Annotated in this window: 50 protein-coding genes and 1 riboswitch (2 of these 51 cut by a window edge); of the genes, 42 read left to right on the forward strand and 8 right to left on the reverse strand. The window is 45.9% G+C overall.

What is annotated here, in order from left to right:
• The 20 genes from BK126_RS25720 to BK126_RS25815 form a co-directional block, all read left to right on the forward strand.
• Positions 1–1,488 carry the 3' portion of an ABC transporter substrate-binding protein gene (locus tag BK126_RS25720; protein ID WP_076315351.1) on the forward strand. Its footprint begins 213 nt before the window's first position, so the window shows 1,488 of its 1,701 coding nt (coding positions 214–1,701); the start codon falls outside the window, past its left edge; the stop codon is at positions 1,486–1,488.
• A gap of 272 nt (positions 1,489–1,760) precedes the next feature.
• Positions 1,761–3,110: a GH1 family beta-glucosidase gene (locus BK126_RS25725; protein WP_076315352.1), complete on the forward strand. Its 1,350-nt coding sequence runs from the start codon at positions 1,761–1,763 to the stop codon at positions 3,108–3,110.
• A gap of 366 nt (positions 3,111–3,476) precedes the next feature.
• Entirely contained in the window at positions 3,477–3,749 is a 273-nt protein-coding gene (locus tag BK126_RS25730; protein WP_047913704.1) for a hypothetical protein, read from the forward strand.
• Positions 3,750–4,024: 275 nt separating this feature from the next.
• Positions 4,025–4,936, forward strand: coding sequence for a COX aromatic rich motif-containing protein (locus BK126_RS25735; protein ID WP_076315353.1), 912 nt, complete (start codon positions 4,025–4,027; stop codon positions 4,934–4,936).
• 29 nt (positions 4,937–4,965) lie between these two features.
• On the forward strand, positions 4,966–6,948 hold the full coding sequence (locus BK126_RS25740; RefSeq protein WP_076315354.1) for a cbb3-type cytochrome c oxidase subunit I: 1,983 nt from the start codon (positions 4,966–4,968) through the stop codon (positions 6,946–6,948).
• Positions 6,948–7,565 (forward strand): cytochrome (ubi)quinol oxidase subunit III, encoded by a 618-nt coding sequence (locus BK126_RS25745; protein WP_047913707.1) that lies wholly within the window; start codon positions 6,948–6,950, stop codon positions 7,563–7,565. The genes BK126_RS25740 and BK126_RS25745 overlap by 1 nt, the downstream gene beginning before the upstream one ends.
• Before the next feature lies 1 nt (position 7,566).
• Complete coding sequence (gene cyoD, locus BK126_RS25750) at positions 7,567–7,902, forward strand: cytochrome o ubiquinol oxidase subunit IV (RefSeq protein WP_047913708.1); 336 nt, start codon at positions 7,567–7,569, stop codon at positions 7,900–7,902.
• A gap of 192 nt (positions 7,903–8,094) precedes the next feature.
• Positions 8,095–8,772, forward strand: a complete 678-nt coding sequence (gene deoC, locus BK126_RS25755) for a deoxyribose-phosphate aldolase (protein WP_076315355.1) — start codon at positions 8,095–8,097, stop codon at positions 8,770–8,772.
• Positions 8,773–8,940: 168 nt separating this feature from the next.
• Positions 8,941–9,771 (forward strand): 5-dehydro-4-deoxy-D-glucuronate isomerase, encoded by an 831-nt coding sequence (kduI, locus tag BK126_RS25760; RefSeq protein WP_047913710.1) that lies wholly within the window; start codon positions 8,941–8,943, stop codon positions 9,769–9,771.
• Positions 9,772–9,791: 20 nt separating this feature from the next.
• Positions 9,792–10,544, forward strand: coding sequence for a DeoR/GlpR family DNA-binding transcription regulator (locus tag BK126_RS25765; protein WP_076315356.1), 753 nt, complete (start codon positions 9,792–9,794; stop codon positions 10,542–10,544).
• Between the two features lie 18 nt (positions 10,545–10,562).
• Positions 10,563–11,315 (forward strand): 2-dehydro-3-deoxy-D-gluconate 5-dehydrogenase KduD, encoded by a 753-nt coding sequence (gene kduD, locus BK126_RS25770; protein ID WP_076315357.1) that lies wholly within the window; start codon positions 10,563–10,565, stop codon positions 11,313–11,315.
• Positions 11,316–11,344: 29 nt separating this feature from the next.
• Positions 11,345–12,187 carry a sugar phosphate isomerase/epimerase family protein gene (locus BK126_RS25775; protein WP_076315358.1) on the forward strand — a complete coding sequence of 281 codons (843 nt, stop codon included), beginning with the start codon at positions 11,345–11,347 and terminating at the stop codon, positions 12,185–12,187.
• Between the two features lie 164 nt (positions 12,188–12,351).
• A complete protein-coding gene (locus BK126_RS25780; protein ID WP_076315359.1) occupies positions 12,352–13,218 on the forward strand; it encodes an ABC transporter ATP-binding protein in 867 nt (288 codons plus the stop codon).
• Positions 13,211–15,442: an ABC transporter permease gene (locus BK126_RS25785; protein ID WP_076315360.1), complete on the forward strand. Its 2,232-nt coding sequence runs from the start codon at positions 13,211–13,213 to the stop codon at positions 15,440–15,442. Before BK126_RS25780 ends, BK126_RS25785 begins: the two co-directional genes overlap by 8 nt.
• Entirely contained in the window at positions 15,435–16,160 is a 726-nt protein-coding gene (locus BK126_RS25790; protein WP_076315361.1) for a hypothetical protein, read from the forward strand. The genes BK126_RS25785 and BK126_RS25790 overlap by 8 nt, the downstream gene beginning before the upstream one ends.
• A gap of 28 nt (positions 16,161–16,188) precedes the next feature.
• Positions 16,189–16,809 (forward strand): RNA polymerase sigma factor, encoded by a 621-nt coding sequence (locus tag BK126_RS25795; RefSeq protein ID WP_076315362.1) that lies wholly within the window; start codon positions 16,189–16,191, stop codon positions 16,807–16,809.
• Positions 16,793–17,680 (forward strand): hypothetical protein, encoded by an 888-nt coding sequence (locus BK126_RS29560; protein WP_076315363.1) that lies wholly within the window; start codon positions 16,793–16,795, stop codon positions 17,678–17,680. Before BK126_RS25795 ends, BK126_RS29560 begins: the two co-directional genes overlap by 17 nt.
• On the forward strand, positions 17,677–18,543 hold the full coding sequence (locus BK126_RS25805) for an ATP-binding cassette domain-containing protein (protein ID WP_076315364.1): 867 nt from the start codon (positions 17,677–17,679) through the stop codon (positions 18,541–18,543). The genes BK126_RS29560 and BK126_RS25805 overlap by 4 nt, the downstream gene beginning before the upstream one ends.
• Positions 18,544–18,648: 105 nt before the next feature.
• On the forward strand, positions 18,649–20,031 hold the full coding sequence (locus BK126_RS25810; RefSeq protein ID WP_256703047.1) for a homocysteine synthase: 1,383 nt from the start codon (positions 18,649–18,651) through the stop codon (positions 20,029–20,031).
• Positions 20,032–20,377: 346 nt separating this feature from the next.
• Complete coding sequence (locus BK126_RS25815; RefSeq protein ID WP_076315366.1) at positions 20,378–22,330, forward strand: heavy metal translocating P-type ATPase; 1,953 nt, start codon at positions 20,378–20,380, stop codon at positions 22,328–22,330.
• Positions 22,331–22,456: 126 nt separating this feature from the next.
• On the opposite strand, the gene BK126_RS25820 is transcribed toward BK126_RS25815, so the two are convergent.
• The gene (locus BK126_RS25820; protein WP_076315367.1) at positions 22,457–23,188 is read right to left on the reverse strand and encodes a ZIP family metal transporter; all 732 of its coding nucleotides are present in this window, start codon (positions 23,186–23,188) and stop codon (positions 22,457–22,459) included.
• A 332-nt stretch (positions 23,189–23,520) separates the two neighbouring features.
• On the opposite strand from BK126_RS25820, the gene trxB reads away from it, so the two are divergent.
• The 3 genes from trxB to nagZ all read left to right on the forward strand — a co-directional run bounded on the left by trxB (position 23,521) and on the right by nagZ (position 26,376).
• A complete protein-coding gene (trxB, locus tag BK126_RS25825) occupies positions 23,521–24,462 on the forward strand; it encodes a thioredoxin-disulfide reductase (RefSeq protein ID WP_047913721.1) in 942 nt (313 codons plus the stop codon).
• Between the two features lie 52 nt (positions 24,463–24,514).
• The gene (locus tag BK126_RS25830) at positions 24,515–24,751 is read left to right on the forward strand and encodes a glutaredoxin family protein (RefSeq protein ID WP_047913722.1); all 237 of its coding nucleotides are present in this window, start codon (positions 24,515–24,517) and stop codon (positions 24,749–24,751) included.
• Between the two features lie 224 nt (positions 24,752–24,975).
• Positions 24,976–26,376, forward strand: a complete 1,401-nt coding sequence (nagZ, locus tag BK126_RS25835) for a beta-N-acetylhexosaminidase (protein ID WP_083656225.1) — start codon at positions 24,976–24,978, stop codon at positions 26,374–26,376.
• Between the two features lie 112 nt (positions 26,377–26,488).
• On the opposite strand, the gene BK126_RS25840 is transcribed toward nagZ, so the two are convergent.
• Both BK126_RS25840 and BK126_RS25845 read right to left on the reverse strand, forming a co-directional pair.
• Positions 26,489–26,686, reverse strand: coding sequence for a hypothetical protein (locus tag BK126_RS25840; RefSeq protein WP_076315368.1), 198 nt, complete (start codon positions 26,684–26,686; stop codon positions 26,489–26,491).
• A gap of 195 nt (positions 26,687–26,881) precedes the next feature.
• Positions 26,882–28,042 carry an ROK family transcriptional regulator gene (locus BK126_RS25845; RefSeq protein ID WP_076315369.1) on the reverse strand — a complete coding sequence of 387 codons (1,161 nt, stop codon included), beginning with the start codon at positions 28,040–28,042 and terminating at the stop codon, positions 26,882–26,884.
• Between the two features lie 167 nt (positions 28,043–28,209).
• Here BK126_RS25845 and xylA point away from each other — a divergent pair, with 167 nt between their 5' ends.
• From xylA to BK126_RS25875, 6 genes are all read left to right on the forward strand, one after another.
• Positions 28,210–29,526 carry a xylose isomerase gene (xylA, locus tag BK126_RS25850; RefSeq protein WP_076315370.1) on the forward strand — a complete coding sequence of 439 codons (1,317 nt, stop codon included), beginning with the start codon at positions 28,210–28,212 and terminating at the stop codon, positions 29,524–29,526.
• 144 nt (positions 29,527–29,670) lie between these two features.
• Positions 29,671–31,167: a xylulokinase gene (gene xylB, locus BK126_RS25855; protein WP_076315371.1), complete on the forward strand. Its 1,497-nt coding sequence runs from the start codon at positions 29,671–29,673 to the stop codon at positions 31,165–31,167.
• Positions 31,168–31,406: 239 nt separating this feature from the next.
• On the forward strand, positions 31,407–32,117 hold the full coding sequence (locus BK126_RS25860) for a glycosyltransferase (RefSeq protein WP_076315372.1): 711 nt from the start codon (positions 31,407–31,409) through the stop codon (positions 32,115–32,117).
• A 1,113-nt stretch (positions 32,118–33,230) separates the two neighbouring features.
• Positions 33,231–34,295, forward strand: coding sequence for a glycosyltransferase family 2 protein (locus BK126_RS30060; RefSeq protein WP_076315414.1), 1,065 nt, complete (start codon positions 33,231–33,233; stop codon positions 34,293–34,295).
• Positions 34,296–34,545: 250 nt separating this feature from the next.
• On the forward strand, positions 34,546–36,858 hold the full coding sequence (locus BK126_RS25870; RefSeq protein WP_076315373.1) for a YcdB/YcdC domain-containing protein: 2,313 nt from the start codon (positions 34,546–34,548) through the stop codon (positions 36,856–36,858).
• Between the two features lie 184 nt (positions 36,859–37,042).
• Positions 37,043–38,161 carry a transglutaminase domain-containing protein gene (locus tag BK126_RS25875; RefSeq protein WP_076315374.1) on the forward strand — a complete coding sequence of 373 codons (1,119 nt, stop codon included), beginning with the start codon at positions 37,043–37,045 and terminating at the stop codon, positions 38,159–38,161.
• A 138-nt stretch (positions 38,162–38,299) separates the two neighbouring features.
• Here the strand turns inward: BK126_RS25875 and BK126_RS25880 are convergent, their stop codons facing one another.
• Positions 38,300–39,754 (reverse strand): amino acid permease, encoded by a 1,455-nt coding sequence (locus BK126_RS25880; protein WP_076315375.1) that lies wholly within the window; start codon positions 39,752–39,754, stop codon positions 38,300–38,302.
• A 158-nt stretch (positions 39,755–39,912) separates the two neighbouring features.
• A riboswitch (Lysine riboswitch) is annotated at positions 39,913–40,108 on the reverse strand.
• Between the two features lie 118 nt (positions 40,109–40,226).
• Positions 40,227–41,363 carry a virulence factor gene (locus BK126_RS25885; RefSeq protein WP_076315376.1) on the reverse strand — a complete coding sequence of 379 codons (1,137 nt, stop codon included), beginning with the start codon at positions 41,361–41,363 and terminating at the stop codon, positions 40,227–40,229.
• A gap of 330 nt (positions 41,364–41,693) precedes the next feature.
• Here BK126_RS25885 and BK126_RS25890 point away from each other — a divergent pair, with 330 nt between their 5' ends.
• The gene (locus BK126_RS25890; protein WP_076315377.1) at positions 41,694–43,319 is read left to right on the forward strand and encodes an ABC-F family ATP-binding cassette domain-containing protein; all 1,626 of its coding nucleotides are present in this window, start codon (positions 41,694–41,696) and stop codon (positions 43,317–43,319) included.
• A 118-nt stretch (positions 43,320–43,437) separates the two neighbouring features.
• Here BK126_RS25890 and BK126_RS25895 read toward each other — a convergent pair whose 3' ends face one another.
• Positions 43,438–43,620, reverse strand: coding sequence for a hypothetical protein (locus BK126_RS25895; RefSeq protein WP_076315378.1), 183 nt, complete (start codon positions 43,618–43,620; stop codon positions 43,438–43,440).
• Positions 43,621–44,095: 475 nt separating this feature from the next.
• On the opposite strand from BK126_RS25895, the gene BK126_RS25900 reads away from it, so the two are divergent.
• Complete coding sequence (locus tag BK126_RS25900; RefSeq protein ID WP_076315379.1) at positions 44,096–44,971, forward strand: cation diffusion facilitator family transporter; 876 nt, start codon at positions 44,096–44,098, stop codon at positions 44,969–44,971.
• A gap of 96 nt (positions 44,972–45,067) precedes the next feature.
• Here BK126_RS25900 and BK126_RS25905 read toward each other — a convergent pair whose 3' ends face one another.
• Together BK126_RS25905 and BK126_RS25910 are read right to left on the reverse strand one after the other, a co-directional pair.
• Positions 45,068–45,466: a hypothetical protein gene (locus tag BK126_RS25905; protein WP_076315380.1), complete on the reverse strand. Its 399-nt coding sequence runs from the start codon at positions 45,464–45,466 to the stop codon at positions 45,068–45,070.
• 317 nt (positions 45,467–45,783) lie between these two features.
• Positions 45,784–45,948, reverse strand: a complete 165-nt coding sequence (locus tag BK126_RS25910; protein WP_047913737.1) for a DUF1328 domain-containing protein — start codon at positions 45,946–45,948, stop codon at positions 45,784–45,786.
• 259 nt (positions 45,949–46,207) lie between these two features.
• Here BK126_RS25910 and BK126_RS25915 point away from each other — a divergent pair, with 259 nt between their 5' ends.
• The 11 genes from BK126_RS25915 to BK126_RS25965 all read left to right on the forward strand — a co-directional run.
• On the forward strand, positions 46,208–46,708 hold the full coding sequence (locus tag BK126_RS25915; RefSeq protein ID WP_076315381.1) for a DUF948 domain-containing protein: 501 nt from the start codon (positions 46,208–46,210) through the stop codon (positions 46,706–46,708).
• A gap of 41 nt (positions 46,709–46,749) precedes the next feature.
• Positions 46,750–47,265 (forward strand): hypothetical protein, encoded by a 516-nt coding sequence (locus tag BK126_RS25920; RefSeq protein WP_179085599.1) that lies wholly within the window; start codon positions 46,750–46,752, stop codon positions 47,263–47,265.
• A gap of 88 nt (positions 47,266–47,353) precedes the next feature.
• Positions 47,354–47,698, forward strand: a complete 345-nt coding sequence (locus tag BK126_RS25925) for a YflT domain-containing protein (protein ID WP_076315383.1) — start codon at positions 47,354–47,356, stop codon at positions 47,696–47,698.
• A 293-nt stretch (positions 47,699–47,991) separates the two neighbouring features.
• Positions 47,992–49,155 carry a PP2C family protein-serine/threonine phosphatase gene (locus tag BK126_RS25930; RefSeq protein WP_076315384.1) on the forward strand — a complete coding sequence of 388 codons (1,164 nt, stop codon included), beginning with the start codon at positions 47,992–47,994 and terminating at the stop codon, positions 49,153–49,155.
• A 4-nt stretch (positions 49,156–49,159) separates the two neighbouring features.
• On the forward strand, positions 49,160–52,870 hold the full coding sequence (locus tag BK126_RS25935) for a response regulator (protein WP_076315385.1): 3,711 nt from the start codon (positions 49,160–49,162) through the stop codon (positions 52,868–52,870).
• A gap of 71 nt (positions 52,871–52,941) precedes the next feature.
• Positions 52,942–53,814, forward strand: a complete 873-nt coding sequence (locus BK126_RS25940; protein ID WP_076315386.1) for a CheR family methyltransferase — start codon at positions 52,942–52,944, stop codon at positions 53,812–53,814.
• Positions 53,815–53,840: 26 nt separating this feature from the next.
• Positions 53,841–55,478, forward strand: coding sequence for a response regulator (locus BK126_RS25945; RefSeq protein WP_076315415.1), 1,638 nt, complete (start codon positions 53,841–53,843; stop codon positions 55,476–55,478).
• Between the two features lie 149 nt (positions 55,479–55,627).
• Positions 55,628–55,966 (forward strand): STAS domain-containing protein, encoded by a 339-nt coding sequence (locus tag BK126_RS25950; RefSeq protein WP_076315387.1) that lies wholly within the window; start codon positions 55,628–55,630, stop codon positions 55,964–55,966.
• Between the two features lie 19 nt (positions 55,967–55,985).
• Positions 55,986–56,438, forward strand: a complete 453-nt coding sequence (rsbW, locus tag BK126_RS25955) for an anti-sigma B factor RsbW (protein WP_076315388.1) — start codon at positions 55,986–55,988, stop codon at positions 56,436–56,438.
• Positions 56,435–57,208: a sigma-70 family RNA polymerase sigma factor gene (locus tag BK126_RS25960; RefSeq protein ID WP_047913745.1), complete on the forward strand. Its 774-nt coding sequence runs from the start codon at positions 56,435–56,437 to the stop codon at positions 57,206–57,208. The genes rsbW and BK126_RS25960 overlap by 4 nt, the downstream gene beginning before the upstream one ends.
• Before the next feature lie 106 nt (positions 57,209–57,314).
• A protein-coding gene (locus tag BK126_RS25965) for a magnesium transporter CorA family protein (RefSeq protein ID WP_076315389.1) crosses the window boundary here: on the forward strand, positions 57,315–57,671 show its beginning. Its footprint extends 630 nt past the window's final position; only the first 357 of its 987 coding nucleotides appear in the window; it begins with the start codon at positions 57,315–57,317; its stop codon lies off the right edge, out of view.

A 57,671-nucleotide genomic window follows, 5' to 3' on the forward strand; every position in this document is an offset into this window, starting at 1 on the left:
GAAACAGGCGTTACGATCAATGCGGAATATGATATTTCCAGTGGCGGCGGTAATGACAAGATTGCCCTTATGGCAGCGAGTGGAGAATATCCTGACCTGATTTTCCCTAAAGGTAACCTGTCTAAGCTGGTTGATGCAGGTGCAATGATTGACATGACAGATCTGATTGAAGAACATGCACCTAATTTGAAGAAGCTATATGAAGGTCAAATGGACCGACTGAAATACAGCAATGAGGATCCAGCAATCTATGCTATTCCAACGAATGCGGGTGTTGGGCAAACTAACTTTGATGCAGGCGGCGGTTTCAACCTTCAGCATAAAGTAGTTAAAGAACTTGGATACCCTGAGATAAAAACATTGGAAGATTTCGAGAATGCTCTGCGTGAGTATTACAAGAAGCATCCAACAACGGAAGATGGACAGCCAACGATTCCGCTTACACTTAGTGCAGATGGCTGGAGAATCATGATTACAGTTACAAACCCAGCATTTGCTGCAACAGGTGCTCCTGACGACGGCGAATACTACATCAATCCCGAAACTTATGAAGCGATGCTTCATTACAAACGTCCAGAAGAGAAAGAATATTTCCGCTGGTTGAATAAAATGTACAATGAAGGTCTTCTTGATAAAGACAGCTTTATTCAAAAAGATGACCAATACAAAGCGAAAATCGCAAGTGGTCGTGTACTTGGTCTGATTGACCAAGACTGGGCATATGGCGATGCTGAGAATGCTCTGAAATCAGCCGGTAAATATGATGAGACTTATGGTCATTACCCAGTAACTCTTGATGAGACATATAAGCGTGCTGACTTCCAAGACACTGGACTTGATGCTTATGGTATTGGTATTACAGTAAGTAATGAAGACCCTGTACGTACAATCAAATTCCTTGACTGGCTTGCATCTGATGAAGCTCAAGTGCTCCGTAACTGGGGAATTGAAGGAGAACATTATGTTGTAGAAGATGGGGTTCGTAAGATCCCAGCTGATGTTCAGGAACGCAAGAACAATGACAACTCAAACTTTACAAAAGAAACAGGAATCGGTCTTTACAGCATATTTAGTGCACGCTATGGTGACGGAGTGAAAGATCCATCCGGCAACTATTACACAACAAACTTCCCAGAAGAGATTATCAAAAATTACAACGAAGTTGAGAAGGAAACACTTGCTGGATATGGTGTAGACACATGGAAGGATCTGTTCCCATCTAAGGATGATTTCCCAGTTAAAGAGTGGGGAGCAGCTTACAATATGCCGGTACCATCGGGTACGGATTACGAAGTAACTTTCCAGAAGACACAAGACATTATTCAGAAGCGTATTCCTGAAGCAATTGTATCTACACCGGATAAATTTGACCAAATCTATGACACTATGCTGCAAGAGATTGATAAAGCAGGCGCTGTAGAAATGGAAAAACAATACACAGAGTGGGTTAAGGCTCGTGTAGAATTGTGGACAGGAAAAGACCTTTAATTATTTCACACATTAAAAGGTAACACCTCAATGGAGCGAAGATTAGTTGATAATCTTCGCTCCATTTTTATACTCGTAATTAGGTTATCTCATTGACCTTCGGGTGATTATGAACTATAATTTTTATGAATATGTGTAAGCACTTTCATTCAAGGAGTTAATTGATATCAAGATCAGTTAGCTTTCATTTTTTCAAGTAATCGAAAACGTTTTAGAATTTGAAGTGTATATTTTGAAAGCACAATTAATCTGATGGGTTGGGGGAGCTCAAAATGACAATTTTTCAATTTCCTAAAGATTTTCAATGGGGTACGGCTACAGCGGCGTATCAGATCGAGGGAGCGGCTGCAGAAGACGGCAGAGGACCGTCCATATGGGATACCTTCGCTAAAACACCAGGTAAAGTATTTAATGGAGATAACGGCGATATCGCCTGCGACAGCTATCATCGTTATGAAGAAGATATTGCACTAATGAAGCAGCTAGGTATTCAGAGCTACCGATTCTCGGTATCTTGGTCACGTATTCTCCCAGATGGGGACGGAGAGATCAACCAAGCGGGTCTTGATTATTACCACCGCTTCGTAGACAAACTGCTTGAGAATGGTATTGAGCCGTTTTGTACCTTGTATCACTGGGACTTGCCCCAAACCCTTCAAGACGCTGGCGGGTGGGAGAGCGATATAACGGTCGAGGCTTTTGTGAAGTTCTCAGAGATTATGTATCGTGAGTTTAATGGTAAGATCAAGAGCTGGCTCACGTTTAATGAGCCATGGTGTATCGCGTTTCTATCCAACCTACTGGGTGCCCACGCGCCAGGCAATCGAGATCTGCAAACAGCACTAAATGTTGGGCATGGTCTGCTGCTGGCTCACGGCAAATCCGTTAAGAAGTTCCGTGAGCTGGGTATAGAAGGCAAGATCGGTATCGCTCCAAATATGGAATGGGCTGTCCCTTACAGTAAGTCTGAAGCGGATAAAGCCGCAAGCGAACGCCATATCGCATGGTTTGCGGACTGGTTCCTTGATCCGGTCTTCAAGGGGGAATACCCTCAGTTTATGGTCGACTGGTTTGAACAAGCTGGCGCTAAGGTAGACGTTAAGCCAGGAGACATGGAAATCATTTCTCAGCCGATTGATCATCTCGGAATCAACTACTATACCATGAGTGTGGATCGTTACAATCCGGATGCCGGTGTACTCGGATTTGAACAGATCGATATGGGACTCGTTCAAACCGATATCGGCTGGCCGGTGGAGTCCCGTGGATTGTATGAAGCACTGCATCATTTGCAGAAGTACGGTAACATCGATATTTACATTACGGAAAATGGTGCATGCATCAATGATGAAGTGGAGAACGGTCAGGTAAAAGACTTCCGCCGTATTTCATATTTGCAGCAGCACATCGCACAAATCCACCGCGCTATAACCGATGGTATACAGGTTAAAGGATACATGGCTTGGTCCATGATGGATAACTTCGAGTGGGCAGAGGGGTATCGTATGAGATTTGGGCTCGTACATGTGGATTATCGCTCGCTGGTAAGAACACCTAAAGAGAGCTTCTACTGGTATCAAAATGTGATCAGAAACAACTGGCTCGAAACGAGACCTTTATAATGAAATAGAGCTAACCTAAGGCTCATTTATTGCGAAAACCGCTGCAGATTCTAATTGCAGCGGTTTTTCCTTTTCACCGGTTTACTATTCATCAATAACTATAAAATATATAGGCAAAGTAAAGCTTTATTCTGGATTATATAGGGTGCAGCTACCATCAAAGCGTCCAAAAAATAAGTCGGAAATGTGAAGTGTCAATGAAGAAATTCCAGATATGGATTGTAAAAATAAGGTTATTGACCTTAAATTTCAAAAATAATGAAATATTTTTGACTAAATTTTGAACAAATAGTGAACAATTCTTGTTGAAGTGTGATATATTAAATGTAGTAAGCACTTACAAAATTTAGAAGGAGTTGACTTCCGATGATTGTGAACAAACCTGCACGTGTCAGCGCTGCCCGAGAGAAGGATGACCGAGCTGTACGCATGGTGTTCATGATGACGGTAATGGCCTGGGTAGCCTTAATTACAGGTGTAGTCATCTGTTTGTTTAATCTTCATGCACTGACGAACAGCAACATGGGAATTATGGTAGGCATAGGCTTTTTGGTGGGTAGTGTCTACATTTACTTTATAGGAAAAGCGATGGGCCTTCTCGATCTCCATAGAAAAGATCAAGAGACCGAAGATCAATAAAGTGAGGCGTATGAGGGAGAGGGAAATGACTGTTTCAAACCGCTGTATATTTGGTAAAGAGCCTTAGCCGACAAACCCAAATGGTTTGAGTGGCAAAGGCTCTTTTTGTTGTGGAATGCAAGGAAATAGATCATTTGTGAGAAAAAATTCACAAAATTTGTGATCAAATTCGACAAATTTGTTAACACCCGTTTTATTGTCATGAATTTCTGATATCTTTAGGGGGAAGATAATAGCATCGTTTGTAATTGCGCATTAAAGGAGAGGGGATCAAGATGGATAAAAAACCTAGATCGCTTTCCAAAATCATTCTTGCAGTAGTGATTACGCTGGTTACCTTGGGCGTTATGATATGGTCACTGTTTGCAGATGAGAACGGAAAATACGTTGTACTCGATCCAAGTGGACCGATCGGCGAGGCACAAAGGGATTTGATCATAATTTCAACCATTTTGTGTGCGATCATCATTGTACCTACATTAATACTGGTTGGTGTTATTGTATGGAAATATCGTGACACACCTGGAAACAAAGCGAAATATTCACCGAACTGGGCGCACAGCACAGTTGCCGAGGCGATATGGTGGGGACTTCCTATTCTAATCATTATTGTACTTGGTGCAGTCACTGTGCGCTATACGTATGCAACAGAGCCTTCGAAACCGCTCGTGTCTGATAAGGAGCCGATTACGATTCAAGTAACCTCCCTGGACTGGAAATGGTTGTTTATGTACCCGGATTCGAATGTAGCAACTGTAAATACACTGACGATTCCTGAAGATACACCGATTCGTTTCGAGCTGACTTCGGATGCACCGATGAACTCGTTCTGGATTCCGGAACTTGGCGGACAAATGTACACGATGTCGGGTATGGCCATGGTTCTTCATCTTCAAGCCGATGAGCAGGGAACCTTTATGGGTTCAGGAGCTAACTTCTCTGGAGAGCATTACACAGATATGAAATTTGATGTAAATGCGGTTTCCGAGGAAGACTACAACAACTGGATTAATGAAGTGAAGCTGAACTCTCAGCCGCTTACGGCTGAAGGTTATGATCAGCTCTCTGATCCAAGTGTTGAGGAAGTTCAATATTTCTCAGCATTTCCTGAAGGACTGTTTAACGATATCGTTACTAAATACGTAGTGGATCAAGACGAATCTGCTGAAGCAACAACGCACGAATAAACATTAGCTCGAAAGGAGGCCCTTCATTCATGTTTAGTGATTTGTGGGAGTTCCTGACGACAGAGTTTTTGGTAACAGGCGATCCCCTTATTTTGGGGGCACAGGTATCTATCGGCCTAGCATCACTTGCGATTGTCGTCGGACTCACTTATTTTAAAAAATGGGGCTGGCTCTGGAAAAACTGGTTGACAACGGTTGACCACAAAAAAATCGGTATCATGTACATCTTGGCCGCGATTCTAATGATGTTCCGCGGCGGCGTGGACGCGCTTATGATGAGATTCCAGCTGGCTTTACCAGGTATGGAATTCTTGCATGCGGATCACTATAACCAGGTCTTTACTACACACGGAACGATCATGATTCTGTTTATGGCGATGCCATTTATGTTCGGTCTGTTTAATGTGGTTGTACCTCTTCAGATCGGGGCGCGAGATGTCGCTTTCCCTTATCTGAATGCTGTCAGCTTCTGGCTGTTCTTCCTAGGTGCAATGCTGTTTAACCTTTCATTCGTAATCGGGGGTTCACCTGCAGCCGGATGGCTCAGTTATCCACCTTTATCAGGGCTCGAATTTAGTCCGGGGGTAGGACAGAACTTCTATATATGGGGGATACAGATATCCGGTATCGGTTCCCTCGCCACAGGGATTAACTTCCTTGTAACAATCATTAAGATGCGTGCTCCAGGCATGACTTGGATGAAAATGCCGATGTTTACCTGGTCCGTATTTGCTACCAATATTATTATTTTGTTTGCATTTCCAATTCTGACGGTTACTTTGTTCTTGCTATTCATGGATCGTTTTGCAGGAACACATTTCTTTACGCTGGATCTCGGGGGCAACCCGATGATGTATATCAACCTCATCTGGATGTGGGGTCACCCAGAGGTTTATATCGTTGTTCTGCCAGCCTTTGGTATCTTCTCCGAGGTTGTGGCGACATTCTCAAGAAAGAGATTGTTTGGATATAAATCAATGGTATTTGCAATGCTGATTATCAGCGTACTGTCCTTCTTCACGTGGGTCCATCATTTCTTTACGATGGGATCAGGCGCCGATGTCAATGCATTCTTCGCGATTACGACCATGTTGATTTCGATACCTACGGGTGTCAAGGTCTTTAACTGGCTGTTTACCATGTATCGCGGACGAATTCGTTTTACGCTTCCAATGATGTGGACCATTGCGTTCCTGCCGTGCTTTATTATCGGGGGGATGACAGGCGTTATGCTGTCCGTTGCGCCGGCTGACTTCCAGTTCCATAACAGTTACTTCTTGATCGCTCACTTCCACCAGGTTCTGATCGGTGGTGTCGTGTTCGGTTACTTTGCTGGTATGTACTACTGGTGGCCGAAGCTGTTCGGATTCAACTTGCCGAACCGCTGGGGACATTGGGCATTCTGGACATGGAACATTGGTTTCTATATCACATTTATGCCGCAATACGCACTCGGTCTAATGGGTATGACTCGTCGTCTGTATACGTACGGATGGGATACAGGCTGGGCAACGCTGAACGTGGTATCTTCTGTCGGGGCATTCCTGATGGGGGCCGGTTTCTTGTTCCAGCTCTTGCAAATTGCAGATGGTATTCGAAAATACAAAGAAAACAAGGTCGGAGCGGATCCATGGGATGCTCGTACACTCGAATGGTCTATTCCTTCTCCGGTACCTGAATATAACTTTGCTTTCGTTCCAAAAGTCGATACTGTCGATCAATTTTGGGAGGATAAACAACGTAAAGCTACGGGCGCTCATCAAACGCAAACAGCTGAGCCAACATATGAGCCAATTCATATGCCGAAAAACACAGGTATTCCAATCGTGATGTCTGTCTTCTTCTTTATCGCAGGCTTCGGGTTTGTATGGGATTGGTGGTGGATGTATATCCCTGGACTGCTTGGCGTGGTGGCGACTCTGTTCGCACGCTCGTTCCAGTACGACACGGATTATTACATTCCGGCTGAAGAAGTTAGACGTACCGAAGCAGCCTTGAGGGGGTCGGTATAATGGCACACACAGCAGTAAATAATCATCATGATGATCACGGTCACGATCATGGTCATCATGATCCACAGGAACTAAAGACTTTAGGATTCTGGCTGTTCCTAATCTCTGACTTGATTCTGTTCTCTGTATTCTTTGCGACCTATATCGTGTTGAAGGATAATACGGCAGGCGGACCAGAAGGGCCGGATCTGTTTAACATGACGATCATTATTATCAACACATTCGTCTTGTTGACGAGCAGCTTCACGAGTGGACTTGCTATTCTGGCAATGAACCGCGGAGATAAGAAGGGATTAACGATCTGGCTGATTGTTACAGCCGTACTGGGTCTGACATTCCTGGGTCTTGAAATTTACGAGTTCACTGAAATGGTTCACCACGGAGCACTGATTACAACGAGCGCATTCACCGGTGCTTTCTATACTTTGGTTGGTACTCACGGCGCTCACGTAACGTTTGGTCTGTTCTGGATGTTCGGTCTGCTTCTTCAATTGAAGAAGCGCGGAATTACTCCTGAGATTCGTGGTAAAGTAATGAACTTAAGCTTATTCTGGCACTTTTTGGACGTCGTATGGATCTTCCTCCTTACGATCGTCTATCTGATGGGGGTGATGTAAGATGGCGGAACAGCATAATCATGCACATGAATCTCATGAGGAGCATGGATCACTTAAATCTTACACCATTGGATATGTCATCTCGATTATCCTGACCATCATTCCGCTTGTTGTCGTTCTGAATGACATGTTCAGTAGAACCGTAAACATGGTTATCATTTTGATCATGGCGGTACTGCAGTTTGGGGTACAGCTCCTATTCTTCATGCACATTCGTGATGGAGAAGCAGGTAAGCCAAAATGGAACGTTATGGGTCTGATTCTGGGTATCCTGCTCGTGCTTACAATCGTTGTAGGTTCGATTTGGATCATGATGAACAATCAAGTGGCTCACTGATCCTGATTAGTGAACCAGTCTTAGCAAGTTAATCTATAATGAATGAGCACCTTGCCTTTCTAACCATCGAGCAAGGTGCTCTTTTTTTGATCATGCACACGAATAGATCTAGCCTGCCTTTGCAAACCTAGTTAGTATTGGTATGATTAGATGTGGAGCAACAGAAATATACAAATAGTGAGGACGATAATAATGAATCAAACAGCAATTTCTCCTTTGGTTGATCATACACTGCTTAAGGCAGATGCCCGCAAAGAGGATATTATCAAGCTGGCAGAGGAAGCAAAGACTTACGGGTTTGCATCCGTATGCGTCAATCCGGCTTTTGTAGCGGCTGCTTATGAAGTGCTGAAAGACACTCCTGAGGTTAAAGTATGCACTGTTATTGGTTTTCCTCTCGGTGCAACAACTTCTGCAGTGAAAGCTTACGAAACAACGGATGCTATTAATAATGGAGCTACCGAAGTGGATATGGTGATTAACATCAGTGCGCTCAAAGATGGCAATGATGATTACGTTCGCGAGGATATCGCAGCTGTCGTCAACGCAGCTAAAGGGAAAGCACTGACCAAAGTCATTATCGAGACCTGTCTCTTAACAGATGAAGAGAAAGTACGTGCATGTGAGCTGGCTGTACAAGCCGGTGCTGATTTTGTGAAGACTTCCACGGGCTTCTCTACAGGTGGAGCGACGAAGGAAGATATCGCGCTCATGCGCAAAACGGTAGGGCCTGATGTAGGCGTCAAGGCCTCTGGAGGGGTCCGCAGCAGTGAGGATGCATTAACGATGATTCAAGCGGGAGCTACCCGTATTGGAACAAGCGGCGGCGTTGCGATTGCAAAAGGTGAGCGTTCTGACAGCAGCTACTAATCGGATATAGGATTTGAATGGTAAGCGATCCCGAGAGGGGTCGCTTTTTTGACATAGTTTTAATTTTTCATAAATAAAGGGTACACAAATCGACTTAAATAAACTAAAATAAACCTATATGAACTTCCTTCTAATATAATCTATGACATACGAAAGGATTGATATCAAATGCAAAACCGTTATGCTGCTCATCCCAATGAAGTGAAGAACTATGATACCAGCCGTTTACGCGAGGAATTTCTGATCGATCACTTATTTGCCAAAGATGAACTTGTTACCGTATATTCTCATGTGGATCGTTACATCGTAGGATCTGCGGTGCCAGAGTCTCAAGATATCAAGCTGGAAGTGAATTTGAAGGATATTGGGACGGACTTTTTCCTGGCTCGTCGTGAAATCGGTATCATTAACATCGGTGGTCATGGAACGGTATCTGCCGATGGGGTACGGTATGAGATTGGAAGCAAGGAGTGTCTGTATATCGGCCTTGGTGTGAAGGAAGTGATCTTCCATTCAGGCTCAGGAGAAGCTCCACAGTTTTATTTTGTATCCACACCTGCCCATCATGCTTACCCGACAACGAAGGCAACACAGCAGGAGGCTACGCCGGCTCACTTAGGCAGTATTCAAACCTCGAATGAAAGAACCATATATAAATACATTCATGAAGGCGGAATCAAGAGCTGTCAGCTGGTCATGGGAATTACAGAGCTTGATCCGGGGAACATGTGGAATACGATGCCTGCGCATACACATAATCGTCGTTCTGAAGTGTACTTGTACTTCAACCTTCCGGAGGATGGAGTCGTATTCCATATGATGGGTGAGCCTGAAGAAACGAGACATCTGGTTGTTCGTCAGGGTCAGGCTGTTATCTCACCGAGCTGGTCGATCCATAGCGGTGTAGGAACGAGCAATTACACGTTCTGCTGGGCTATGGCTGGAGAGAATCAAACCTTTGATGATATGGACGGCGTGAAGATGACGGAGCTGAAATAACACAGAAAGTTGAATGAAATATGAACTCAATGAAACGACATGAAAAAATAATGGAGCTGCTCATTGCCAAGCAGGAAGTGACCGTGAATGAGTTAAGTGAGCTCCTTGAAGTGACTGGAAAGACCATCAGAGAGGATCTGGACAAGCTGGAGAGCATGGGTCTCCTCGTGCGGGTGCACGGGGGAGCCATGCTGGCCCAGAATGATCAATATGGCATTCTGACCAGTATGGGTGCGCTGGAGAAGCACAATCCCGAGAAGATCGAAATCGCAGAGCGGGCAATGACTTACATCGAGCCGTATGATGTCATTGCTCTTGATGGAGGAAGCACGACACTGGAGATGGCACGACTGCTGGAGAATATTCCGCTGACGGTCATCACCAATGATCTGTTCATCATTTCCGAGCTGACCCGTAAGGATCAGATTCGGCTGGTGGTGCCAGGCGGGTCCAGGGTCAGAAATATGCTGGTCAGTGATGAGACGGAGCAGTTTATATCCAGCTTGAACATCCACAAGGCGTTTATTTCGACGACGGCTCTGCATCCTGAATTCGGTTTTTCTATATACACGGGTGATCTTGTTCCTCTCAAAAAGGCACTGATCCACACAGCGCAGCATGTCTATGCTGTAGTGGATCATTACAAATTCGGTCGATTTGCACTGCGTACTTTTGCAGCTTGCGGAGAGGTCGATGTGATTATCAGCGACAAAGCACTTACGGATGAAATGAAGGCTCCATACGAAACCATGGGAGTGAAGATTGATAATTAGCGGGAGGCATAGAGAAGTATGAACTATTTTGATCTCAGTGGTAAAGTAGCACTGGTTACCGGTACCTCCGGTGGATTAGGTCAAGGAATGGCCATAGGGCTTGCAGAAGCAGGTGCGGATATCATTGCTGTATCCCATTCCATGCCGACAGAGACGGTGCAAGCGATTGAGCAGCTAGGCCGTAAGGCATTGGGAATTCAGGCTGATCTGAGCAAAGAAGAAGAGCTTTCATCCATATTCGAACAGGCACTTCAGTTTCAGGGAAGAATCGATGTGCTTGTCAATAATGCGGGAATTATCCGCCGTACGCCGGCAGCTGATCACGGAGCCTCGGACTGGCATGATGTCATTGACCTTAACCTAAACACTGTATTTTTCTTAAGCCAGCTGGCTGGAAGACATATGATTGAGCGGGGAAGCGGCAAGATTATCAGCATTGCTTCCATGCTGTCTTATCAAGGCGGTATTAATGTGCCGGGGTATACAGCCAGCAAGCATGCGGTAGCAGGCTTAACCAAAGCACTGGCTAACGAATGGGCAGGTAAAGGAATACAGGTCAATGCAATTGCTCCGGGATACATGGTAACGAACAACACCCAGCAGATCAGGGACGATGAGAATCGCTACAAGGATATTACAGCTCGGATTCCAGCTGGACGCTGGGGGACACCGGAGGATCTGAAGGGACCAGTGGTATTTTTGGCTTCCTCCGCTTCAGATTATTTGAATGGACACGTTCTGAATGTAGACGGAGGCTGGCTCGCTCGTTAATGCTCATTTAAGAAGGAGGATACGAGAACATGAAACTGGGAGTTCTGGCGCATACGTTTGGTAAACAGCCCACTTCAAGTCTGGCAGCTCGCATCGCCGGCAGCGGGTTTACATCGGTTCAGCTTGCACTGGCCAAGGCGTTGTCAGATATCGATTCTTCAACTGGTAAACTGAGCCCGGGTCTGGCCAATTGGGTAGGTGAGCAGTTCCACAAGGAAGGCATACGGATAGCGGTGCTGGGCTGTTATATTAACCCGGTTCATCCGGATACGGCCGCGAGGAAGTCTGAGCTGGCACGCTTCAAAGAACATTTGCGTTATGCTCGTGATTTTGGCTGCAGTATCGTAGCCACAGAAACAGGAAGTTTAACCACGTACAAAGAGACTCATCCGACTTCCTACGAGGAGCAGGGATTTGAGGTGCTGCGTGAGTCGGTGCTTGAGCTCGCAGAGGAGGCGGACAAATGGGGCGTTCATGTGGCCATTGAGCCCGTGTCTGTCCATACCTTACATACAAGAGAGCATATGCAGCGCTTGTTCGAGGAGGTTCCGTCATCGAGCGTTGGGCTGCTGTTTGACCCATGCAATCTGATCAAGGTAGAGCATGTCGTGGACCAGGCAGATTTTCTGCGAGATGTGTTTGAACAGCTGTACGATCGAATGATTGCCATCCATGCGAAGGATGTTGCTTTTGATGTGAGCGGCAAAAAGTACAATCCTGTACCTGGCGAAGGGATATTGGATTATCCTTTATTCTTTGAACTGCTCAAAGCGTATAAGCCTCATATCGACATCTCTCTGGAAGGTGTAACCGCGGAGCAGGCAGATGATGCGGCAGCCTATTTACGTCGCTTATGGCATGCGGGCAACTAGTTCCTTAGCAGATATCAAGGTTTTCCCGAATTCATAAAATCTCTTCTCATGTAACAAAATGAGAGGAGATTTTTTTTTGTGAGTTCAAACTTTTTCTTGGACCATCTCGTTACAGCATCGAAACCGCGCGGAAATACCATAACGAATGGGGAACAACGAAACATATGATCACGACTCAGAATTTAACCAAATCATATAAAGGGCATCTGGCATTGGATGATGTGACCTTAACCTTCAACGAGGGCATGGTCGGCCTGCTAGGACCTAACGGTGCAGGCAAAACGACTTTTTTGAGAGTTATGGCTACATTACAGAAACCGACATCAGGAAGTGCAAGCATCTTCGGGGTTCCACTGTCACAGCCGGAGGAGGTGCGCAGACAGATCGGCTACCTTCCGCAGCATTTCAGTGTGTATCCACAGCTTACAGGCAGAGAGTTTCTTGATTATGTGGGCGTATTGAAAGGGATCCACGCTGCAAAGGCCCGTCAGGAGGAGATTGAACGCATACTTGATCAGGTGAATCTTACCGACAAGGCTGACAAGAAGGTGCGGACTTATTCAGGTGGCATGCGGCAACGTCTCGGGATTGCACAAGCGCTGTTGGGTTCTCCTAAGATGCTGATCGTTGATGAACCAACTGCTGGTTTAGATCCGGAGGAAAGAGTTCGATTTCGCAATATACTCACCCGGTTCAGCGTTGGGAGAATCGTACTCTTGTCAACACATATCGTTGCAGATATTGAAAGTAATTGCAGGCAGATCGCCGTACTGTCCAGAGGACAGCTTGTGTTATCTGGTAATTTGTCCGATCTGGCTGATGTTGGTGACGGCAAGGTGTGGCAGGCCGTGCTGAACGATGAGGAATTGCGCCAGATAAACCCCATGGCGATCGTATCGACTCAAAGATTAGAAGAGGGAGTCTCCTGCCGCATCATTAGTGATGACGCTCCGCATCCAGCGGCTGTGGCGGTTAAGCCAACACTTGAAGATGGCTACCTTGCTCTGATTGGGAGAGAACGTCATGCATAAGTGGGCGAAGCAGTATGTGCTGGAATGCCGTTTATTGTCCCGAAGGGTCGTACTCATGTCCCTGCCTATTGTGTATGCCGCATTTTTTTGGCTGGTGATGTATTTCAACTTCAAGAATCCAATGCAAAATCTGTATTACAGCATAGACCGTATTCAATCAGTCGGGCATACGATGACGCTTGGGGTGGCGATTTTTCTGGGTATATCGCTTGCACGCCGTGATCTGGCAAGACTTGCATATGAGTGGGTGAAGAGCTATCCGATATCATCTGCTGTCCAGCTTACAGCCAAGTATGCTGCCATTCTCAGTTATTTAACGATATTTACGATCCTCATTGCTGCAAGTATGCTCATCGCTGGGCAGATCAGTGGGCTGGAAGTAAAGATCGTTTGGCCTCGCATGCTGTATTTTACTATACAGTACGAAGTGTCCTATGCCGTCACGGTCGCACTCGGGATGCTGCTTGGCGTCATCATCAGTAACCGGGCTGTGTATTTGATCGGGTTCAGCGCCTGGATGTTTGGCACCTTTTTCATGGAAATCTTCGTACTGGAACGCTATGGCTGGCATCTGCTGAAGACATTTCATCTCAGCCAGCTGTTCATCGAGAGCGGAAAATGGTATCAGACCTGGAGTGTAGCATTGTTTGCCGATGAAAGGAATGCTTCGAGAGTATTTGTTCTTATGTTTGCCATGCTCTTACTTGCGGCTTCTATTCTTGTTCTGAATTATAAGCGTCCTGTTCGAAAGACGGCCAAGTCCTGGATAGCTTCTGTATGCGTACTCGCTGTGTGCAGCGCAGCGTTCATCCCATACTCGTCTATATGGGCGGAGAAGAATAACCAGATCCAAGCCATATTGCATGACCCGAATGTACAAATGGAAGGTGAGTCAAGTGCTGAGCATCAGAATATCTTTGCCCTTTCCTCATATGACCTCTCCATCACTCAGAACGAACAGGATATCCTTGAAGGCTATGCGGTGATGCAGCTGGAAGCAAAGGCAGTGGATAGAGAGGCTGATGCGCTGAAGTTTACACTGAATCGTGCTTTTGTAATCAAAGAGCTGCATATTAATGACGAGCCTGTCAACTATGTTCGCGAGGGGGATTGGATAACGGTTCATGTCCCAGAGTATACGAAGAAGCCGGCTGACTATGAGCTTGTGATTCGTTACCAAGGGAAGCTTGTCATCCCTTCGAACAGCAATTTTGACGTATATTACTCTTTCAGTTCGGGGGAAAATACGTATCTGGGCGGTATGATCGGATGGTACCCTATACCGGGCAAGCAGAGCATCTATGAATACCGAAAGGGTGCAACGGAAGAGGATCGAACTTTGCTCCTTGCTAATAAGCTGCAAGTTGAACCAGTTAATATGCAGGTTACCTTCCGCAATTTTAAGAACGAGATGTATACGACACTGGGCAAGACGGAATTAAAGAGCAGGGCAGGAGCAGGGGATCTGGCGGCGGCTGACGAGGATCAGGTAATTGCGGGGCGTGTGACGTCACCTCTGACAGCCATCGGAGCGTCGTTTACGGAGACGACAAGTGCAGTCGTACCACTTAAAGTGTACTCGACTCCTTTTGCACAGCGTTCTGTATTGCATGTGATGTCATTGGTGGAAGAGCAGTTTGCTTATTTCAAATCATGGCTTCCAAGTCTTGAACCGCAATATAAGCAGTTGTATATGTATGGTGATCAGCTCTACCTGAGCAGCTTATCTGATATTCAAAATGCGAGCTATATTCATAATGATCTTAATTCTTCTTATGACGCTTTTACGGCCAGAAATTGGATGAATGCTCTGATATTTGGTGATCAAGCCGGTGCAGATATGCTTTTGGCTGGGCTGAGTGAGCGCAATCAATTAACAGAGACGACTGCTGATATCAGACATCTGATTGGAATGCTCTGCTGGTATGTCTATTACCTTGACTACGAGCATGAGCCGCAGCATGAGGCCATGAGTAACTCAATGCTGTCTTACTACTTAATGAGATATGATGCGCTGAGCAGTGATCTGTATCATATGGCAGCTCAGATGATCAGCGAAGTTGATCAAGCTATAGAAGCAGGACAGACAGAGCAAGTGAAGCAGGTGCTTCATCATTTTTATAAACAGGATCTCAGTGTGCCGCCAGTGAAGCCGAATGAAGCTGATTTTATTACACCGCAGCAGTGGAATAAGGTATGGGACCAGGTGATGTCTGATGAATAATCGCTATACATCTTGGCTGCGAATGGAGCTGAAGGGGATGCGCAGCGGAACATTCTGGCTGGTTGTCGCCATATATCTGCTGCTGCTTACCACGATCCTGTTCCGAACCTTTGAGGATGGGGCTGCCCCAAATCCAATGCAATATAATGAAATGCTGTCTTTCTTATTGTGTACGATGGCAGCGATCCTGTTCTTTCAGCGTGAATGGGGAGCTGGGAGTATGGAAACCATCGCTTCCTATCCGATGAGTCTGACTGCAATGACCATAAGAAAATGGGGCTTGGCCATCATTCTTATGCTGATTGCCCAAGCAGGCTGGATGACCTTGTATGTACTAAGATTCGGACAGATGTCAGCTCGAGTGTATCCTTGGGATGGTGGCGAAGCAATAACAGACACGGTTCATATGATCGAGCTGCTCATTCAGCCCCTACCGGCGATGCTGTTCATGATCTCCATAACGATCTTCGGGATGGTGCTGAGCCAAAAACTGTATGGAGGCCTGGCGCTCGGTTTTGCCTGGTGGCTGCTTGATACGATGACGATGGGTGCTATATTCCGCCATTTTACTCTTTATACAACGTATTTAGACATGCGAGAGGTGCCATTTGTGCTTAATCGCGGGTTGCTAGTGGGTGCGTCGTTGATCCTTTTGATTATAAGTATCTTCGTAATCAATCGCCGGCATCGATATACCAAAGAATCGGAGCTAGAGTAATTGTTATAGCATTGGAAGGAGGGGTGCTGTGCTTACGGATGAACAATTGGCACGAAAAATGAGCGAAGGAGATCAGGAGGCGTTTGAAATGCTGGTGAACCGGTTTCATGGTCCTCTCCTTCTATACGCTGCAAGGCTGGTTGGAGACCGAGAGAAGGCTAAGGATCTGGTTCAGGAAACGTTCATTAAGCTGATTCGCCATCTGCGAGAACAAGACGGTCTTGATCATGTGAAAGCCTGGCTATATCGTGTATTGATGAATCTTTGCCGGGATTACTGGAAGAGTGCTGCCGCGGTACGTGAACGAGCAGCAGGAGAACAGATGCCTGACAAGGAGGACCCTCAAGTAAATGCGGAGGAACAATATCTCAAGGGAGAGACCGCTGACGAGATCCGAATGCTGCTCGGTGAACTGACAATGATGCAGCAGCAGGTCATAACTCTGCGTTTCTATGAGGATATGAAGCTGCAGGATATTGCGGAGCTCCTGAATATTCCGCTAAGTACAGCAAAAAGCAGTCTATACGCAGGTCTACGTCGTCTAAAAGTAAAAATATTGGAAAAGCCGGAGCTTTATGCGTCGATGCCGAATCTGATGACGGATACGTTTACAGAAAACGAGGTGTATGCCCATGAATCAAAAAGCTGATACAGGTCTCGAAATGCTGGAAAAGGAGCTTCGTTCTGTGCTTCCGCGTAAGGATGTTGCGCCCCCTTCTCAAGAAGAGACCTTGATGCTTCTGTCTTCGCTGCAAGGGGAGTTTGAGCTTCTGAAAGAAAACAAGGCACTTATAACAACATTTAGCAGTGATCCGGAAGTCCAACGAATGAAGCATCAAAGTGAACAGTCCACTGATGCTTGGGCAGAGGGTTCTATTCCTAAGCCTTCTCTGCGAAATCTGTTAAAAAGCCAGATGCGTAGAAATCAAGCAGCGATCTTCGGTACAGGGGCAATTCTGTTTATGCTGCTCGCCGTCCTTATTGACCCCTATCGCCCTGGTAATTCAAGCTTGACAATATACTCCATAACGACACCGCTGCTGTTACTGGTGGCGATGCTGTTTACACTGCGTTCAGGCGATCGGGGGTTAAGATCCGTGGAGAGAATTACGCCTTACCCACTGGCATTGATTGCATATAGCCGGGTTCTGCTGACCTTCCTAACTGTTCTTGTGCTTGCGCTTGTCAGTAATGTGATCGTCTATTTGAGAGTGGCGACGGTGGGTGGCGATGTATCCCACTTCGGACATTTTGTCCTTATGTGGCTGGGGGTAACATTAATAACTGGCGGGACAGCAATGTCGCTTTTATTCTACAAAGGAGTGAAGGCAGCCATACTAGGCTCTTCTGTCGTCTATCTAGTATGGCTGGTGGTTCAGCAGCAGCTGTCCATAACGGAGAGTCCCGGTTCCATCATCTTGTTATGGATCGACAGCCTTGTATTTGTTGCCGGAGTTGCCTTGATCTTATTTGCATACTACAGAAGCCGGTCACTTATAGCTGGGGCGAGGAAGGTATGATTACGCTAAGTCAAATTCAGCAGCAAATGGGCAGTTTTGTATTGGATATTGAATCATTAACTCTGCATAATGGACTAACTATGCTTGTCGGAGAGAACGGAGCGGGAAAGACGACGCTGCTAGAGCTTCTCACTACCGTGAGCGAAGTGCAGAAAAAGGGTGAGATCCACTATGAAGGCAAGAGCGCAGAAGGTTATAATCTATTGCTTGTTCGAAGCAGGATGGGATATGTACCTTCTTCCATGGAATTGTACGGGAGTATGACGGTATATCATCAGCTGCGTTATTTCGGAGAATTGAAAGGCATATACGATGATGCAGTGATTAGAAAGCTGCTATTGGAATTTGACCTCGAGAACTATGCTCCTGTCAAGATTCGCAAACTATCAAGTGGCATTGTCCGCAGAATTCATATTGCTCAAGCGATGCTCACGAATCCCCGATTCCTAATGCTCGATGAGCCTATGAACGGCCTTGATGCCGGTTTTCGTAGAAGAACCATTGCATATTTGTCCCATTTGGCTCAGCATCGCACCGTAGTAGCAGCTTCTCACGAGCTGCAGGAATGGGATCGAAGTGCCGATTATGTTCTATGGCTGGATTGCGGCAGGGTTGCTTTCTACGGCTCTGCTCGTGAATGGATTCAGAGTGTGCCAGGTGAAGTGTACGAAGGAGAGGTCAGTGATAAAGAGTTAGCTCACATCCCTGAGGCCAGTATCATTGCGCGAAGGACAAATTCAGATGGGCATGTGGTTCGGCTGTTCGAATCAGGCCAGTTGAATACATCTTTTCATAAAGTAATTCCAAGTATAGAGGATGCTTATTATATTAGAAAAAGACTACAATCCCCTCGTAATGATTAAAGCGGGAGTTTGTGGTCTTTTTTTTTGGTGTTCGTTGTTAGTAAAATCATAATAAATAATTATTATAGGAAAAGTAGGAATTAGTCTTTTCAAAGTTAACAAATTATGAGAGAATATGGTAAAAAAGAAGCGTGCTTTTGCCCCGCTCAAGAGGAGGAAAACAGAAATATGTCTAATGAACAAAAAGATTACGCATTTGAGACTCTTGCTGTCCATGCTGGCCAGGAGATTGATCCAACAACGTTATCGCGGGCTGTTCCTTTGTACCAGACAACTTCGTATGCCTTTCGTGACAGTGAGCATGCGGCCAAACTGTTCTCTCTTCAAGAATTCGGTAACATCTATACTCGAATTAACAACCCAACCACAGACGTATTTGAACAGCGAATTGCTGCCCTTGAGGGCGGGGTAGGGGCACTCGCTACAGCCTCGGGCCAAGCAGCCATTACTTTTTCTATTTTGAATATCGCTGGAAGCGGAGACGAAATTGTGTCAGCTTCAAGCCTGTACGGAGGCACGTACAATTTATTCTCTTCGACGCTTGCAAAGCTTGGAATTACAGTCAAATTCGTTGACTCGGAAGATCCGGCAAACTTTGAATCGGCTATTACAGACAAGACCAAAGCCATATATGCCGAGACGATCGGCAACCCACAAGGTAATGTGTTAGATATAGAAGCGGTAGCTGCAATTGCCCATAACCATGGAATTCCGCTAATTGTAGATAATACGTTTCCCAGTCCATATCTGCTGCGTCCGATTGAGCATGGAGCAGATATTGTCGTCCACTCAGCAACCAAATTTATTGGCGGACATGGAACCTCAATCGGCGGCGTGATTGTCGACAGCGGTAAGTTCGATTGGGAGGCAAGCGGCAGGTTTCCAGGATTGACAGAACCAGACCCAAGTTATCACGGGGTTGTATATACTGAGGCTGTTGGACCCCAAGCCTATATAATTAAGGCTAGAGTTCAGCTGCTGAGGGATCTCGGATCAGCGATTTCACCTTTTAATTCATGGTTGCTGCTGCAAGGACTAGAGACCCTGCACTTAAGACTTGAGCGTCACAGTGCTAATGCACTTGAAGTTGCAAAATATCTAGAGCAGCACCCGGACGTTCTATGGGTGAGCTATGCGGGGCTTCCGAGCCACCCGTCTTACAGCCTTGCACAGAAGTATCTGCCTCGGGGTCAGGGGGCCATACTGACTTTCGGAATTAAAGGCGGAGCGGCTGCAGGCAGCAAGCTGATTGAGAATGTTAAACTGTTCTCTCACTTGGCGAATGTAGGGGATTCCAAGTCGCTTATCATCCATCCGGCAAGCACGACGCATCAGCAGCTCTCAGAAGAAGAGCAGATCGCAGCAGGTGTGAATCCAGAACTGCTTCGCTTGTCGATTGGAACCGAGAACATTAAGGATATACTGGCTGACCTGAAGCAGGCCATCGAAGCCAGTCAGTTAGATCTGAGCATAGCTAATCCATCCTAAACGAAGCTCTTGCTTTGAACCCCAAGCCCTTATTGACAGGGTTTGGGGTTATTTTTACATTACCTCAATTCAGATTCTGTTCCTCTTGTTCATGCTCAAATGAAATTTCTAACATTACTATTTACAATTTCTGTGGGCCAGGTATATAATACATTAAAAGTTGCACAAAACAAAAATAATTGTATAAATGCAAAAATGATTATCATTCTCAATGATGTCACCATGCTATTTTTACGAAAAACCATGCTGCTTCGGGATTCCCGAAGCAGCATGTGTCATTTTAAGGCCATTAACAATGGCTCTCATTCTCAATTAGACCAAGCAAGAAGAAAGGATAGTGAAGAATATGGAGGCTATTCAGCAGCGAATAAGTACTGCAGCACAAGTGGATGAACAAGGGCTTTCACCTCAGCGTCCTGGACGCAAAAGAGGTCCGAATTTTAAGATGATGCTTAAGAACCGGGAGATGCAGGCGGCTCTCGGCAGCGGGGTCATGATGCTGGCAGCATGGGGGATCTCAGGAAGCTATGAGCTTGTTTCGATCGTGCTGTATATTGCAGCTTATACGATAGGAGGCTGGGCCAAAGCGAAGGAAGGTGTGGAGACGCTCGTCAAGGAGAAGGATTTGGACGTGAACCTTCTCATGATCGCTGCAGCTATGGGAGCTGCGGCGATCGGATATTGGAATGAAGGGGCGATGCTCATCTTCATCTTTGCGCTCAGTGGTGCGCTTGAGAGCTATAGTACGGAAAGAAGTCATAAAGATATCTCCTCCTTGATTGGGTTAAAGCCAGAGACAGCGCTTCGGTTAAAGGATGGAACAGTGGAGCAGGTCGCAATTGATCTGCTTCAGCCTGGAGATTTACTGCTGGTTAAGCCGGGCGAAATAATGCCCTCCGATGGTAATGTATACAAGGGCTACTCTGCCGTGAACCAGGCTTCCATTACAGGAGAATCAATTCCAGTGGAGAAGAGCGCAGGAGATGAGGTTTATGCCGGCACAATGAACGGTGAAGGGGCCTTATATATTGAAGTGACTCAGCCGGCCGATAATACATTGTTCTCGAAGATTATCAAATTGGTAGAAGAGGCCCAATCCGAGGTACCGGCTTCTCAGCGGTTCATCGAGAAATTTGAAGGGATTTATGCCAAACTGGTTGTTTTGATTACGCTTGTTCTTGTTCTAGCGATGCCGCTGCTGTTTGGTATCACCTGGGGAGATGCTTTTTATAAGGCGATGGTATTCCTGGTTGTTGCTTCTCCTTGTGCTTTGGTTGCTTCCATTATGCCCGTTATGCTGTCTTCGATCTCAAGCAGTGCGAGAAGAGGGCTATTATTTAAGGGCGGAGCACATGTAGAGAATATGGCAAAGACGGCTGTGGTAGCCTTTGACAAGACGGGGACCTTGACGAGAGGCGTTCCGGAAGTTACTGATTTGATCGCTGCCGCCGGGTATGACGAGATGACCCTTCTATCTCACGCGGCGGCAGTGGAAAGTCAGTCTACACATCCACTGGCAGAGGCGATTGCAGCAAGGGCGATTGCAGCTGGAGCACAGCTGATCCAAGCTGACGATGTCCAAAATATCACGGGCTGGGGGATCAAGGGCAGAGTTGCCGGCCAGTTATGGAAGGTAGGCAAAACAGATGTACTGGATGAGAATGATGCGGATCCGGCTTGGATACAGCGCAGGTCAGAACTTGAGCGTGAGGGCAAGACGGTTTCCGTCATTATGCAAGGAGATCACATTGCGGGTCTGATCGCGATGCGGGATACGATTCGTCCACAAGCGGTGAAGGCAGTGAAACGGCTGCAAGAGCTCGGTATCAAGGTAGCCATGCTGACGGGCGATCGACAAGCTACCGCTGATGTCATTGCGAAGGAAACGGGAGTTGATCTCGTTTATGCCGGACTGCTCCCAGAGCAAAAAGTAGAGAGAGTTCGCTCCCTGCGTGAGCAATATGGCCATGTCGTCATGGTTGGCGACGGCGTTAATGATGCACCCGCACTGGCTGCAGCAACGGTTGGAATGGGCATGGGAATGTCGGGCAGCGGAACGGCCATAGAGGTCGCAGATGTGGTGCTGATGAACGATAACATTGAAGAGATCGCCTGGAGTGTCACACAGGCAAGACGTGCGGCAAGAGTAGTGAAGCAGAACATCGTCTTTGCCATTAGCGTAATCACCATTTTGATCGCAGGAAATTTCATTTCTGAGTTAGCGCTTCCTCTCGGTGTGATCGGACATGAGGGCAGTACAATTCTCGTGATTCTCAATGGACTTCGATTATTAAAGTAAATGGATCACATAGACACGAGCACCATAATAAAAGCGTCGTTTGCTCCTGCAGGCTTTAAGCCTTGGGCAAGCGACGCTTTTTGCTGCTATATAACGTAAGCTCTGTGAGAAAGAACTACTGTCGAGTCAGAATACCTCGGTGAGTGTAATCATCGTAATCAATCCCAGGATAAAAGAGATCGTCGCCACTCGCTGGTTGCCGTCTCCATGGCTTTCCGGAATAAGCTCCTTATATACGATGAACATCATGGCTCCGGCTGCGAAGGCAAGACCATAAGGCACAAGTCCATCAACGACACTACTAAGCGAATAACCGATAATGCTGGTTACAATTTCTACTGCACCCGTTAAGGTTGCAATACCTAGTGCTTTGAACCGGCCTATATTTTGATTGACGAGGAATAGGGCAACGAGAAAGCCTTCCGGTGCATTTTGCAGACCGATCGACAGCGCGATCAGATTGCCTAAGCTGTCATCTCCACTGGCATAGCTGACGCCGACAGACAGGCCCTCAGGCAAGTTGTGCATCGTAATTGCAGCAATGATAAGAAACGCTTTGCCTTCAATATTGAAGGGACGCGATTCTGGATTTTCCAGATCAATATGCGGTATATACATTTCCAGGACCAAGAGAACGATACTGCCCGCAAGGATCCCGATAAACAGGACCAATAGATTAGATTGACCCAGTGCTTCCGGGATAAGACTATAGAGTGAAGCTGAGGTCATAATTCCAGCCGCATAGGCCAGCAAGATGTCCCGGAGCCGGTGTGTGACCTTGCGCATAAACAAGATCGGGATGGCTCCAAGCCCTGTAGACAGAGCGGATATAACACTTCCTATTAATGCTTCAACCATAACGTTTTATACTCCCTCCTCTAATGCAGCACATCTATTATTCAGGTGACATCAACCGACAAATGAGCATTGACATCGACTTTGAAATTGGTCATAATGATGACTAGATTAGAATTATTATAAATTATGTATTCCATTTCCGTAAAGTTGACGATTTCTTGAACAGGTGGAGCCATTCAATACATTATTCATGATCCTTTTTCTGGTGACAACTCTTTTTGAGTTTATGTTGTGCTTCAGGTTCTAATACATATTGTATGTTTGCTTGACACTAGTTCATTCAAAGTATGTATATTACAGCAATTTACGGATAGCAGCGGGAGGTTATTTAAATGTATAAATCAGTCATTATCGGTACAGGCCCTGCGGGTCTGACAGCAGCGATTTATCTCGCTCGTGCCAATCTGAGTCCACTTGTTATTGAAGGCCCGGAACCGGGTGGTCAATTGACAACGACGACTGAAGTAGAGAATTTCCCTGGCTTCCCGGAAGGTATTATGGGACCAGAGCTTATGGATAATATGCGCAAACAAGCCGAGCGTTTCGGTGCTGAATTCCGCACAGGTTGGGTGAACAGCATTGATATGGCTCAGCGTCCTTTCAAGATTCAAGTTGAGGGACAGGGCGAGATCGTGTCCGAAACCGTTATCTTGTCTACAGGAGCTTCTGCTAAATATCTCGGTATTCCTGGGGAGCAGGAGAACGTGGGTTATGGTGTCAGCACTTGCGCGACTTGCGACGGCTTCTTCTTCCGTGGCAAAGAAATCGTAGTGATCGGCGGCGGTGACTCTGCTCTGGAAGAAGCAAACTTCCTGACTCGTTTCGCTTCCAAAGTAACGCTGGTACATCGTCGTGAAGAGCTTCGTGCATCGAAGATCATGCAGGACCGTGCACGCAGCAACGAGAAGATCGAGTGGGCGCTTAACCGTACACCTGTTGAGATTGTTGCTGGTGAAGGCGGAGTTAAGGGTGTTAAAGTTCTTAACAATGCTACTGGAGAAGAAGAGATGATTGAAGTTAGCGGCGTATTCGTAGCGATTGGTCACAATCCGAACACAGGCTTCCTGAACGGTCAAGTAACGATCGACTCCAATGGTTATATCGTAGTGAATCCTGGAACGAGCGAAACGAACGTTCCTGGCGTATTCGCTTGCGGTGACGTACAGGATACACGTTATAGACAAGCCATTACAGCAGCAGGCAGCGGATGTAAAGCAGCGATTGATGCTGAGAAGTTCATCGAAAGCCTGGAGCATAGCGCGGTTGCTAACTAATAGAGTTCTAGCTTAACTTATAATTTAAATTTCTTCTTACGAGGTGAATATTATGGATAAAGCAATAGTATATACTTCTACCAATTGTCCACATTGCCGTCAGGTGAAGAGCTATCTCACAGAGAACGGCATTGAGTATGAAGAGCGCAACATTGAACAGAGCGACGAATTTGCACAGCAAGTATGGGATATGGGTCTTCGTGCAGTACCTGTAACCGTGCTTGGCGAGCACCGTATCGTTGGCATGAACAAATTGCAGTTCCACAAAGCGCTTAATCCGCAAGGATAAGATATCAAGTCATAGCATAACCGCACCCTGTGTGGTAGTTGTTCCCTTACCTAATAGAGAAACAGAGACATCGATAAGATGAATTTGTTCTCGGTTACATGAGTGTAAGGGACACAGCCGCTGATGGGTGCGGTTTTTCTTTTTGCTGATAGATGGGTAGTATAGTGGTGTGACTAAAATGAATAATCTGAAATGTATTCAAGCGAGAATGGGGCGAAGTCGGATTGAGAAAAGAATCCTTTGGATATAGAAAATTGGCTTACTATATTTTAATAATGCTGGCAATCGTCCTGCTCACCTCTTGCAATGCAGCGGATACAGGTACTTCTTTACCAGATCCGCCGAAGGAGCAAGGACAGGAACAGGCTGGAGGAGGATCAGGCTCGGATCGCGGACCTGATGAGGAAGGGGCGGATTCCGACTCCGAGTCACCATCAGATGCTGGCAGCGAATCGGAATCGGATGCCGAGGATGGCCAAACATCCATAACGCCGGAGCATGATGATCTATTGCCTGCGCAGGAGGCGGCCATGGAGCAGCTCGCGAACCTGTCAATTGAGGACAAGATCGGACAAATGATTATATCCGGTTTCCCTGGAACAGAGCTGGACACGGAAGCAGAGAAATTAATTCGTAATGGACAACTGGGCGGTGTCATCTTGTTTGGGCCGAATATCCGCGATCAGAAGCAGCTTCAAGCCTTGATCAATGAAGTCAAGAAGAGCAATGGAGAAGGACAGCAGCCCATGTTCATTTCTGTGGATGAGGAAGGGGGACGTGTCTCCAGGCTTCCTGAAGGGAAGACAGAATTCCCATCGAATCAACAGATAGGGAAGTATAAAAATGCTGAAATATCTGCTCAAATCGGAAATGTCATTGGAGAAGAGCTCGGTGCGTTCGGTTTTAATCTCAACTTTGCACCTGTACTCGATATTTTCAGCAATCCGGAAAATACGGTGATAGGAGATCGTTCGTTTGGAGATTCGGCAGAAACGGTCTCCGAGCTCGGCATAGCCACTATGAAAGGGATGCAGGAAGCCGGCGTCATTCCGGCTGTGAAGCATTTCCCGGGCCATGGAGATACGAAGGTGGATTCTCACGTTGGCTTGCCCGTTGTTCAGAAGACGAAGGAAGAGCTTGCTGAGCTGGAGCTGGTCCCTTTTCAGGCAGCAATAGAAGCTGGAGCAGACATGATGATGGCTGCGCACATTCAATATCCGAAGATCGATGCTTCACTCCGGCCTGCTTCCTTGTCTAAGGTCATGCTCAGTACTCTGCTCCGTGAGGAAATGGGATATGATGGGGTTGTCATTACCGATGATCTAGAAATGGGTGCAATTCAGCAAAATTATGGATCCGGTGAGGCGGCACTGATGGCAATTCAGGCGGGAGCTGACATCGTACTGTTCGGCCATACACCAGCCAAAGCGGAGAAGGCGTATAACACGCTTTTACAGGCTGTGCGGAAGGGAGAGCTCTCGGCTGCAGATATTGATCGGAAGGTGCTCCGGATTCTAACTCTTAAATACAAATACGAACTAACGAATGAGCCGGTGGAGGAATCGGCCTTGCAGGTCGTTGGATCAAGCGAACATCAGCAGATTGCGGACCAGCTGAAAAAATAATACCCGTATAAAGTAAAGGCATCATACGTGAAAATACCCTGCGGGCTGGACTTTACTTAAGAGTCATAGCCAACAGGGTACATATAACGTGCTGATGCCTTTATTGCTGTTTTTAAAAGAAATACCACATAAACCACTGGAATATACCGTAGACCGCTACTCCGGATACGATATACCATAGGGCTTGTTTCTTTCTGCCTTGAAACAGTCTGAGGATACCTAGACTAGCCAAAGGTGCGATTACAATTAGGAACAGTAAAACAGCAATAAACATCGCGGCTGAAATATCTGATGTATCCACATAAGTCACACGAATTCTCTCCATTTCGTACGTAAGGTATACACACAAAGGTAAGACTCTGCTGTGATAAATGACACACAATTAGTTTCATTATACCTTGAAATAGAGGGCGTGCGACGATAAAATGGGACGATTTTTTGTCTGAATTAGTAAATATTTAACAGTCCAATGGATCACACATCATTAAATCACCTGGTGTACAGCTTACGCACTTACTCGAATGTGACCTAGAAATTGAGAGATTGCTCCGTATGCCGAACCGATGAGGGTCGATTTGCTTCCGAGCTGGGCGAAGCTGATCTGCAGACTGCGCATGTGATACGGCAGCGTCCTCTTTGCGACGACCTGCTGGAGCGAGTCTTCCATATAATCTCTAGCCTCGGACAGCGGTCCCCCCACAATAATTCGCTCTGGGTTAAAGCTGTTGACGATATTTGTAATGCCGATGCCCAGCCGATGTCCGATGCTTCGATACAGCTCAAGCACAGCGGGATCCCCCTGTTCAGCATAAGCTACCAGCTCAGCCGTTGTCGCTGCCGGAAGCTGAAGTTTCGTTTCATCATATGCCTTCTCTGAAGCATAGAGCTCCCAGCAGCCTCGATTACCGCAAGTACACTGTTTTCCTTCTGCATCAATGGACATATGCCCCGTCTCACCTGCATATCCCCAAGCTCCTTTATACAAACCGCCGTCAATCATGATCCCCGAGCCGATCCCTGAGCCTGCACTAATATAGATGAGATGCCGCATTCCCTTGCCTGCTCCAAAGTGAAGCTCTCCGGAAGCACCGGCATTCGCTTCATTGTCTATCGTTACAGGAAGCCCGAGCTCTTCCTCCAGCATGCTCGCCAGAGGCACCGTATTCCAGCCAAGGTTCGGTGCGAAGAGTATCGTACCCTCCTCGTCTACCATTCCTGGCACGCCAACACCTATGCCTATGACCCCATGCGGCGATAAGGGAGCCTCGGTCTGCAGTTGTTTGGTCATTGTGATGATCCTGGCAGTGACGGATGGAATATCGTGATTGGTCAGTGGGAGAGAGGTTTCATGCACAATATTTCCTGCAAGATCAGTAAGTACACCGCGAAGCTTCGCAACGGTCAGCTCAATACCGATGGCATAACCTGCCGTATTATTAAAAAGCAGCATAAGCGGCTTGCGTCCGCCGCTGGATTGACCTGGACCGATCTCCGTGACGAGATGATTCTCAATTAACTCTGTTACCAGATTAGAGACGGTCGCCTTATTCAGTCCGGTGAGCTCCGATACTCTTGCTCTGGAGAGCGGGGCGTGTTCCCGAATCGTGCTCAGAATAATGGACTTATTTATTTTCTTGACCAGAGCCTGATCTCCGGTAATCGCCATGGATAAAGCACATCCCTTGTGATGATATAAAGACTATTGTAACGAAAATCACTTCAAAAAACAAACTTTGTTTAACCAATAGACAAAGTATTTCGAGTGTGATAGTATAACGGTGTAAACGATTTCGCGAAACAGTTTTAAACTAATTTTGAGGAGGGCTTTGTCACATGGCCTATTTTGAATCCGTTAATAAAATTGCTTATGAAGGTAAAGATTCCAAGAATCCTTTTGCATTTAAATTTTATAATCCCGAAGAAGTCGTAGCCGGTAAAACAATGGAAGAGCATTTCCGTTTTGGTATGGCTTACTGGCATACACTTACAGCTGGCGGTTCTGACCCGTTTGGTAAAGATACGGCAGTTCGCTCTTATGATAAATATTCCGGTATGGATCTGGCTAAAGTCCGCGTAGAGGCTGCTTTTGAATTCATGGAGAAAATGAACCTTCCATACTTCTGCTTCCATGACGTGGATATTGCTCCAGAAGGAAGCACGCTTCGTGAATTCTACAGCAACATCGATACAATTGTTGACTTGATCGAAGAGCAAATGAAAGCAACTGGCAAAAAACTGCTCTGGAACACAGCTAACATGTTTACGAACCCTCGCTTCATGCACGGTGCTGCTTCCACTTGCAACGCTGATGTATATGCGCATGCAGCAGCTCAAGTGAAGAAAGGTCTTGAAGTGGGTAAACGCCTTGGCGCTGAGAACTATGTATTCTGGGGCGGTCGCGAAGGTTATGATACTCTCTTGAACACTGATATGCAGCTGGAGCAAGACAACATTGCTCGCATGTTCCATATGGCTGTTGATTATGCCAAAGAAATCGGCTTTGACGCTCAATTCTTGATCGAGCCTAAACCAAAAGAGCCAACAAAGCATCAATATGACTTCGACGCAGCTACATCCATTGCGTTCTTGCAAAAGTACGGCTTGGACAAGCACTTCAAGCTGAATCTTGAAGCAAACCATGCAACACTCGCTGGTCATACATTTGACCATGAAATCCGTGTTGCCCGCATCAACGGCATGCTCGGATCCCTGGATGCGAACCAAGGCGATCTGCTGATCGGATGGGATACAGATGAATTCCCTGTAGACATCTACGATGCAACACTTACAATGTACGAAGTTCTGAAGAACGGCGGTCTTGGCAAAGGCGGCGTAAACTTTGATGCAAAAGTACGTCGTGCTTCCTTCGAAGCAGAAGATCTGTTCCTCGCTCACATCGCAGGTATGGACACTTATGCGAAAGGTCTTAAGGTTGCAGCAAAACTGATCGAAGACCGCGTATTCGATGATTTCATCGAGAAACGCTACTCCAGCTTCAAAGAAGGCGTCGGTGCTGAGGTTGTTGAAGGCAAAGCAACTCTTGCTTCCCTGGCAGAATATGCACTGAACAATGAAACACCTCGCAAAAATGAATCCGGCCGTCAAGAGCTGCTCAAAGCGACTCTTAACCAATACATCTTGGCTGACTAATCGTCCCTCCGGATTTAGCAATACAAGCATGATTTGAGAGCCAATAGGACGTTTTAAGAGAGCCTTTCGGATCGTCCCCGGCCTTTGGCGTAAGCGAAAGGCATGGGGACGGTTCTTTTTTTACAAGAAGAGGAGGAGAATGAGATGAGTTATGTCATTGGTGTAGATTTGGGAACCAGTGCTGTAAAGACGGTTCTGGTCGATCGCAGCGGCCATGTATTGTATGAAGCATCCGAGGCCTACCCGCTGTATCAGCCCAAGGCTGGTTATAGTGAGCAGAATCCCGAGGATTGGGTACAGCAAACCATTGTATCCTTGCGCAAATTGATGGAGATATCGGGTATTAATCCGGCTGAAGTGGAAGGTCTCAGCTTCTCGGGACAAATGCACGGACTTGTGCTTGTAGATGCAGAAGGAAACGTTCTTCGCCCGGCTATTCTGTGGAATGATACACGTACGACCGCTCAGTGCCGCAAGATTGAAAATACATTGGGTCAGGATTTGCTGTCCATTGCACGCAATCGTGCGCTTGAAGGCTTTACACTGCCGAAAATTTTGTGGGTGCAGGAGAATGAGCCTGAAATTCTGGACCAAGCAGCGCTGTTCCTGCTGCCTAAGGATTATGTACGCTACCGGTTGACCGGCGATTATGCGATGGATTATTCGGATGCAGCTGGAACGCTGCTCTTGGATCCTGCGGCGAAATCCTGGAGCGAACAGATCGCGAATGCATTCTCCTTGCCGCTCTCCCTATGTCCGAAATTGGTGGAGTCCTTTGATCTGGTCGGCACCTTGCTGCCAGAAGTTGCGGAGGAAGCTGGACTTACCCCTCAAACCAAAGTATTTGCCGGCGGAGCTGACAATGCTTGCGGCGCCATTGGTGCAGGGATCTTGAGTGAAGGGAAAACGATGAGCAGTATTGGAACTTCCGGGGTTGTTCTATCCTATGAGGAACGCAAGAACCTTGATTTTGAAGGGAAGGTCCACTTCTTCAATCACTCTGAGAAGGATGCCTACTATATTATGGGCGTTACCTTGGCAGCGGGCTATAGCCTGACCTGGTTCAAGGATACCTTCGCCAAAGACTTGTCATTTGATCTGCTGCTGCAGGGCATCGACCAAATTCCTGCAGGAAGCGGCGGTTTGTTGTTTACTCCATACATCGTTGGCGAGCGTACCCCGCATCCTGATGCAAATATCCGCGGCAGCTTTATCGGTATGGATGCAAGTCATACGCTTCAGCATTTTGGACGTGCGGTGCTTGAGGGAATTACATTCTCTCTTCGTGAGTCGATTGATATTATCCGCGGTGCCGGCAAGACGATCAGCGAAGTCATCTCTATTGGAGGCGGCGCCAAGAATGAGACCTGGCTGCAAATGCAGGCGGACATCTTCAATGCGAAGATTATCAAGCTTGAAAGTGAACAGGGTCCTGCTATGGGTGCTGCAATTCTCGCAGCATATGGCTGCGGTTGGTTTGGTTCGCTGCAGGAGGTTGCTGCAGCATTTATTCGTCCAGCCAAAACCTATGAGCCGAACCCGGAAACAGCGGCATCCTACGACAAACTGTTTGCACTGTACCAGGAAGTATATGGTCAAACTCGCGAGTTGAATGAGAAGCTGACAGAGTATAGATCATAAATTTTTGAATACTTTGCACAAGCCATCTGTCTTTATATAAGACGGATGGCTTTTTTGTAATGTAAACCGGAATTACATTCTCTACTAAGCTCTGGCTCATCTTAAGGTTTAAAGGACTCTACTTGCCGTTTCCTTCGAATCCTAGTTATAACAGTCGAAATTCACGAATAAATTGAAGATGGAGGCTGCCGACTGTTTCAGGACAAATAACAGGCAGTTCGGCGGGGTAGGAGGAGAACATGGCAGATTCGGCAAGTAGCAAAATTACGTTGTCCATGATCGTGAAAAATGAGACAGGTCGGTACCTCGAACGTGCTTTGATCAAGCACCGCCCCTGGATCGATCAAGCGGTCATTATTGATGATGGAAGCAATGATGGAACGCCTGAATTGTGTGAAGAGCTGCTTCAGGGAGTGGAGCATGTGCTCATCCGTAATAAGCAGTCTCAATTCTCCGATGAAGTATCCCTCCGCAAGCAGCAGTGGGAAGCAGCAGCACAGGCAGGAGCTGATTGGATTCTTAATCTGGATGCGGATGAAATATTGGAGGACGGATGGGGAGAGGACCTGCACGCGATGACGACAGGACCGCATGAGGCCGTTTATTTTCGATTATTTGATATGTGGAGCGAGACGCATTACCGCGAAGACCTGTATTGGCGTGCACACCAGATCTATCGGCCTTTCCTAGTTAAATTTGACCCCCATCAGACGTATAGGTGGAAAGAAACTCCGCAGCACTGTGGAAGATTCCCGCTGAACATCTTCGAGTTCCCCTACATATGCCATCAAGCTCGTATACAGCATTTCGGCTGGGCTAGACGGGAAGACCGATTACATAAATATGTCCGTTACAGACAGCTGGACCCTGAGGCGAAATATGGATGGAAGGAGCAGTATGAATCTATTCTGGATACGGCCCCTTCCCTCGTAGCATGGAAATCCCATTAAAAGGAGGACGAGGGCACTATGACAGCTCTGCAGCGTATCCTGATCGCAAGTCCTGTGCGTCAATCACCAGATGTGTTAAAGGCCTTTCTAGAATCGTTGTCTTTACTCTCCATCCGGGAGGAAGAGATCGAGGTAAGCTATGTATTTATTGATGATAATGAGGCTCAGGACTCGTCCAAGCAGCTGAGAGCTTTTGTAAGGAAGCATGGAGGAAAAGTGGTAAAGGCCGCGGCAATTGAGAAGCCCAAGAAACCACTGATCAAGCGGAGCCGAGCGGGAGCCAGATCTGCAGCAGCAAACGCAGAAAATGCAGTAAATGAAGCAAATGCGGCAGATCCGGCAGAAGCGCTGAAGACGTCGAAGGCAGATCCATCACGGAGAGACACGTCCAAGTCGGAAGTTTCGATCTCCAGTGTGAAGCCATCTCTTACTACAGGTCAGCCTACTGAATCAGACTCGGACCCTAAGCCGGTTTACAGCCGGAATGAATACGGTCATTATTGGCCTGAAGAATATATATGGCGGGTCGCAGCCTTGAAGGATTGGATCCTTTCCTATGCAATAGAAGGAGGCTTTGATGCTCTCTTCCTGCTCGATTCCGATCTAGTGCTGCATCCGGCCACCCTGACACAGCTCTTGAACGGGGAAGAAGAAATCGTGGCAAACCTCTTCTGGACCCGCTGGCAGCCGGGGACGATTGAGATGCCGCAGGTATGGCTGAGAGATGAATATACATTATATGAAGAGAGACAAAATGAGCAGCTTACGGAAGAAGAGAAGCAGAGACGAAGTGCGGAGTTCATGCGAAAACTGCGCAAGAAAGGAAGATACGAGGTAGGAGGGCTTGGAGCCTGTACTTTGATTCGCAGATCTGCGCTTGAGAAGGGGGTTCGTTTTGCCCGGATCGATAATCTTACTCTATGGGGCGAGGACCGACACTTCTGTGTGAGAGCCCAGGCGCTAGGGATTCGGCTGCACGTGGATACGCATTACCCAGCTTATCATATTTATCGGGATTCGGATTTGGACGGAGTCGCAGCCTTTCTTCAATCAGCTTCTAGGCATACGATAGAGGGCACAGAGGCAAGCAAGTACATTCTTATTAGTCTGTGCATGATCGTGAAGAACGAGGAAAAATCGCTGGCGCGGTGTCTCGATTCAGTGCGGGAGATTGCGGATGAAATTGTCATTGTGGATACGGGGTCAACGGATCGTACTCGTGAAATTGCGAAGGAATATGATTGCCGAATTGTAGATTATGAGTGGAAGGATCATTTCGCCGATGCCCGAAATTTTGCCTTCAGCCAGGCTGAGGGAGAATATATTTTATGGCTTGATGCAGATGATGTGTTTGAGGAGAAGGACCGGCAGCAGCTGCTGGATTGGAGGGAAAGGCTGGATTCGTCCATTGACGGACTGTCGATGGAATATCATCTGGCCTTTGATGGATCGGGTAATGTAAGCCATAAGCTGAGAAGGAATCGGCTGGTCCGTAGGGATAAGGGCTTTGAGTGGCATGGTGCTGTGCACGAATATTTGGCTGTTTCCGGCAATATTGTCCATACGAACATTGCAGTAACACACAAGAAAGACAAGGAATATACAGACCGTAATTTACGAATATACAAAAGACTTGAAGAACAGGGAGAGGTTTTTACTGCCCGGGATCAGTATTATTATGCGAATGAGCTACGAGATCATGGTTTGAATGAGGAAGCGGTTCAATGGTATACGAGGTTCCTCGATTCGGGTCACGGCTGGATTGAGGATAATTTGTCCGCTAGCTTGAAGCTGGCCGAATGTATGGGAAGACTTGGGATGAAAGAGCAGGAGCTAGCAGCCTTGTTCAGGTCATTTACCTATGCGTCCCCGCGCGCAGAAGCATGCTGCAAGGTAGGCACATGGTTTGCAGAGCGTGCGGAGTGGAATACAGCTATTCATTGGTTTGAGACAGCTGTAGCGCTGAAGCGGCCGGAAGACCCGTTAGCGAACATCGATGAGCCATCATGGACATGGATTCCGCATCTGCAGCTCTGTGTCTGCTATGACCGTCTTGGTAATCACAAGCAGGCCAATTACCATAATGAGCTGGCTCTCAGTTATCATCCCACGCATCCAAGCATGCTCTATAATCAGCAGTATTTGAAAGAAAAATTGCAGAATGGGGTTTTGCGTTAGAAAAAGATATGATAGAGTGAAATCAGTTGTATGTTACAGTAAAGATGATGAGATCGTATCTATAGAGCCATGTTTAAGGGAGAAGGGCTGCTGTTCAGCCTTTTTTCTTTTTTAGCTGGCTTTTCTTTTTTGCAAGGAACGTTCTATAGCCCGAAAAGTTTAAATTTTAATTTTGGGTAAATCAGGAATTTAATAGATTGTATTATGATATAATGGCACAGATTGGAAAAAAGAAAGGAGCGTTAGAGGATTGAAGCAAAATAAAAATAAAAAATCACCCTCAATGAAGAGAGTGGCCGCAGCGCTTGCTGCTGTGATGCTGGGTGTACATACGCAAGGAGCCATTCAGGAAGTATCGGCTGCCCAAGTATCCGCTGGCGAAGAGCCGGCAGTGAGTATAACGGACAGCACCATTCCCAAGGGAGCAAAAATCTCTTCTGAAACAGCGCATAAAAACATCCTTAAACTATTTCCCGAGCTATCCAAGGCAACGCTTACTTCGGTTCAATTGGGATCGAATGGATCGTACCCTCCTGCAGAAGATAAGGTATGGGATCTCTCTTATAGCATAACCAGAGGGAATTCTACATCGAGCTTCAGCGCTTCCGTATCCAGCCAGACGGGTGAGGTATTGTCAGCACATCTACCTGAGTATCTCATTCAGAGAGGGGAATCCGAAGAGCGCATATCAGAAGAGGAGGCAGCGAAGATCAGCGCCGCATTCCTGCATGAAGCTATACCTGATCTCAAGGAAGGAGAATACTCATCTCTTGAAGTTATGGATCAGGGAATGAATCCTTTATTTGGACGAACGGAATATTCATTCTCCTATCAATTGAAAGTAAATGGCCTGCCTGCTGTGGGCAACATCGTTTATGTCAGTGTAAACGACAGCGGAGAGGTGACCAGTTACACTCGAATGACTGGACATAGCAATTATCCTTCTCCGGTTCCTAAGGTGACGAAGGAGGAAGCTAAGAAACACTTTGAAGAAGGTCTTGACCTTCAGCTGGCTTATGTTCCCGTAAATTATGCTTATAATAATGGCAGCAAAGAGTACTATTTGGCGTATGTGCCTTCTAACACGTGGGAAGTTGTTGTCGATGCAATAACGGGTAAGGCTGTCGATGTGTATGCTTCTGAAGAATCAGATATAGCTTTATTAGATGAACCGCTGCCTGAGACAAATGTAAGCTTTGAGCCTGCAGCGAAGCCGCCAGCCCGCGATGAGGTGGTTGCCCTTATTAAGAATAAATTTCCTTCATTGAAAGATTATCAGACGACAGATATAAGTCTCAACCGAACTTCGCAGCGCGGTGCTGTGAAGAAAGTGTGGAATGTAAGATTTTCGCATCAAAAGGGTAATGAAGTAAGCGACATTAGTACTCAAGTTGACGCAGAAACAGGTCAAGTGATGGACTATTCTGAATGGTATCATAGCAGCAGAGAGAACGGGGACAGGGCGATCAAAGAGATTTCAAAGCAAGCGGCCAAAGATCAAGCTGCCGAACTGATATCGTCCCTCGTTCCTAATGCAGTAACCGAGCTTCGATTAAGTCAGATGATCTCGATGGAAGATGGGTATAACTTTGTTTATAGCCGATATTTGAATGGTCTTCGGGTCATAGGAGATAACGTGAATATATCGATGACCAAGTCCGGTCAGGTGAATACATTTTATACAAGCTTAAGTGCGGAAATTGCGCAGCTGCCAGAGGTGAAGGAGGCCAGTATTACTCAAGAAGAGGCACAAGCAGCCTATTTGGACTCCACTGAAATGGTGCTTAGTTACCAAGAATCTAATCAATACTATAATACGGGCGAAGAGATCCCTCCGGTAAAGCTGGTATACATGCCATCCCAGGGAGCAGCTCAGCTGTATTCCTCCAAGGTAATTGACGGCACAACAGGCAAGCTTCGTGAAATGTATTCGTCTGGTGCAAATCATACCGATGATCTGGTGGTTGATATTGCGGGTCATGAGTCGGAAGACGTTATGCAGCGGATGATCTCTCACGGGGTGCTCGTTCCTGATATTGAAGGTAAGATCGAGCCGGAGCGCAGCATTACGAAGGGCGACTGGTATACGTATTTGGCACGGGCTCTCGATCCGCATGTGCAGATGAGCAGTTATTATTCAAGCAATTCAGCGAAGCTGTTTGCTGATATTGATATGGACAGTCCATACTATTTCATTCTCAACCGACTGATCGAGCAGGGATGGGTTGAAGCAGACCCAGAGATAACCTTTGCCCCAAACCATTCGATCACAAGAGGTCAGTTGTCTGAAATGATTATCAGCATGCTTCAATACGACAAGCTGGCTAAGTTCTATCAGCAGGGTACCGATTTGCCGAGTGTGGCAGATGCTGCACAGATTGATAATAAAGGTGCTGCTTCCTTGGCAATCAGACTAGGCATCCTTCCTCTTATTGAAGGCAGATTCCTTCCGGATCGTCCCGTGACCGTGTCCGAGGCAGCTGAGGTGATCAACCGGCTTGCTGAGCTCCAGGATAAACTGGATTATTTTACGAGTGATAAATGGGCGTATCGTTATTATTAAATTTTTTAATACGGCAAGGAACTAAATGGAGACAAAGTGAATATGTATAAGAATAGGCTTCCCTGATAAGGGAAGCTTTTTTCGAGTCTCATCGACAAAACTAGAACATGGAGCAGAAGCTTGTTTATGCTACAATATTTCTGCCGGACATGAGTTGATTACCGGAAGGGAGGCAGGATGATCAATGAGAAAACGCAGATTTGGATTATTTATTGTCATGTTGCTAGGTATCGTGCTAATAGGAGCCATTCCCCGGTCAGTTCATTTGCATACGCTATACGCCGCATCTAATGAAAACGCAATCACATCCGAAGAATTACATGAGGTACTCACGAGTGCCATGGTAAGCAGGACAGATCAATTTCAATTTACCTATAAGGGTAAAGTAAAAGTCTTAAAAGCTACATTACAGGAAGCCATAGAGAAGGCGATGCGAAGTGATTCTTACATTCAGTACACACTCAAGAGCTACGCCTATCATTACAAGGGCACGAACGCTTCAGCAGAAGTAAGCATCGAGTTTAAATATAGGGAATCCTTAGAGCAGACGGCTTATGTCAATTCCCGAGTGGATCAAATACTTACTGACATCATTAAGCCAGGCATGAACGATCATGAGAAGGTGGAGGCGATTCACAACTATGTCGTTTTGAATCTGGCTTATGATGAAGCCATGCAAAAATATACAGCTTACGATGGACTTGCGACGGGAAGCACGGTGTGTCAAGGCTACTCGCTTCTTACTTATCGGATGCTTACCGAAGCAGGCATTACGAATCGAATTATCGAAGGGCAGGCGGGTGGTCAGCTGCACGCTTGGAACCTGCTGCTCCTGGATGGAGTCTGGTATCACATGGACACGACCTGGGACGATCCAACGCCGGATCAACCCGGCAAAGTCAGTTATAACTACTATTTGCTGACGGATGAAGAGATGGGGCAGGATCATACGTGGGAGGAGCAGTATCCTACCGCTGCAACGCCTTATCGCGAAGCCATTCATGTACTGATGCTTCAGAAGGATGATAAATACCCTGCTTATGAGCGTCTCTACGAAACGCTGAATTACGGTCTGTACAATGAGAACGAGATCATTCAAACATCAGCAGAGCTGAGAGAACGGGTTCAATCCAAAATAGACGAGGGCGCCCATTCTGTTATATTCCGTTATGATGGGGAAGAGAATGAATTGTTTCGAGAACTGAAGGAGCTGTACAGCCTCGGAATTAAGTCCATCTCCTATTATGTATCTGATTTTGAAGATACCGGTGATCTAAAGGTGAAGGTAAACTGGAAGCAGTAAGAAGCGATTGCGAGCAAGATGATCATCCCTTTTTCCAACGGGAAAGCTTGATCTGACAATAATTGAACACCCAATAGAAAAAAGCCTAATCTTGCTGTAGCAGCAGGATTAGGCTTTCTTCGATAGATTAAGAGGTAATTAGGATGGATCTGTACTAAAATCGCACTCCTTCAGCGGGATCACCTTTGTTTTATGCTTCCACTTATACCCGAGCCAAATCGCGAGGAATAATGGAATCGTAAAGTATGTGGCTACGAAGTCGATCCAGGTTACATCGCTAAGATCAAGGGTAAGTGCCTGACCAAGAATAACGATCATACAGAGCACAAAGGCAAAGAGTGGACCAAACGGGAACCATTTTGCTCTGAAAGGCAAGTCCTTTAGATCTCTTCCTTGAGCGACATAGGCTTTTCTGAAACGATAATGGCTGATGGAAATACCGAGCCAAGTTATAAATCCGCACATTCCAGATGCGTTAAGCAGCCAGGTATATACCACACCATCGCCAAACATGGAAGCCAGGAAGGCCAGCATGCCGATGACTGCAGTGAGCAGCAGGGAATACACAGGAATTCCTCGTTTGTTCAGCTTTGCAAAAATACGCGGCGCTTTGCCGTCCTTCGCCAGTGCGTACAGCACACGGCTTGAAGCAAACATCCCTGAATTACCCGCAGATAGTACAGAAGTCAGGATAACCGCGTTCATCACAGAAGCGGCAAAGGCGAACCCTGCTTTTTCAAATACGAGCGTAAACGGGCTGACGCTGATCGTTTCCAGATCCGAGTTCAATAGGTTGGGATCGGAATAAGGAATGATGAGACCAATAACCAGAATCGTCAGGATATAGAAGATCAGAATCCGCCAGAAAATTTGCCGAATGGCACGCGGTACGCTCTTACGCGGATTTTCACTCTCACCGGCAGCGACCCCGACAAGCTCCGTTCCCTGGAAAGAGAATCCGGCTGCCATGAATACACCGAGTAGCGCAAAGAATCCGCCGTGCAGTGGGGCATCCCCTACGGTAAAGTTCTCAAAGCCGGTCGCTTCTCCGCCCAGGATACCGAAGATCATCATGACACCGACAATGAGGAATACGATGACAAGTACAATTTTGATAAGTGCAAACCAGTATTCGGATTCTCCGTAACCTTTAACGGACAAGACATTAAGTCCGATAAGCAAGAGCAGGAACACCAGGCTCCACAATGCTGAGTTGCTGTCCGGGAACCAATATTTCAAAATAATCGTTGCTGCTGACAGTTCAGCTGCAATCGTAATCGCCCAGTTGTACCAGAAATTCCACCCAAGGGCAAACCCAAGGGAAGGATCTACGAATCTTGTAGCATAAGTGCTGAATGAACCGGAGTCTGGCATGAAGGTAGCAAGCTCTCCAAGGCTGGTCATTAGGAAGTAAACCATGATGCCAACCGCAGCATAAGCGATGAGTGCGCCGCCTGGGCCAGAGTTCGCAATCGCGCCCCCGCTGGCGAGGAACAATCCTGTACCGATTGAGCCGCCGAGGGCGATCATTGTCATATGTCTTGTTTTAAGCCCTTTTTTCAAGCCAGGGCCTGTCGTTTCTTGATGCTGCATTTTTTTAATACACTCCTTCTATTTGGTCTTACGTATGCATCTATTCCATAAATCTCAAGGTATTATGAAATGGATTCGTATGCCGGGAAAGAATAAAAAAAGACCGCTGGTTTGTATACCCGCGGTCCCTATTTTTAACTTCCGCACCATACTTTAAACGTTAAGATAGCTCAACATAGCTGTACGCTATGACAGTTCTGCTCCTTTCGGATCTAGCAGCCCCAACCTGGAGTACGTTTCATAGAGCAGTACTCAAACAGATTTCGGCGGGTACGCCTTTCAACACGGAATCCAAACGGCAGCTCTTATGCCTCTTCCGGTTTACTGATCGTAACCGCGACCTCTACCTCACCTGTGTATGATGAGGTGTATCTTATATTCAATTTGCTGTAAAACAGACTTCAGTATAAAGCAAGAGCTGCTTAGAAGGCAATGGTATAATCTTCCTTATTATGTGAGGATTTGATGAAGATTAATCCCGCTTGCGTCCCGCCATTTGCTGCCAGACTGTGCCGGCTGCCTGCTCTCCGGATTCAATCCTTTCCAGCGCCATTTTTGCCTGGAGGCTGACCTCAAATTCCGGATCATCTGCTGCGATCTCAAGCACTTCTCTCGCATCCTCTGTACCTACTTCATATAAGAAGCGGGCTGCACGCCAGCGAACAAGCTTGCTGCTGTCCTTAAGCGCAGTCATCATGACTGGCGTGGCTGCCGGATCCCCGATATCGGACAATGTATCACCTGCAGTCCGTCGTACGGCAGGTGATTTATCCTGCATTGCTTCATATAATAGCTCCTGAGCCTCCGGCGTCTTCAGATCACCCAAGTAGACAACTGCCAGACGGCGTGTTTGCATCTTCTCATCCTTCAGGGCCGTATGAATCAGGTCTATACGCTCTGGCGTAGGCTCCATCTGATCAAGCGCGGCATAACGAACGCGCCAGTCGTCATTTTGCAGTGCTGTCCGAATCTCCTCGTCCGTTAAATCTCTGCGCTGCTCAACAAACTCCTCTTGCTTGGTGCCGTGAGCGATGGCTTGCTCGATCACTTTTTGAAGCCGTTCCGGAGGAAAGGCTGCTTCGAGCTCCTGCTCAACCTCGCGGGCAATATCAGCTAATTCGCCGTAACGAACACCATAGTCCGTCAGCTTGCGTTCCTTGATCAGCGTCGCGGAGGCAACCTCAGTCACCGCCTTTACAAACCGGTCAGACAGAGAGATACGTTCCTCTTGTGCGCCTGCTTTGACTCGGATTTGCATGGGGACTCCACGGAAGAATTGAACAAATACCTGAGCTTCTCCGAAGTGTTCCCCGTCGGCTGCATCTGCCTCAGCCCATTGCAGCTGCGCACCTTCCTGGCCCAGCTTTTCCTGGACTTCACCAAGGATGGCAGACCAGTCAGCATTGCCTTTGCGATCCAGTGCAACAAAGCCGGCAGTATGGAACACACTTTTGACCCCTGGAATATGAAGCATCTGGCGGATAAAGGCAGGAGCAGAACGCTCGTTATCTAATGTATAGGTTCGGCGAATGCCTGATTCAAGCTGTTCGTCGAGATGCAGCATCATCGTATTTGGACTCGGTGTAGGTTCAATGGATGTAATTTTCATAATAGATCGTCGACCTCCGTTCATGTTCTTTGTTTATTGTAGCCAAATATTTCATTCCTATTTTGTATGAAATTTTAAGTGTACAATATTATTGTAACGGATTAAACCGCTGGGTTCATCATTTTGGCGGCTCTTTCTTTGTTTATTGGGAAATTCGGCGTTATTTATGCTATAATATGTTGCCATACGGGTAGAAAAAGGCTTTCACCCCAGTCCGTCATAGCTAGTTGTGCGAGGATGTAGTATCAAGGCTTGGAATAAACGGATGCAAGATGCTGATGCAGGCCAATGATGAACAATTTAATTTATATATAAAGGATGGTATGTTGAATGATCAGTACAAGCGGCATAACGCTCCGCTACGGTAAACGTGCATTGTTTGAAGATGTGAACATCAAGTTTACCCCAGGGAACTGCTACGGCCTTATCGGGGCTAACGGAGCAGGGAAATCAACGTTTTTGAAAATTTTGTCCGGTGAAATTGAAGCAAACCAAGGTGAAGTACACATGACACCAGGCGAGCGGATGGCTGTTCTGAAACAGAATCATTACGCTTACGATGAGTATCCGGTCCTTGAGACGGTTATTATGGGTCACACTCGTTTGTATGAAATTATGAAGGAAAAAGATGCGCTTTACGCCAAATCCGATTTTACCGAAGAGGATGGTCTGCGTGCAGGTGAGCTTGAAGGTGAGTTCGCGGAGCTGAACGGCTGGGACGCGGAACCGGATGCAGCAGCGCTTCTGATTGGTCTTGGCATTCCTCGTGACATGCACGAGCAAAAAATGGCCGACCTGAGCGGCAATGAGAAGGTACGTGTTCTCTTGGCGCAGGCTTTGTTCGGAAACCCGAACAATTTGCTGCTCGATGAGCCTACCAACTATCTGGATCTGGAATCCATCCAATGGCTGGAGAACTTCCTGATGGATTATGAAGGTACAGTTATCGTGGTATCCCATGACCGTCACTTCCTGAACAAAGTATGTACGCATATTGCAGATATTGATTTTGGCAAAATTCAGCTGTATGTAGGTAACTATGATTTCTGGTATGAATCCAGTCAGCTGGCGCTTGCCCTGCAGCGTGATGCGAATAAGAAAAAAGAAGAGAAGATGAAAGAACTTCAAGCGTTTATTCAGCGCTTCTCTGCCAATGCATCCAAGTCCAAACAGGCAACTTCCCGTAAGAAGCAGCTTGAAAAAATTCAGTTGGACGATATTCGTCCATCGAATCGGAAATATCCGTTCATCAACTTTAAGCCTGAGCGTGAAGCAGGTAAGCAGCTTCTGACGATTGATCGTCTGAGCAAATCTGTTGAGGGCGAGCAAGTTCTTAACAATCTCAGCATCGTGGTGAACAAGGGTGATAAGATTGCCTTTGTTGGACCTAACGGATTGCCGAAATCCACCCTTTTTGAAGTGCTGATGGGTGAGACGGAAGCTGATTCCGGGGAATATACTTGGGGTGTTACGACTTCGCAGGCGTATTTCCCGAAAGACAACTCCAAGTATTTTGAGGGTGTAGATATGAACCTGGTTGAGTGGCTGCGCCAATATTCCAAGGATCAGGAAGAAACCTTCCTGCGTGGATTCCTTGGACGCATGCTGTTCTCTGGAGAAGAAGCGCTCAAGAAAGCAAGCGTGCTGTCCGGTGGAGAAAAAGTCCGCTGTATGCTTGCCAAAATGATGCTGAACGGTGCGAATGTGCTTATTCTGGATGAGCCTACGAACCACTTGGATCTCGAATCCATCACGGCACTGAACAATGGTCTGATTGATACGGATGCAACGATTCTGTTCACATCCCATGACCATCAGTTTATTCAAACCATCGCGAACCGTATCATTGAAATTACACCAACAGGTGTAATTGACCGTCAAATGAGCTATGATGAATACCTTGAGAACGATGAAGTGAAACAGCTGCGTGCTCAAATGTATCCTGTAGAAGCTTAGGAACATATCCATATAAAAAGTCCGTATTCCATGGATTGAATGGTTTAACTCATTCATCCAGAATACGGACTTTTTACGTTTTGCCAGCGGCAGTTGAATAATTGGAGGATAGCCAATATTAGGACCCGCCAGTACGGCGACGTTGATTGTTCGGCTTTTTGTTGTTTTGGCTGACTAACTTTTTCGTTCCATTATTTTGGAAGCCGCCGCGATTCCCGTTGTTTTGCTCTTTTTTCTGGGCGAGCTTTTGCTTGACTGCATCCGCTAGACTGATTTTACGAGGCTCGTTATTTTCGCTCATGAGATACATACCTCCTCTTTAGTGATGACTACCCGGTTGAAATGTAGGGTATACATACTTAACAATTCACTACCCGGTTGAGATGTAGAGTATACATACTTAACATTTCATTACCCGATTGAAATGTTGAGTATACATACGTAACAATTCACTACCCGGTTGAAATGTAGAGTATAAATACTTAACATTTCAACCTAATTCTATCCGTTTTTAAATCTCCAAACAAGGGCAAGAATAGATTAGAGTGAAATGTGAAAAAACAGAATGTTTTGCGCTTATGCAAAAAAGTTTGTTAGGACTCATAGCAGTGCCGCCAAGCAACACTGTTTCGTCTTGTCTACAGCAATGTGATCTGGCAACATTGTTTCTATAGACCCACACGGTGCCCATTTGGTAACATGGTAAAACGATTGTTCAAGCTGCACGTGTATATGAAATATATTTGTGTGCTTCAAAAAAAGGAGTGTCGTTTCGGTTGAATGCTTATGATGATATTAAAAAAGGGGAGCGCGGGGCATGGATCAGCATCGCTGCTTACCTCGTTCTGTCAGCCTTTAAGCTTATTTGTGGATTTGCGTTTAATTCAAGTGCTCTAAAAGCAGACGGCTTTAATAATCTCACAGACATTGTTGCTTCGATAGCTGTCCTTATTGGGCTGAGGATTTCACGGAAGCCGCCGGATTCGGATCATGCTTACGGTCATTTCCGTGCGGAAACGGTGGCAGCACTGATGGCTTCATTTATTATGGCCATGGTCGGGATTCAGGTGCTCATTGATGCGGGAACTTCACTTTTTGAAGGAACGAAGGAGATCCCTGATATTTGGTCAGCTCTCGTTGCAGGAGTGGCTGCCGTAGTTATGATTGGAGTTTATTTGTATAATCGCAAATTAGCCCGCCAGATCAGAAGTCAGGCGTTAATGGCTGCAGCCAAAGATAATCTCTCTGATGCATTCGTTAGTGTGGGGGCTGCTATTGGTATCATTGGAGCCCAGTTCGGTTTGCCTTGGATGGATACCGTTGCTGCATTTATTGTAGGTCTTCTCATTTGTAAGACAGCCTGGGATATCTTTAGAGAATCGACGCATAGTCTAACAGACGGTTTTGATGAGGATCAGCTGCATGATTTGCGAACTACGGTCGCCAAAACGCCTGGGGTGCAGGGCATCAAGGATGTCAAAGCAAGGCTGTACGGCAGTCATGTTATGGTCGATGTGGTAGTTGAGGTGGCAAGGGATCTAAGTATTGTCGAAGGGCATCACATCAGTGATACGATTGAAGAAAATATGCGGAGACATCACAATATTATGCATGTGCATGTGCATGTGGAGCCGGAAGAAACGCGGATCTAGCTGAATAGCGACGAATCAAAAACATAAAAAAGGTGTCCCTCTCGTTAACAATTGTACGATAGAGACACCTTTTGTCATATCATTTATTTTACTGCGTTACATTCCTGTATTGACCCATGCAATACCTTTCCAAGTATAAATCTCCACCCAAGTTTCACCTGTAGTCTGGTTTACGACTTCATTACCGGTAACAGATACGAATTGAGGGCTGAGTGCACCTGTTGCTTTACCGTTAGGAGCATCATAGAAGTAAGTAATTTTTGTAATCTCCAGTGGCTTAAGCGGGATATCGATTCCATCTCCAGGCTCTACAATCGGTTCTCCATAAACGACGTCGGACACGGATCCGTCTGTTGTAGATGTTCCATCAACGCTTACAGAAATCGGAGTCGGGGACTCTGTTTCTGTAGTTGGGGTAACTTCCTGTGCGCTGGCTGCTGCCGCCATGGAAGCTGTTACAAGAAGTGCTGCGGTAATACTGATCATTTTTTTCATTTTGATCTCCTCCTAGTGTTGTTATGTAGTTCTTACATGCTTTATCAATAACCAAGCAAATAAGGATATGAAACACAAATTATAACAATTATTTCTTTATTTATCCAAGGTCTATGTGCCTGGTTTCTAAATTGATGGTTTTGGACTAATTTCCCCGGGAAAATAGCACAAAAAAACCTTACCTGACAAAAGTGTGTAATACGGTTTAAGCAATCCAACCATCCTACACTTTTGTCACCGTAAGGTTTTTTGTGTCAATCATTCGATGCTGCTCTAGCAGCATAATATCATTTTACATTTAGGCTTCCTTGGCTGCGTTATCGCGATCGGCTTCTTCCTGTGAAGAGAGAGATAACGAACAATACCAGGAATACGAAGAACAATACTTTGGCAATGGATGCAGCTGCTTCAACAATACCGAAGAATCCGAAGATACCGGCTACAACTGCTACGATTAGAAAAATTAGTGACCATTTCAACATGGTAATCATCCTTTCCGTTTTGGTCGGAGGTGCGTTTCGCTTAGGGCTTGGCGTCACCTCGTTCGTAGTTGTCATTAACCCAGAAGAATTATGACGAAACAAAAAGGGGGACTAGAAGATATTGTCTGAAAATTCCCTACAAATAATACACGGGAAAACAGAATTTTACCGCCTTGCTGTTTGTTTCGACAAAGGGGAGGCAGGGTAACTATGAAATAACAAAACAACAAAACAAATTGCGAAAGCGAGGTCATTCAATATGATAGAAGTAAGTGTTCTCATTATAGCGATAGCATTTGCCGTGCTTGTCGTCTTCCTCATTAAAACATTAAAGACAGTTCAGGTGTCCCTTGATAATGTATCAAAGACGCTTCAAGAGGTTCGGGGAACAATCGACGAACTGGGATATGAAGTGAAACAGACCGTTAGACACGCCAACGATATTACAGCTGACGTTGAACATAAGATGAAGCAGATTGATCCGGTTGTGACATCGGTCAAAAACCTGGGAGAGATTTTGACAGAGGTTACTGCTGCTGCGAAGCAAGTATCCACGACGCTTATGAACAAATTCCAGAAGAAAAAAGAAGGATCGGTGGATACATCGGTAAGCAGAGCAGGAGATTCCAGCTATACGAAGTCGCTGCCTGCGCCTGGCATGACAACACCGACTTTAGCGCACCATGACAACAATTCTTCACCAAAGTGGATGAATTATGTAGATATTGCAGCAGACACATGGAGCAGATTCCGCAAATAAGATGCCGATAGAAACATGGAGAAGTAGAAAGGTTGAGGCGAATGTTACGTATGCTCGTATTGATGCTTGCTTTAACAGCTCCTCTTTCCGTTCAACCCGTGGCAACGCAAGGGCAGTCCGTAGTAAGTGCTGCAGTACAGCCTGCAGCAGAGCGGACTACCTTGGAATCAGACCAAAAGGTTACTTTTGATACAGTGAATGACATCTCTTTATATGACACAGCTGAAGATCTCGTTGATCAATGCGGGCAGCCAGTGAGTATTGAGCATAATCGACTGCTTGGCAGCAAGGAATATATTTACGATGATATGCTGGTGGGTATAAATAATGGCATTGTTCACTATGTTCAAGTGGACAACAAAGCCGGCTATTTAAAGGTGAACAATGAATATATGGAGATGACTCCAAGCAGTATCAGAGCTACTCTAGGAGAGCCTGATTTCGTAGCGCAAGATGGAGAGGTGTATGTTAGAGACCATCATGCTGTGAAAGTGTATATGAATCCCGATAGCGGCAAATTACAGCATGTGGAGTTTTTTGACGAATATTCTTTTTAAATGAATTAATTTCTGATATTAGCTGTTTCAATGTAGAGAACAAGGGTTAATATTCAATATGTGAAAATCTCAAAGGAGCGTGGATACCATGAGTACTACCAATGCAAAGAGCTATGCTAAAGTGGTTGAGAATGGAATTCAAGCGGTTGAGGCGGTAAGAGAGCTTCGTGAAGCTGGATATACTACAGATCAAATATTCGTCTTGGCGCATGACCCAGATCGAACGGATCGTATTGCGGATAAAGCCAATGCCAAAGAGATCGGAATTAAGGAGGAAGGGATGTTTGATTCCCTGGCCAATCTGTTCCGTTCACGAGGGGACGAGCTTCGAGCGAAGATCGTTACGATGGGTTATACCGAAGCAGAAGCTGATTACTATGAGAAAGAACTGGATAAAGGAAAAGTACTCGTTATTGCTAGACGGGGTGAATGATATTTTGAAATTGAATATATGGAAATAACATATTTCTATAGCCAAGGAATGGGACTAAAAAGTCCCATTCCTTCTGTGCGTTCAAAAGGGAAAACTATGAAAAATTGGTGAAGAAGCTGAAAATAACAACCTTAGAAGGAGTGCGTTATTTTATAATAAGAGGGATGCCATCAGGGGTGTAAGCCTATTAACTTTTATTGGGACTGCTCTGAGTTATAAATCGGTGTATAATCATTGTTAGTGGAATTTGCAGCACTAATAGTGCATTTGGCTTCTGATAGAAGGAGAGAGCTATGAAAATATTAATTGTTGATGATAATCCTACCAATGTCATTATTATTCGTGAAATCTTAAAGAAAGAAAATTATCGAGATATTATCACGGCAAGCTCCGCTTTTGAAATGTTTGATGTGCTTGGCATTAAGCTGGGCGCCGATGTCAGTGCAGATGAGCCTGAGGCGTCTGATATAGACCTCATTCTACTGGATATGATGATGCCGGAGATGGATGGAATTGAGGCCTGTGGTGTCGTTCAGAACTATCCGCACCTCAAAGATATTCCTATTATTATGGTGACAGCTGTAGGGGATTCCAAGAAACTGGCAGAAGCGCTTGATGTCGGTGCAATGGACTATGTGACCAAGCCTATTAATAAAGTTGAGCTGATGGCTCGTATTCGTCTGGCCCTTCGGTTGAAGCAGGAGAAGGATTGGAGAAAAGAAAGAGATAAGCGTATTCAAGACGAGCTCAAACTGGCGGGCTTGGTACAAAATGCGGTGTTAAGCCCGGCTATAAAGGATCCTCATTTTCACGTTCATGCCTTATACCAGCCTTCTGCAGAACTGGCTGGGGATTTATACGCTTGGTATCCGCTTGGCAAAGGAAGATACGGCGTGATCCTGCTTGATATGATGGGGCATGGCATTTCTTCTTCTTTATTCTGCATGTTTATCGCATCCGTATTAAAGGATGCAGTTACTACTTATGTTCAGCCTGACCGGGTTGTCCAAGAGCTGAATCGTAGATTCAATCAGCTGTACCTGGAGGAACAGCTGGTTCAATACTATTTTACAGCCATTTATCTTGTGGTAGACACAAATGAAAAGCGTATTGATTATGTAAATGCCGGCCATCCGCCTGCCCTGCTGTTTGAGGATGATGGAACCGTGCATGCACTTGATGTGGTTACACATCCGGTAGGACTGTTTGAACAAATGGATGCGAAGATAGAAACGATATATTACAAAGGCGATAGTCATATCGCGATGTTTACAGACGGATTGCTGGAAGTATATGAAGGTGAGACAGAAGAGCAGCTCACTTATCTGATGCAGAATTTATCTGGAGATCATACTTGGAATGAGACGGAAATGCGCCGGATTTTTCTGAATGGCAGCGCTCCGAAGGAACATGAAGATGATATTTGCTTGGTATGGATTACTTTAAAAGGAGAATGACAGTATGAAGATACGCACTCGACTGCTTATAGGCTTCAGTGCATTAATGGCAATTTTACTTGTTCTAACCATTGTCAGTTTTAACACAACCAGCTCCATGCGAACGGAAATCGATGAATTGTACAATGACCGTTATATGAAGACCCGATATACTTCTGGAGTGCGTGCAGATGTAAATAATATGGCTACCCAGATTGCGACAGCCATAACGAATCCGAATTCGAACTCAACAGAAGTGCTCACTCAAAGGATCGAGGAACTTAAGTCAAATGCTGCGACACAGCTTGGAGAGGTTTCCGAGCGAGCCACTGAGGCTGAAGAACGCCGTCTGGTTGACCAGGTTGTCGTCAATCTAAGAGAATATACGAGCTATACGGATCGTCTTCTGGCTTTGCTGGAATCAGGAGAATATGCGGCAGCTACCAACCTTCGGACAAACACGGGAACGGTTGCCCAGCAAGAAGTATTGGATATATTAACCGAGCTCAACAATTACCAGGATCTATTAATTGATGATCAGATCCAGGAGGCTAATAACGAGATGAACCGGTCTATCCAGTTGCTTACTGTGCTGCTGGTTACCGGCTTGCTTGTCGCCTTAGGGGTTATATTATGGGTGATTCCAAGTATAACCAAGGGCCTGAATACAGTTTCAATGATGATCCAGAGCTTCGGCAAGGGAAGATTTCGGACAATCAAGCGGATCCAGGTCAAGTCCAAGGACGAAATTGGACAGATTGCGCATGTGTTTAAAGATATAGCCAAAGATTTAGAAGAGAAACAGCGGATTGAACAGGATTACTTGAGAGCTCAAGAGGATCAGAGCTGGTTAAATGCCAATATGGCCCGAATTACGGAAATGCTGCGCGGTATTAATTCAACTCATGAAGTGGCACAGCTGTTCATTAATGAATTTGCACCTATTTTGACGGCAAAATACGGAGCTGTATACCTTCATGACGAGAATAAGCATCCTGAGGAGCTCAGACGCTACGGAGCGTATGCTTTTGACGACAGCAATACAGAATGCAGCCGCTCTTTTAAGATAGGGGAAGGCTTAATTGGTCAGTGCGCGCTTGATAAAAAAGTGATTGAACTGACTGAAGCACCGGAGGGGTATTTGTCCATTGGATCGAGTCTTGGCTCTGCCAAGCCGGCCAGCATATTGATCCAGCCTGTACTATTCGAAGATGAAGTACTAGGTGTAGTCGAAATTGCTTCCTTTGAAGCTTTCTCAAGTCTGCAAAAGGCTTTGTTTGATCAGCTCGTTAACAATATGGGTATCATTATTAACAATATTAATAGACGTATGCGTGTGGAAGAGCTGCTTCGTGAGTCTCAGACATTGACAGAGGAACTTCAAGTGCAATCTGAAGAACTGCAGACCCAGCAGGAGGAGCTTCGTCGTTCGAATGAGAACCTCGGTGAGCAGGCAGAGGAGCTTAAGCGCTCTGAAGAGCTCCTTCAACGCCAGCAGGAAGAGCTGGAGCATTTCAACACCGAATTGCTTGCGAAGACGAGAGCTCTCGAAGAGCAAGTACAGCAGGTGGAAGAGAAAAATGAACAGATTGAAGAGACGAAGCGGCAGCTGGAGCAGCAAGCCATGCAGCTCTCGATCACTTCCAAATATAAATCCGAGTTCTTGGCGAATATGTCTCATGAGCTTCGGACTCCGCTGAACAGCTTGCTTATTCTGTCGCAGCTTCTCACGGAGAACAAAGAAGGGAATCTATCGGATAAACAGAAGGAATATGCACAAACCATCTATATGTCCGGTGCGGACCTCTTGAAGATGATCGATGAAATTCTGGACCTGTCAAAAGTCGAGTCTGGAAAGATGGATATTAATCATGAAAAAGTCAGCCTGCAGGATCTGCGCAATTTCGTTCAGCAGAACTTTGCACCGGTTGCACTTAGCAAGGATTTGAAGCTGGCATTTGAAGTCAAAGATGAGCTGCCAGAGAGCTTCATAACGGATGGACATCGGGTGAAGCAGGTACTGCGGAACCTCTTATCCAATGCGTTCAAATTTACTTCAGAGGGCTCGATTACGGTCAGCATGAGACAAGCGGACGATTCAGAGCTGCCTCATTATATTGATATGGATGTACCTTTCCTGGCTATTTCAGTGAATGATACAGGCATTGGCATCGCTCCGGACAAAAAAGATCTGATCTTTGAAGCCTTCCAGCAGGTGGATGGAACGACCAGCCGCAAATATGGAGGGACCGGTCTTGGACTGTCCATCAGTCGTGAGCTGGCTCGTCTCCTTGGCGGGGAGATTATGCTGGATTCTACAGAAGGCAAGGGCAGCACATTTACTCTGTATCTCCCTCTGCTTACAGATGCTAAGCTGGGAGAGCAGCGGGAGCTTCCGGTTGAACAAGGCGAGGCTGCAGCTGCACAAGAATCCAGAGGTCGTTACCTGCCGCAAGGAAGATCCGTGCTGAATGCTGTGCAGAGTGAGGCCATATCACAGATCGCATCCTCAACGACAGTAATTAATAACATCAAGGATGATCGGGATACGATTAAAGAAGGCGATCGGGTGATGCTGATCATTGAGGATGATCCGAAATTTGCGAATATTCTGATGGATATGACGCGTGCCCGCGGATTTAAGGCGTTGGTTGCTCTGCAGGGTGATGTAGGACTGGATACAGCGAAGGAGTATATCCCCGATGCAATTATTCTTGATATTCAGCTTCCGGTCATGGATGGATGGGCTGTGCTTAACGAACTCAAGGCGAACTTGTCGACCCGTCATATCCCGGTACATGTCATTTCGGTTATTGATGACATCAAGCAAGGCTTGATGATGGGGGCTATCGCTTATCTGAAGAAGCCGTCTACTCGAGAAGCGCTGGATAACGCTTTTTCACACATTGAATCCTATATTGATAAATCATTGAAGCGACTACTCATTGTAGAAGATGATGCCATTCAGAGAAATGCCATTATAGAGCTTATAGATCATGATGATGTAGCAATAACTGCGGTGTCTACAGGTAGAGAAGCGCTGGATGAACTAAGGAATGTGAAGTATGACTGTATGGTTCTTGACCTAATGCTCACCGATATGACGGGATTTGAACTTCTTGATCAAGTAAGGGATAATGCAAGCCTGAATGATCTTCCGATTATTATTTATACAGGCAAGGAGCTCGACAGCAAAGAGGAACTGGAGCTTCGCAAGTATGCGGAATCCATCATTATTAAGGACGTCAAATCGCCAGAACGTTTGCTGGATGAGACAACCTTGTTCCTGCATCGGGTAGAAGCCAATCTTCCTGAAGATAAGAGACAGATTCTGCAAAATCTGTACAACAAGGAAACTTTATTTGAAGGTAAACGAATATTGCTCGTAGATGACGATATCCGAAATGTATTTGCTCTATCCAGCGTTCTTGAAGGGTATCGAATGGAAGTCACATTTGCCGAGAATGGCAGAGAAGCACTTGAAATTCTCGAGCGTGATCAAGGATATGATCTGGTGTTGATGGACATGATGATGCCGGAGATGGATGGTTACGAGGCAATGAGAAGAATTAGAGAAATGCCTGAATTTGATAAGCTGCCGATTATTGCCCTTACAGCCAAAGCGATGAAGGATGATCGCAGCAAATGTATAGAAGCGGGTGCTTCTGATTATGTGAAAAAACCGATTCAAACCGATCAATTATTATCTCTAATGAGGGTTTGGCTGTATTCATAATCTGTATTCGTGGGTAAGTATGTTAGAATACACCCAATTTGATCGAAATTTAGTAAGGAAGTGGGAAGGTAATGACATCCTGGGATGAAACACACAGAGAAGTTTCGGCGGACGACAAGCCGATCATTAAGGAACGCGAGCAAATTGAAATTGAATTGTTAATGGAAGGAATACACAGCTATTATGGATATGACTTCCGAAATTATGCACTCCCTTCCCTGACACGGAGAATTCTTCATCATGTGAATGCGGAGCGTTTGAAATCTATATCGGAGCTGCAGCATCAGGTGCTCCACAACCGGGAAGCATTCAAACGTTTAGTGCAAAGCTTGTCTATTCCTGTAACTGAAATGTTTCGTGATCCCAGTTTGTTCAAGACGTTCCGCGAGAAAGTAATACCCGTATTAAGGACGTATCCTTATATCCGAATATGGCACGCTGGCTGTTCGACGGGGGAGGAAGTCTATTCGATGGCTATCTTGCTGCATGAGGAGGGGTTATATGAGAAATCCCGTATTTATGCAACAGATATGAATGAGCGTTCTCTCCAGCAGGCTAAAGAAGGGGTGTACGGCATAGAGAAAATGAAGCTGTATACCAAAAATTATTTGGAGGCCGGCGGTACCGGTGTCTTTTCGGAATATTACACGGCACGCTACAATTCGGTCATGTTCCATCCTTTTTTGAGACGGAATATCATTTTTGCAGAGCATAACCTGGCGACGGATCGTTCTTTTAACGAATTTAACGTTATATTCTGTAGAAATGTCATGATCTATTTCAATGATGAGCTGCGTAATCATGTTCATGGCCTGTTCCATGAGAGTCTGAGCCATTTTGGAATTTTAGTATTAGGAGCGAAGGAATCTATCCACTTTTCAGGCTATAGTGATGATTATGAATCGATGGACCGGGTTGAAAAAATATATCGCAAGGTGAAATAAACGCGGGGGGTTAGGTTGTTATGGTCATGGGGGCTCAAGAACCGATTCATATTCTGCTTGTAGATGACCGCCCTGAGAATTTGCTTGCGCTTGAAGCGGTGCTTGAGAGTGAGCATTATGTTCTCGTAAAGGCGACTTCGGGGGAAGAAGCACTGAGGAGTCTTCTTAAGCATGAATTTGCCGTCATCGTTCTCGATGTCCAGATGCCTGGGCTTGACGGAATAGAGACCGCAAAGTTGATTAAAGCAAGAGACAAAACCAAGGATATTCCAATTATTTTTATATCGGCTAACAGCAAAGAGGCAGAGCATCTATTCGCCGGATATTCAGCGGGTGCGATCGATTATATGGTTAAACCGTTTATTCCACAGATTCTAAAGTCCAAGATTGAAGGATTTGTAGAGATGTATCTGTCGAACAAGCGGCTCAAGACCCAATCCATGCTGCTTCAGCAAAAGACGATGGAGCTGGAGCGGATTAATAAGGAATTGATTGAAGCGAAAGAGGCTGCTGAGATTGCTGCACATGCCAAGACCGAATTTCTGGCTATCATGAGTCATGAGATTCGAACGCCGATGAATGGGGTTATCGGTATGATTGATCTCCTGATGGAGACCGATCTCGCGGAAGAACAACAGGAATACACCCAAATTATTAGAAGCAGTGCAGATGCATTGGTAAGCATCATCAACGATATTTTGGACTTTACCAAAATGGAGTCTGGCAAAATGGAGCTGGAACGACAGCCATTTGACTTATCCAGCTGTATTCAGGAAGTGCTCAATTTGTTCCAGGTTGATGCGTCCAAGAAAAATCTCGAGCTTGTTTATTTCATCGATGAGAAGATACCGCCTGTTCTTTACGGAGATATGACCAGACTTCGCCAAGTTCTGATTAATTTAATCAGCAATGCAGTGAAGTTTACAGAACAAGGAGGAGTGTATATCATCTCTTCGCTTAAACAGGTCGAGAATGGGGTCTATACTCTGGAGTTCACCGTGAAGGATACGGGAATTGGAATTCCGGAGGAGAAGGTGCATCATTTGTTCCAGCCGTTCTCTCAATTGGATTCCTCTATGACTCGAAAATACGGAGGAACAGGCTTAGGCCTGGCTATATGCAAAAACCTGGTTGAGATGATGAATGGTCATATTTACATTGATACAACTGAGGAACGGGGAGCATCCTTTGTATTCACCGTGGAAATGACGCCTTATGATCATCATGGCAAAGAGGAAGAGTGCCGAGAACTTCAAGCGCGTAATCACGCAGAGAAGGATTCCTCGGCAAATGTGCTGGTCGTTGATGATCATCCGATCAATCAAAAGCTGATGGTAAGTATGCTCGGCAAGCTGGGCTTGTCCTCTGATATTGCTGAAGACGGTCAGCAGGCATTAGATATGATACAGAAGTATAAGTATGATCTGATATTTATGGATCTGCAGATGCCTGTGATGGATGGGCTCGAAAGTACACGTCGCATTCGTAAAGAGTTGAATGGAATCCATTATCCAACGATTGTTGCGATGACTGCAAATGTGATGGATGGAGTTCAGCAGCGATGTCTTGCTGCCGGAATGGATGATTATATAAGCAAGCCTGTCAAAATGGGCAGTGTAAAACAGAAACTGGCTCAACTCCAAAGGGTCGGAAATGGCGTGTAAACTCTTTTACTTGAATCAATTTCACGATCCCTTTTTAATGATTCATGAAATTGATCCGCTTCTGAAATATTTTCCAAGCACAGATTTGTTTCACTAGATAAATAGGTGGTTAATCATTATAGAAATAATTTTTGGGAGAGAGATGTCTAATGAATACAAATAAAAATGACAAGTTTAAAGCAGAGACAGAAGTCAATAATAGCACTTGTACAGTTTATTTGAGCGGAGAGCTGGACCTCTCCGTTGCTCCAGACTTCAGAAGTACGATGGAGCCCCTTGTGGCAAATACAAATCAAAGCTTGATTGTGAATCTGAAAGATCTGAAATACATTGATAGTACGGGGATCGGAATTTTGTTGTCTATTCTAAAAGCAAGACATGCAAAAGATGCCTCATTCATGGTGGAAGAGGTTCCTGGAAATATACAAAAGCTGTTTGACATGACAGGCATAACTAAATTCTTTGTCCCTCAGGAGAACTCCCAATAGGAAAGGATCGAAGAAAAGAATGAAAGCAGAAGCACAGAGAGTAACTCTTAAGCTGCCAGCTACGGCAGACTTTGTTGATATTGTCAGATTGAATCTGTATGGAATTGCCTCAAAGATGGGGTTCTCCTATGAGGACATAGAGGATATGAAGGTTGCTGTTTCGGAAGCATGCAATAATTCAGTGCTCTATGCCTATGGAGAAGAGAACGGCATTGTTGATGTGTTTTTTGAATTTGATGACGAGGAATTGTCTATTACGGTCAAAGATGAAGGGGAGAGCTTTGAGCGTGTAGAACAAAGAGACGGAATCGCTGCACTTCATGACAAAGATCTAGACGAGGTTCAAATCGGTGGACTCGGATTCTATCTGATGCAGGCTCTGATGGATGATGTCAATGTCGTCACAGAAGAGGGCAAAGGAACAGAAGTCGTCTTGATCAAACGCCTCACTAAGAGTGAGGAAAGGGTATGACCGATCGCTTGACTCCCCAAGAGTCGATGGACGAAGCAGTGGGTTTGATTTGGGAGTATCAACAGACCAAAGATAATGAAATTGCTACCGTTCTGATTAAGAAATACGAGCCTATGGTCAAGATGGCTGCAGGCAAGATTTCTCGAAATAGACCTGACTTATATGAAGACCTGTATCAGACAGGCCAAATGGCTCTCGTTAGGCTGCTCAGTCAGTATGATATTAATCTGGGCATTCCTTTCGAGCCGTATGCGATGAAGAGCATGATTGGCCACATGAAGAATTATTTAAGGGATAAGTCTTGGTACATACAGGTGCCTCGCAGGATCAAGGAAAAAGGCGCGCTTGTGCAGCATGCCATTGATGATCTGACGATTAAACTTGAAAGATCGCCGGATGTTCAAGAAATTGCGGAATACCTGGATCTAACGGTGGAAGAGACCGTTGAGGTATTGGCAGGACGTGAGTCCTACCATTACGTATCGCTGGATTCACCGCTGTCTCAAGATGAGAGCACGGCAACGCTTGGTGAACTTATCAGTTCAGAGGCTAATGATTATGATGCCGTTGAGAAACGAATGGATCTTCAGCAGGCACTGGGTCAATTGAAGGAGCAGGAGCAAAAGGTACTGCTGCTTGCATTCCAAGATGGTCAATCCCAGCGAGCCATAGCTCAGAAACTGGGCGTCTCTCAAATGAGTGTCTCCCGTATTCAGAAGCGGGCAACGGAAAAACTCAAACAAATTATGACGCAATCCTCATCATCATAGGATAAATTTTTAAGAGGCATGCCAGCATTTCCTACGGAATGCTGGCATGCCTCTTTGTCGATACAACCATGTATATTGTTAAGAGATGGAATATGGGGGGATATGGATGGATCAGCTGAACTTACAGGAGGTAAGGCTGTATGAGAAGTGGGTCTGGCAGGATTATGAGGTATCTGAATTTGATTGCGAAGAACTGGATAGGCTGAAAGAAGAAGTACCTTCTACAGCAGAATGGCTCAACAAGCTGCCTGAAATTCAGACGAATTACATATCTGTCCGTACCTTTGGCGGCAAGAATGTATTGTTCGGCTCACTGCTCTATTCTATTAAGAAGAACCTGGACGACGAGCAGCATAGCCATCAGTTTTATTTTTATGTGGATGCGACTCATCTAATTACGCTGAATATCGATAAGCATACCCGAGACGCCTTGCTTGCAGACGAGCGAAAGCGAATGTTTGAG

The organism is Paenibacillus sp. FSL H7-0326, assembly GCF_001955535.1.
Lineage (GTDB): Bacteria > Bacillota > Bacilli > Paenibacillales > Paenibacillaceae > Paenibacillus > Paenibacillus shunpengii.

Excerpts from the sequence above, each read along its gene's own strand:
- BK126_RS25885 (WP_076315376.1), bottom strand. The coding sequence starts at position 41,363 with ATGAAAATTACATCCATTGAACCTACACCGAGTCCAAATACGATGATG.
- BK126_RS25820 (WP_076315367.1), bottom strand. The coding sequence starts at position 23,188 with ATGGTTGAAGCATTAATAGGAAGTGTTATATCCGCTCTGTCTACAGGG.
- BK126_RS25725 (WP_076315352.1), top strand. The coding sequence starts at position 1,761 with ATGACAATTTTTCAATTTCCTAAAGATTTTCAATGGGGTACGGCTACA.
- BK126_RS25925 (WP_076315383.1), top strand. The coding sequence starts at position 47,354 with ATGAGTACTACCAATGCAAAGAGCTATGCTAAAGTGGTTGAGAATGGA.
- xylB (WP_076315371.1), top strand. The coding sequence starts at position 29,671 with ATGAGTTATGTCATTGGTGTAGATTTGGGAACCAGTGCTGTAAAGACG.
- BK126_RS25810 (WP_256703047.1), top strand. The coding sequence starts at position 18,649 with ATGAGAGAATATGGTAAAAAAGAAGCGTGCTTTTGCCCCGCTCAAGAG.
- BK126_RS25895 (WP_076315378.1), bottom strand. The coding sequence starts at position 43,620 with ATGAGCGAAAATAACGAGCCTCGTAAAATCAGTCTAGCGGATGCAGTC.
- xylA (WP_076315370.1), top strand. The coding sequence starts at position 28,210 with ATGGCCTATTTTGAATCCGTTAATAAAATTGCTTATGAAGGTAAAGAT.
- BK126_RS25815 (WP_076315366.1), top strand. The coding sequence starts at position 20,378 with ATGGAGGCTATTCAGCAGCGAATAAGTACTGCAGCACAAGTGGATGAA.
- BK126_RS25775 (WP_076315358.1), top strand. The coding sequence starts at position 11,345 with ATGAAACTGGGAGTTCTGGCGCATACGTTTGGTAAACAGCCCACTTCA.
- BK126_RS25905 (WP_076315380.1), bottom strand. The coding sequence starts at position 45,466 with ATGAAAAAAATGATCAGTATTACCGCAGCACTTCTTGTAACAGCTTCC.
- BK126_RS25735 (WP_076315353.1), top strand. The coding sequence starts at position 4,025 with ATGGATAAAAAACCTAGATCGCTTTCCAAAATCATTCTTGCAGTAGTG.
- cyoD (WP_047913708.1), top strand. The coding sequence starts at position 7,567 with ATGGCGGAACAGCATAATCATGCACATGAATCTCATGAGGAGCATGGA.
- BK126_RS25785 (WP_076315360.1), top strand. The coding sequence starts at position 13,211 with ATGCATAAGTGGGCGAAGCAGTATGTGCTGGAATGCCGTTTATTGTCC.
- BK126_RS25790 (WP_076315361.1), top strand. The coding sequence starts at position 15,435 with ATGAATAATCGCTATACATCTTGGCTGCGAATGGAGCTGAAGGGGATG.
- BK126_RS25765 (WP_076315356.1), top strand. The coding sequence starts at position 9,792 with ATGAACTCAATGAAACGACATGAAAAAATAATGGAGCTGCTCATTGCC.
- deoC (WP_076315355.1), top strand. The coding sequence starts at position 8,095 with ATGAATCAAACAGCAATTTCTCCTTTGGTTGATCATACACTGCTTAAG.
- BK126_RS25890 (WP_076315377.1), top strand. The coding sequence starts at position 41,694 with ATGATCAGTACAAGCGGCATAACGCTCCGCTACGGTAAACGTGCATTG.
- rsbW (WP_076315388.1), top strand. The coding sequence starts at position 55,986 with ATGAAAGCAGAAGCACAGAGAGTAACTCTTAAGCTGCCAGCTACGGCA.
- BK126_RS25830 (WP_047913722.1), top strand. The coding sequence starts at position 24,515 with ATGGATAAAGCAATAGTATATACTTCTACCAATTGTCCACATTGCCGT.
- kduD (WP_076315357.1), top strand. The coding sequence starts at position 10,563 with ATGAACTATTTTGATCTCAGTGGTAAAGTAGCACTGGTTACCGGTACC.
- BK126_RS25920 (WP_179085599.1), top strand. The coding sequence starts at position 46,750 with ATGTTACGTATGCTCGTATTGATGCTTGCTTTAACAGCTCCTCTTTCC.
- BK126_RS25960 (WP_047913745.1), top strand. The coding sequence starts at position 56,435 with ATGACCGATCGCTTGACTCCCCAAGAGTCGATGGACGAAGCAGTGGGT.
- kduI (WP_047913710.1), top strand. The coding sequence starts at position 8,941 with ATGCAAAACCGTTATGCTGCTCATCCCAATGAAGTGAAGAACTATGAT.
- BK126_RS25730 (WP_047913704.1), top strand. The coding sequence starts at position 3,477 with ATGATTGTGAACAAACCTGCACGTGTCAGCGCTGCCCGAGAGAAGGAT.
- BK126_RS25745 (WP_047913707.1), top strand. The coding sequence starts at position 6,948 with ATGGCACACACAGCAGTAAATAATCATCATGATGATCACGGTCACGAT.
- BK126_RS25910 (WP_047913737.1), bottom strand. The coding sequence starts at position 45,948 with ATGTTGAAATGGTCACTAATTTTTCTAATCGTAGCAGTTGTAGCCGGT.
- BK126_RS29560 (WP_076315363.1), top strand. The coding sequence starts at position 16,793 with ATGAATCAAAAAGCTGATACAGGTCTCGAAATGCTGGAAAAGGAGCTT.
- trxB (WP_047913721.1), top strand. The coding sequence starts at position 23,521 with ATGTATAAATCAGTCATTATCGGTACAGGCCCTGCGGGTCTGACAGCA.
- BK126_RS25950 (WP_076315387.1), top strand. The coding sequence starts at position 55,628 with ATGAATACAAATAAAAATGACAAGTTTAAAGCAGAGACAGAAGTCAAT.
- BK126_RS25860 (WP_076315372.1), top strand. The coding sequence starts at position 31,407 with ATGGCAGATTCGGCAAGTAGCAAAATTACGTTGTCCATGATCGTGAAA.
- BK126_RS25935 (WP_076315385.1), top strand. The coding sequence starts at position 49,160 with ATGAAGATACGCACTCGACTGCTTATAGGCTTCAGTGCATTAATGGCA.
- BK126_RS25740 (WP_076315354.1), top strand. The coding sequence starts at position 4,966 with ATGTTTAGTGATTTGTGGGAGTTCCTGACGACAGAGTTTTTGGTAACA.
- BK126_RS25875 (WP_076315374.1), top strand. The coding sequence starts at position 37,043 with ATGAGAAAACGCAGATTTGGATTATTTATTGTCATGTTGCTAGGTATC.
- BK126_RS25780 (WP_076315359.1), top strand. The coding sequence starts at position 12,352 with ATGATCACGACTCAGAATTTAACCAAATCATATAAAGGGCATCTGGCA.
- BK126_RS25915 (WP_076315381.1), top strand. The coding sequence starts at position 46,208 with ATGATAGAAGTAAGTGTTCTCATTATAGCGATAGCATTTGCCGTGCTT.
- BK126_RS25845 (WP_076315369.1), bottom strand. The coding sequence starts at position 28,042 with ATGGCGATTACCGGAGATCAGGCTCTGGTCAAGAAAATAAATAAGTCC.
- BK126_RS25930 (WP_076315384.1), top strand. The coding sequence starts at position 47,992 with ATGAAAATATTAATTGTTGATGATAATCCTACCAATGTCATTATTATT.
- BK126_RS25880 (WP_076315375.1), bottom strand. The coding sequence starts at position 39,754 with ATGCAGCATCAAGAAACGACAGGCCCTGGCTTGAAAAAAGGGCTTAAA.
- BK126_RS25940 (WP_076315386.1), top strand. The coding sequence starts at position 52,942 with ATGACATCCTGGGATGAAACACACAGAGAAGTTTCGGCGGACGACAAG.
- BK126_RS25945 (WP_076315415.1), top strand. The coding sequence starts at position 53,841 with ATGGGGGCTCAAGAACCGATTCATATTCTGCTTGTAGATGACCGCCCT.
- BK126_RS30060 (WP_076315414.1), top strand. The coding sequence starts at position 33,231 with ATGATCGTGAAGAACGAGGAAAAATCGCTGGCGCGGTGTCTCGATTCA.
- BK126_RS25805 (WP_076315364.1), top strand. The coding sequence starts at position 17,677 with ATGATTACGCTAAGTCAAATTCAGCAGCAAATGGGCAGTTTTGTATTG.